This window comes from Streptomyces sp. NPDC107765, from assembly GCF_055657085.1.
In genome coordinates, this window is sequence record NZ_JBVKBL010000013.1 from 228,146 (window position 1) to 271,982 (window position 43,837).

At 71.6% G+C, this 43,837-nt stretch carries 34 protein-coding genes, 1 tRNA gene, 1 other RNA gene and 1 pseudogene (1 of these 37 only partly in view); 12 read left to right on the forward strand and 25 right to left on the reverse strand.

Annotated features, from left to right (window positions below; translation table 11 throughout):
- Nucleotides 1-545, forward strand: partial view of a glycosyltransferase family 2 protein gene (locus ACZ7MX_RS29050; protein WP_472136233.1) — the 3' portion only. Its footprint begins 259 nt before the window's first position; 545 of the gene's 804 nt are visible here — the last part of the coding sequence; the start codon falls outside the window, past its left edge; its stop codon occupies nt 543-545.
- A gap of 160 nt (nt 546-705) precedes the next feature.
- Nucleotides 706-1,194 carry a hypothetical protein gene (locus tag ACZ7MX_RS29055; protein WP_472136235.1) on the forward strand — a complete coding sequence of 163 codons (489 nt, stop codon included), beginning with the start codon at nt 706-708 and terminating at the stop codon, nt 1,192-1,194.
- A gap of 69 nt (nt 1,195-1,263) precedes the next feature.
- On the opposite strand, the gene ACZ7MX_RS29060 is transcribed toward ACZ7MX_RS29055, so the two are convergent.
- Nucleotides 1,264-2,538 (reverse strand): amidohydrolase family protein, encoded by a 1,275-nt coding sequence (locus ACZ7MX_RS29060; protein WP_472136236.1) that lies wholly within the window; start codon nt 2,536-2,538, stop codon nt 1,264-1,266.
- A gap of 229 nt (nt 2,539-2,767) precedes the next feature.
- On the opposite strand from ACZ7MX_RS29060, the gene ACZ7MX_RS29065 reads away from it, so the two are divergent.
- The 3 genes from ACZ7MX_RS29065 to ACZ7MX_RS29075 all read left to right on the forward strand — a co-directional run bounded on the left by ACZ7MX_RS29065 (nt 2,768) and on the right by ACZ7MX_RS29075 (nt 5,570).
- The gene (locus ACZ7MX_RS29065; protein WP_472136299.1) at nt 2,768-3,217 is read left to right on the forward strand and encodes a DoxX family membrane protein; all 450 of its coding nucleotides are present in this window, start codon (nt 2,768-2,770) and stop codon (nt 3,215-3,217) included.
- 247 nt (nt 3,218-3,464) lie between these two features.
- On the forward strand, nt 3,465-4,166 hold the full coding sequence (locus ACZ7MX_RS29070; protein ID WP_472136238.1) for a TetR/AcrR family transcriptional regulator: 702 nt from the start codon (nt 3,465-3,467) through the stop codon (nt 4,164-4,166).
- 108 nt (nt 4,167-4,274) lie between these two features.
- Nucleotides 4,275-5,570: a cytochrome P450 family protein gene (locus ACZ7MX_RS29075; RefSeq protein ID WP_472136240.1), complete on the forward strand. Its 1,296-nt coding sequence runs from the start codon at nt 4,275-4,277 to the stop codon at nt 5,568-5,570.
- Nucleotides 5,571-5,655: 85 nt separating this feature from the next.
- Here the strand turns inward: ACZ7MX_RS29075 and ACZ7MX_RS29080 are convergent, their stop codons facing one another.
- Together ACZ7MX_RS29080 and ACZ7MX_RS29085 are read right to left on the reverse strand one after the other, a co-directional pair.
- Complete coding sequence (locus ACZ7MX_RS29080; protein WP_472136242.1) at nt 5,656-6,738, reverse strand: hypothetical protein; 1,083 nt, start codon at nt 6,736-6,738, stop codon at nt 5,656-5,658.
- Nucleotides 6,739-6,961: 223 nt separating this feature from the next.
- Nucleotides 6,962-7,795: a class I SAM-dependent methyltransferase gene (locus ACZ7MX_RS29085; RefSeq protein WP_472136244.1), complete on the reverse strand. Its 834-nt coding sequence runs from the start codon at nt 7,793-7,795 to the stop codon at nt 6,962-6,964.
- A gap of 246 nt (nt 7,796-8,041) precedes the next feature.
- On the opposite strand from ACZ7MX_RS29085, the gene ACZ7MX_RS29090 reads away from it, so the two are divergent.
- The gene (locus ACZ7MX_RS29090) at nt 8,042-9,835 is read left to right on the forward strand and encodes a S9 family peptidase (RefSeq protein ID WP_472136301.1); all 1,794 of its coding nucleotides are present in this window, start codon (nt 8,042-8,044) and stop codon (nt 9,833-9,835) included.
- Nucleotides 9,836-9,853: 18 nt separating this feature from the next.
- Here the strand turns inward: ACZ7MX_RS29090 and ACZ7MX_RS29095 are convergent, their stop codons facing one another.
- From ACZ7MX_RS29095 to ffs, 11 genes are all read right to left on the reverse strand, one after another.
- Complete coding sequence (locus ACZ7MX_RS29095; protein ID WP_472136246.1) at nt 9,854-11,131, reverse strand: cation diffusion facilitator family transporter; 1,278 nt, start codon at nt 11,129-11,131, stop codon at nt 9,854-9,856.
- A 194-nt stretch (nt 11,132-11,325) separates the two neighbouring features.
- Nucleotides 11,326-12,288, reverse strand: a complete 963-nt coding sequence (locus ACZ7MX_RS29100) for an SURF1 family protein (RefSeq protein ID WP_472136248.1) — start codon at nt 12,286-12,288, stop codon at nt 11,326-11,328.
- 145 nt (nt 12,289-12,433) lie between these two features.
- Nucleotides 12,434-13,942 (reverse strand): hypothetical protein, encoded by a 1,509-nt coding sequence (locus ACZ7MX_RS29105; protein WP_472136250.1) that lies wholly within the window; start codon nt 13,940-13,942, stop codon nt 12,434-12,436.
- 167 nt (nt 13,943-14,109) lie between these two features.
- Complete coding sequence (locus ACZ7MX_RS29110; RefSeq protein ID WP_199812566.1) at nt 14,110-14,772, reverse strand: SigE family RNA polymerase sigma factor; 663 nt, start codon at nt 14,770-14,772, stop codon at nt 14,110-14,112.
- A gap of 409 nt (nt 14,773-15,181) precedes the next feature.
- On the reverse strand, nt 15,182-16,408 hold the full coding sequence (locus ACZ7MX_RS29115) for an aspartate-semialdehyde dehydrogenase (protein ID WP_472136252.1): 1,227 nt from the start codon (nt 16,406-16,408) through the stop codon (nt 15,182-15,184).
- Nucleotides 16,405-17,676, reverse strand: coding sequence for an aspartate kinase (locus ACZ7MX_RS29120; protein WP_030813352.1), 1,272 nt, complete (start codon nt 17,674-17,676; stop codon nt 16,405-16,407). Before ACZ7MX_RS29120 ends, ACZ7MX_RS29115 begins: the two co-directional genes overlap by 4 nt.
- 313 nt (nt 17,677-17,989) lie before the next feature.
- Entirely contained in the window at nt 17,990-18,667 is a 678-nt protein-coding gene (locus tag ACZ7MX_RS29125) for a DUF5063 domain-containing protein (protein ID WP_362137283.1), read from the reverse strand.
- Complete coding sequence (gene recR, locus ACZ7MX_RS29130; protein WP_006604196.1) at nt 18,660-19,259, reverse strand: recombination mediator RecR; 600 nt, start codon at nt 19,257-19,259, stop codon at nt 18,660-18,662. The genes ACZ7MX_RS29125 and recR overlap by 8 nt, the downstream gene beginning before the upstream one ends.
- 75 nt (nt 19,260-19,334) lie before the next feature.
- Nucleotides 19,335-19,685 carry a YbaB/EbfC family nucleoid-associated protein gene (locus tag ACZ7MX_RS29135; RefSeq protein ID WP_078866577.1) on the reverse strand — a complete coding sequence of 117 codons (351 nt, stop codon included), beginning with the start codon at nt 19,683-19,685 and terminating at the stop codon, nt 19,335-19,337.
- Between the two features lie 250 nt (nt 19,686-19,935).
- Nucleotides 19,936-22,521 carry a DNA polymerase III subunit gamma and tau gene (locus tag ACZ7MX_RS29140; RefSeq protein ID WP_472136255.1) on the reverse strand — a complete coding sequence of 862 codons (2,586 nt, stop codon included), beginning with the start codon at nt 22,519-22,521 and terminating at the stop codon, nt 19,936-19,938.
- 60 nt (nt 22,522-22,581) lie between these two features.
- Nucleotides 22,582-22,680, reverse strand: an RNA gene (gene ffs, locus ACZ7MX_RS29145) — signal recognition particle sRNA small type.
- 130 nt (nt 22,681-22,810) lie between these two features.
- Between ffs and ACZ7MX_RS29150 the strand changes: the two genes are divergently transcribed.
- Nucleotides 22,811-22,898 (forward strand) — tRNA-Ser (locus ACZ7MX_RS29150).
- Nucleotides 22,899-23,075: 177 nt separating this feature from the next.
- Nucleotides 23,076-23,300, forward strand: a complete 225-nt coding sequence (locus ACZ7MX_RS29155) for a hypothetical protein (RefSeq protein ID WP_472136257.1) — start codon at nt 23,076-23,078, stop codon at nt 23,298-23,300.
- A gap of 262 nt (nt 23,301-23,562) precedes the next feature.
- On the opposite strand, the gene ACZ7MX_RS29160 is transcribed toward ACZ7MX_RS29155, so the two are convergent.
- From ACZ7MX_RS29160 to ACZ7MX_RS29170, 3 genes are read right to left on the reverse strand one after another with little or no spacing between them, the layout of a single operon-like run.
- A complete protein-coding gene (locus ACZ7MX_RS29160; RefSeq protein ID WP_472136258.1) occupies nt 23,563-23,925 on the reverse strand; it encodes a hypothetical protein in 363 nt (120 codons plus the stop codon).
- Between the two features lie 8 nt (nt 23,926-23,933).
- Complete coding sequence (locus ACZ7MX_RS29165; RefSeq protein WP_472136259.1) at nt 23,934-25,445, reverse strand: CdiA C-terminal domain-containing protein; 1,512 nt, start codon at nt 25,443-25,445, stop codon at nt 23,934-23,936.
- On the reverse strand, nt 25,442-25,741 hold the full coding sequence (locus tag ACZ7MX_RS29170; protein WP_472136261.1) for a WXG100 family type VII secretion target: 300 nt from the start codon (nt 25,739-25,741) through the stop codon (nt 25,442-25,444). Before ACZ7MX_RS29170 ends, ACZ7MX_RS29165 begins: the two co-directional genes overlap by 4 nt.
- A gap of 702 nt (nt 25,742-26,443) precedes the next feature.
- Between ACZ7MX_RS29170 and ACZ7MX_RS29175 the strand changes: the two genes are divergently transcribed.
- Both ACZ7MX_RS29175 and ACZ7MX_RS29180 read left to right on the forward strand, forming a co-directional pair.
- Complete coding sequence (locus tag ACZ7MX_RS29175; RefSeq protein WP_472136263.1) at nt 26,444-27,904, forward strand: FG-GAP-like repeat-containing protein; 1,461 nt, start codon at nt 26,444-26,446, stop codon at nt 27,902-27,904.
- Nucleotides 27,901-28,191 (forward strand): hypothetical protein, encoded by a 291-nt coding sequence (locus ACZ7MX_RS29180; protein WP_472136265.1) that lies wholly within the window; start codon nt 27,901-27,903, stop codon nt 28,189-28,191. The genes ACZ7MX_RS29175 and ACZ7MX_RS29180 overlap by 4 nt, the downstream gene beginning before the upstream one ends.
- Nucleotides 28,192-28,308: 117 nt before the next feature.
- Here ACZ7MX_RS29180 and ACZ7MX_RS29185 read toward each other — a convergent pair whose 3' ends face one another.
- Nucleotides 28,309-30,354: an ABC transporter ATP-binding protein gene (locus ACZ7MX_RS29185; RefSeq protein WP_472136267.1), complete on the reverse strand. Its 2,046-nt coding sequence runs from the start codon at nt 30,352-30,354 to the stop codon at nt 28,309-28,311.
- Nucleotides 30,355-30,836: 482 nt separating this feature from the next.
- Nucleotides 30,837-32,417 (reverse strand): MFS transporter, encoded by a 1,581-nt coding sequence (locus ACZ7MX_RS29190; protein ID WP_472136268.1) that lies wholly within the window; start codon nt 32,415-32,417, stop codon nt 30,837-30,839.
- Between the two features lie 164 nt (nt 32,418-32,581).
- Between ACZ7MX_RS29190 and ACZ7MX_RS29195 the strand changes: the two genes are divergently transcribed.
- Entirely contained in the window at nt 32,582-33,577 is a 996-nt protein-coding gene (locus ACZ7MX_RS29195; RefSeq protein ID WP_472136270.1) for an Lrp/AsnC family transcriptional regulator, read from the forward strand.
- 87 nt (nt 33,578-33,664) lie between these two features.
- Here the strand turns inward: ACZ7MX_RS29195 and ACZ7MX_RS29200 are convergent, their stop codons facing one another.
- From ACZ7MX_RS29200 to ACZ7MX_RS29225, 6 genes and pseudogenes are all read right to left on the reverse strand, one after another.
- Complete coding sequence (locus ACZ7MX_RS29200; RefSeq protein ID WP_472136272.1) at nt 33,665-34,441, reverse strand: Fpg/Nei family DNA glycosylase; 777 nt, start codon at nt 34,439-34,441, stop codon at nt 33,665-33,667.
- A 33-nt stretch (nt 34,442-34,474) separates the two neighbouring features.
- Nucleotides 34,475-35,170 carry a chitin-binding protein gene (locus ACZ7MX_RS29205; RefSeq protein ID WP_472136274.1) on the reverse strand — a complete coding sequence of 232 codons (696 nt, stop codon included), beginning with the start codon at nt 35,168-35,170 and terminating at the stop codon, nt 34,475-34,477.
- 29 nt (nt 35,171-35,199) lie between these two features.
- Nucleotides 35,200-37,368, reverse strand: a complete 2,169-nt coding sequence (locus ACZ7MX_RS29210; RefSeq protein WP_472136276.1) for a nuclease-related domain-containing DEAD/DEAH box helicase — start codon at nt 37,366-37,368, stop codon at nt 35,200-35,202.
- A gap of 145 nt (nt 37,369-37,513) precedes the next feature.
- Nucleotides 37,514-39,751: a family 2 encapsulin nanocompartment cargo protein terpene cyclase gene (locus ACZ7MX_RS29215; protein ID WP_472136278.1), complete on the reverse strand. Its 2,238-nt coding sequence runs from the start codon at nt 39,749-39,751 to the stop codon at nt 37,514-37,516.
- A gap of 172 nt (nt 39,752-39,923) precedes the next feature.
- A pseudogene (locus ACZ7MX_RS29220) lies at nt 39,924-40,812 on the reverse strand (ATP-grasp domain-containing protein).
- Nucleotides 40,809-41,708 carry an ATP-grasp domain-containing protein gene (locus tag ACZ7MX_RS29225; protein ID WP_472136280.1) on the reverse strand — a complete coding sequence of 300 codons (900 nt, stop codon included), beginning with the start codon at nt 41,706-41,708 and terminating at the stop codon, nt 40,809-40,811. The pseudogene ACZ7MX_RS29220 and the gene ACZ7MX_RS29225 overlap by 4 nt, the downstream one beginning before the upstream one ends.
- Nucleotides 41,709-42,115: 407 nt before the next feature.
- Here ACZ7MX_RS29225 and ACZ7MX_RS29230 point away from each other — a divergent pair, with 407 nt between their 5' ends.
- The gene (locus tag ACZ7MX_RS29230; RefSeq protein WP_472136303.1) at nt 42,116-43,516 is read left to right on the forward strand and encodes an amidohydrolase family protein; all 1,401 of its coding nucleotides are present in this window, start codon (nt 42,116-42,118) and stop codon (nt 43,514-43,516) included.
- Nucleotides 43,517-43,837 lie beyond the last annotated feature (321 nt).

The window sequence follows — 43,837 nt, forward strand, 5'->3', positions numbered from 1 at the left end:
AGGTCCTGGACGCCGACGACCAGCTGGCGCCCGGCGCGCTCGCCCGCGACCTGGCCGCCCTGGAGGGCGACCGGGGCCTCGGCTGGGCGACATCCCGCGCCCTCGACCTGCTGCCCGACGGCTCGACCGCCGGTTTCCCGGGCGACCCCGCGCCGGGGCCGATCGAGCGCGGCGCCGTCCTCGACTTCTGGAAGGCGAACGACTTCCGCGCCCAGGTCCACCCGGCAACCCTCTTCGTACGCCGCGACCTGCTCCTCGCCCTCGGCGGCTGGATGGCCCTGCCCGCCTCGGAGGACACCGGTCTGCTGCTCGCCCTGAACGCCACCAGCCGCGGCTGGTTCTCCTCGGAGGTGGGCCTGCTCTACCGCAAGTGGCCGGGCCAGGCGACCAGCCAGCCTTCCCACACGGACACCGCGGAGCGCCATGCGCGGATGGCGGTCGCCGAGGCCCGGGCACGCGCGCTCGCACACGTCGACTGGCGCTATCCGAGGGACGAGGACCCAGGCGCGGTGACCAGGAGTGGATGGCTGAGGGGCGACGCCTGAGGGGCGTCGGCCGAGGGTGAGTCGATCGCGCGGTTCCCCCGTCACGCCTCTGGCCTGTTGATGCCCGGCGTGCCACCCTGCGCGGCACCCGTTGGTCGGCCCCCGGCACACGTCGTATCCGTGGCCGACGACGACAGCCGAGGCAGGCAAGGAGACCGCCATGACCGAGCTCCGTGGAGACGAGCAACGCCGGAGGAACACCTCGCCGGACGCCCTCAGGGCGAGGCACACCGCCCGCGCCCGAAGCGCTTGTGCCCGTACGGCCGCCGCCTGCCGCTTCGCCGGATTCGCGGCCGACCCCGGCTCCGTAGTGGCCGTGCCGGCGGCGGCCTCCGCGAAGGCCGCCAACGCCCTCCGTCTGTCCGCCGACGCCGTCGCCGCGCTGACCGCGGGCAGCCCGGACCCCGCCGCGGACGCCCGGCACGCACGCAATGCGGCCGCGGCCGCCGTCCTCGCCGCCCAGATAGCCCGCTCCCACGGCGTCAACCAGCTCTGCAACGCCGCGTACGACGCCGCCCTCAAGGCGTCCCTGGCAGCGGGAAGGGCCGCCGGGCGGGACGGCTGGGGTGCCAGTGACCCGCTGAACGCCGAAGCGGAAGCGGCCGAGGCCGACGCCGTCGCCGCCGCCACGGCCGCCGGCTGGACGTAAGCCCTCCTCCCGTCCCCCCTTGTCCGGCACCGCGAGCCGGTGCCGGACCGCGCCCCTCCGGACGATCCCTCACCCCTGATCGAAGGGAAGCTCCAGCATCCGGATCGCATTCCCGCGCAGGAGCTTGTACGTCACCTCGTCCGGCAGCCCCGCCATGTGCTCGGCCGCCACCTGCTTCGTGTGCGGCCAGGTCGAGTCGACGTGGGGGTAATCGGTCTCGAACGTCGCATTGTCGACGCCCACCGTCTCGATCGCCTCGACCCCGTGCCGGTCCCGGAAGAAGCAGCAGAAGACCTGCCGGTAGTAGTACGACGAGGGCGGCTCGGGGATCAGGTCCTTCACCCCGCCCCAGGCCCGGTGCTCCTCCCAGACGTCGTCGGCACGCTCCAGGGCGTACGGAATCCAGCCCATCTGGCCCTCGCTGTACGCGAGTTTCAGCCGCGGGAACTTCACCAGCACGCCGCTGAAAAGGAAGTCCATCATCGACGCCATCGCGTTGTTGAAGGAGAGCGCGGCCTGGACCGCGGGCGGGGCGTCCGGTGAGGCCGCCGGCATCTGCGACGACGACCCGATGTGCATGTTCACCACCGTCCCGGTCTCCTCGCACGCCGCGAAGAACGGATCCCAGTACCCGGAGTGGATCGACGGCAGCCCCAGGTAGGTGGGGATCTCGCTGAAGGTCACCGCCCGCACCCCGCGGGCGGCATTGCGCCGGATCTCCGCGACCGCCAGGTCGATGTCCCACAGCGGGATGAGGCACAGCGGAATCAGCCGGCCGCCGCTGTCCCCGCACCACTCCTCCACCATCCAGTCGTTGTACGCCCGGACGCAGGCGAGCCCGACCTCCTTGTCCTGCGCCTCGGCGAAGGTCTGGCCGCAGAAGCGCGGGAACGTCGGGAAGCAGAGCGACGCCTCCACGTGGTTGAGGTCCATGTCCGCAAGCCGCGCCTTGGGGTCCCAGCAGCCGCGCCGCATCTGCTCCCGGGTGATCCCGTCCAGCGTCATCTCGTCCCGGGAGAACCCCACGGCCGCGATGATGCGCTTGTACGGGAAGATCTGCCCGTCGTACTCCCACCAGTCCGTGATCTGACCGTCCGGGTCCGTGGTGAACCGGTACTTCCCGCCCACGTACGCCAGCTCACCGATGCCCGCGGTGAACGGCTTCGGCCCCCTGTCCTGGTACTTCTTCGGAAGCCAGGTCTCGAAGAGGTGCGCCGGCTCGATCACGTGATCGTCCACGCTGATGACCTTGGGAAGCTCCGCCGTGCCGCTCTCGTTGCTGATCACGCTGTACCCCCAACTGCCCGTCGGTGAGTCACTACGGGCCCGAATCTGACGATCCATCAGCTCCGAGGCTATGACCTCCCCCTCACGACGACAAGGCGCGCCCGGCAACTCCCCGCGCGGGAACGACCGCCCCTCACGGCCCGGGCCGCACCCCTTGCGGGATGAGCCGCCGCCCGCTGAACTGACACACGGCGAACCGACCTGACGCTCCATCAGTTCAGAGCTCCATCAGCTCAGGCTTCCGTTTTCCGTTGCGGACGAATCGAGAGGCGGCATGGACATGGCCATGCACACGTTCTGGCTCAGCGGCGCCGAGTGGTTCGCGGTCCTCCGGATCGGCCTCGGGCTGTGGTGGCTGGAGAGCTGGCGGCACAAGGACAAGAAGACCTGGTTCGCCGGCGGCGGCATCGACTGGGCGGCCGGTATCGCGGCCGAACACCGGTGGCCCGTCGTCCGCAAGGGCTTCGACCGCTTGGTGAAGCCGCACCCCCGCCTGATGGCGTACCTCGTCGCCTATGCCGAACTCGCCCTCGGCCTCGGACTGATCACGGGCTTCCTCACCCCGATAGCCCTGGTCGCCGGCGCCGTGCTCAATCTGATCTACCTGGCGCTGATGATCCACGACTGGGCGGAACAGGGTCAGAACCTGATGATGGCGCTGATCTCGGTCGCCGGCCTTCCGGCGATGAGCTGGCAGAGCTGGTCGCTGGACGGGGCGTGGGGCCTGTTCCTGTAGCGGCTCGACTCCCGGGGCGCCGGCCCAGCGACGCGCTCGGCTCCTCCTGCCCGCCCGACCCCCAACCTCCCATCCCCGTCCCCTGTCCCGTGCCCCCTGTCCGGAAAGTGCCTTACGGGGCCGCACCGCCGTACCTAGCCTGACCTTTGTGACCAGATTTCAGATCTGGTCACGGGGTCAGGACCAGAAGCCGGGCCCGGGGGAGCGGGCGCAGTGCCGATCGGGGTGCGGGCGAGGGGGAGAAGGCGTGGAGCGGGCGGAGCGCGGCGAGCGGATCCTGGAGGCGGCCGGGGAGTTGCTGCTCGCCTGGGGGTACGCGCGGGTGACGATCGAGGAGATCGCCCGGCGCGCCAAGGTGGGCAAGGGAACGGTCTACCTGCACTGGAAGACCAAGGACGCACTGCTCCTGGCCGTCATGCTGAAGGCGCAGGCCCGCAGCCAGCAGCGGCAGGTGGCGCGGCTCCGCGCCGATCCGCTGGAGGTGCTGCCGAGCCGGATGATGCGGGAGCGCTTCCAGGACTTCCTGACCGAGCCCGTGCTGCGCGCCCTGTACACCGACGACTCCGACCTCCTCGGCCGGCTCAACGACCACGCCAAGAAGGAGTGCGCGGAGCTGATCGCCGAGGCCGACCGGACCCTGCGGCGCCATCTCGAGGTGCTGCGCGCACACGGTCTGGTGCGCACCGACACGGAGGTCCGCCACCAGCAGTACGCGCTGCTGGCGATCGCCACCGGGTTCTTCACCGCGGAGACGCTGCTCCAGGAGCGGGCCCCGGACACCCCTGAGACGCGTGCGGAGATCCTGGCCCGAACGGTCCGGAGCACGCTCGAAACCGCCCCCGACCACGCACACCGGGCCGCCACCGCGGCCGCCGCCGAAGTCATCCCCCTCTACGAGCGGTTGGCGGACCTCTCTGCCCGCGAGCTCAACCGCCAGGTACGCCGCTGAGACCCAGCGGCAGGTACGTCGCCGCGGCGGGCGCGGCGACGACCGGAGACGGCGGCCGGTGACCAAGCTCGGCCGCCTCACCCACTCCCGACCGGAGGAGAACGAAAGATGTCGGCATTACCCCGCTCCCCGCTCACCGCGCACGTCGGGAAACACCCGGGCGAGCCACAGCTCATGGACCCCGCGCTGGTCAGCGACCCCTACGGCGGATACGGGGCGTTGCGCGAGCAGGGGCCGGTCGTCCGCGGCCGGTTCATGGACGACTCGCCCGCATGGTTCGTGACCCGTTTCGAGGAGGTCCGGCAGGTCCTGCGCGACCCGCGGTTCGCGAACAACCCGGTCGCCTCCTCTCTGGGCGCCAGGCCCGAGGACTCGCCCACGGTGCGGCTGTTGGACATGCTCGGCTTCCCCGAGCACCTCCGGGTCTACCTGCTCGGATCGATCCTCAACAACGACGCCCCGGACCACACCCGGCTGCGCCGCCTCGTCACCCGGGCGTTCACCGCACGCAAGATCACCAACCTGCGGCCGCGCGTGGAGGAGATCACGGACGCCCTGCTGGACCGGCTCCCCGAGCACGCCGAGGACGGCGTCGTCGACCTGATCCAGCACTTCGCGTACCCGCTGCCCATCACGGTCATCTGTGAACTGGTCGGCATACCGGAAGCCGACCGTCCGCAATGGCGTCAATGGGGAGCCGATCTCGTATCGCTCCACCCGGACCGGCTCAGCGTCTCGTTCCCCGCGATGATCGACCACATCCACGAGCTGATCCGGGAACGGCGCGGCGCGCTCACCGACGACCTGCTCAGCGAGCTGATCCGCACCCATGACGACGACGGCAGCCGGCTGAGTGACGTCGAGATGGTGACCATGGTCCTCACCCTCGTCCTGGCCGGTCACGAGACCACCGCCCACCTGATAGGCAACGGCACGGCGGCCCTCCTCACCCACCCCGGCCAGCTGCGCCTCCTCAAGGAGGACCCGGCCCTGCTCCCGCGGGCCGTCCACGAGCTGATGCGGTGGTGCGGACCGGTGCACCTGACGCAGCTGCGGTACGCCACCGAGGACGTCGAGCTCGCCGGCACCCGGATCCGCAAGGGCGACGCCGTGCAGCTCATCCTGGTGTCGGCGAACCACGATCCCCGCCACTACACCGACCCGGAACGCCTCGATCTGACCCGCCATACCGCGGGCCACGCCGAGAACCACGTGGGGTTCGGCCACGGACCGCATTACTGCCTCGGCGCGACGCTGGCCAAACAGGAGGGCGAGGTCGCCCTCGGGAAACTGCTCGCACGCTTCCCCGACGTCTCTTTGGCCGTCGAACCGGAACGGCTGGAACGTGCGCAGGTGCCGGGCAGTTGGCGGCTGGTGTCCTTGCCGCTGCGGCTGCACCGATAACCGCGCACTAGCCGGGACTGGGGGCGACACCGCACCCCGGAGGTGGCGGGACGGCCGGCCCCGCCACCTCTTCCGGTTCGTAGCGCTACTTGCCGGCCACCGAGGCCCGCCAGATGACCTGGTGCGAGCCCTCTCCCTCACCGTTGAAGATCACCGCTTTCGGCGCGTCGCCCTTCGGCAGCAGGTGGATGGAGCACTCGGTGACCACGCCGTTCGGCTTCACCATCTTGTCGGGGACGGCCTCCGGGCACTGGCTGACGCCGGGGCCGCCGATGTCGATCAACGTCATCTTCTGCACGGTCTGACCGGCCTCGGTCTGCAGCGTCACCCCGTCGCTCATGCTGGGCAGCAGGTCGTACTTGCCGCTGTTCCGGTACTGCATGGTCACGTAGTACGGGACCATCTTCTTCTGGTCCGCGTCCAGGTCGAAGCGGCTCAGGTCGGCGAGGGAGCCGACGCGCACGCTCTTCGGGGTGATCCGCAGCGAGACGGGCCGCTTGCTGCTGTCCTCCGTGACACCGTCGGCCGGCTTGCCCGCCGGCAGGATCCCGTCGGACGAACCGCCCGCGCCGCCGCCCCCACCCACCTTCCAGATGAGGGTGTCACCCCCGTCGTCCTTGTAGGAGACGGTCGTCGGTGGCTGTCCCTTGGGGAGCATGTAGATCTGGCAGATCGCGGCCGAGGCACCGGCCGCCAGCTGCGACGTGCCGCCCTCACGGCACTCGGGCGGCAAGCCGGAGCTGGTGGCCAACGGGTTGGACTGGAACAGCGAGACCGGCTGGGCGGGCTGGCCGTCGGCCCCGTTGACGGAGAAGTTCCGCTCCGGGGACAGGTTCTTCACCGTCTTCTTGCCGGTGTTCGTGTAGGAGAAGGTGAGGTAGTACGGCACCTTCCCCTTCAGGTCGTCGTCCAGCCGGATGTGCGAGAGGTCGGCGTCCGAGCCGCGAGCCAGCCGCGTCGGGGTGATCCGCAGCGGGTGCGCCTTGTCGTCGGAGTCGGTCCAGGTGGCCTGACGGGGCGTGGCCTTCATCGGCAGCGGCTTGGCCGGCGTCACGGCCTCCGACGGCCCCGGCGCCGCCTTGCCGTTACCGGGCCCGCCACATCCCACGGCCAGCAGCATGAGCGCGCTGAGACCCGCGGCACCCGCGATACGTATCGGCTTCCGCACGGCAAATCCCCCGTTGTTCTGCGATGTTCCGCGTTGTTCTGCGTGTTCTGCTTGTTTTGCGTGTTCTGCTTGTTTTGCGATGTTTTGCGTGTGCTGCGTTCTGCGTCGGTGCCCGTCGTCGCCGCCTGACCGGCCGGGACCGGTCCGACACACTAGCCGGGGGCGGTACGGACGAACGGCACCACCCCCGGGGCCCGGACTGACGGGCCGGACCGAACGCACCTCAACGAGGACGACTGGCCCGCAACGAGTACATGAGGGGAACGCGGGGACGGTCCCCGGGAAAGCGGTAGTACCCGTCGTCGCCCCGCCGTAGTGCGGCGAACCGCTGGTACATGGTCATGTCGTGCTCGTGCAGGAAGTCGATGCGCAGGCCGGCACCGGCCACTGCGGAGACGACGTCACCGAGCGGATGCTGCCATTCGACACTGCGGTTGTTGACCGTCGGCGCCTCGAAGTCCGTGTACGTACCGGGCACTTCGTCGACCCAGGCATCACGGCTGAAGTAGTCGTGGACGATCCGTGCGCCGGCCTCGTCGTCGAGGCTGTCGGTCAGCGGGTGGAACTCGGCGAGGTAGAGGAAACCTCCGGGCGCGACGAGCGAGGCAGCGGTGTCGGCCCAGCGCTCCACGTCCGGCAGCCAGTTCAGAGCCCCGATACCGGTGTAGACGATGTCGTACGACGCGTCGGGGACGGCTTCGACGGCGTCATAGACATCGGCGGCGACGAAGGCCGCCCGGTCCGGGCCGTAGCCGAGTTCGGCGGCGAGCTCGCGGGCGGCCTCCACGGCCGGTTCGGAGAAGTCCAGGCCGACGACGCGGGCGGCGCCGCGGTGCGCCCAGGAAAGCGTGTCCTGCCCGAAGTGGCACTGGAGGTGGAGCAGGGACCGGCCGGTGACGTCTCCGACCTCCGCGGTCTCGAAGTCGCGGAGCACGTCCCGGTCCCGGCGGAAACGCTCCCGGTCGTAAAAATCGCTCGCGGTGTGGATGGCCACCCGCTCGTCCCACCTCGCGCGATTGGTCTCCCGCCAGTCGTCGGGGCCGGTGTTTCTTCGCATATCGCGAAGTTATCCACAGGGTTGCGGCCCTCGCCAACGCATTTCGAGCGCCGGGCGCAGAATGGGCCCATGACTGACGAGACGACCGCAGGCCCCGACCGCTCCCCCGCCCCGGCCCCTTCCTCGGGCGGCCCCGACCGCTCCGACCGCTCCTCCGGGACGCTGACGGGCTCGGCCGACCCCATAACGGGCCCGGGAGCGTCGACACCTGACCCGGCCGGCTCGCCGAAGACGGACACCGCGGACATGCCCCCCTGGGAGAAGCGCTTCCGCGCCCCGCGGATCGGGCTGCCGGACTGGGCCGAGGACGCCCCGCACCGCTCCCTGTTCGTCTCGAACGCCACCGGCACCTTCGAGCTGTACGCCTGGGACCGGGCGACCGGCGCCCAGCGGCAGGCCACGGACCGGCCGAACGGCACGACGGACGGGACGCTCTCGCCGGACGGCGAATGGATCTGGTGGTTCTCGGACACCGACGGGGACGAGTTCGGCGTCTGGATGCGGCAGCCGTTCGCCGGCGGCCCGGACGAGCCGGCCACCCCTGGGCTCGCCCCCTCCTATCCGGGCGGCCTGGCCATCGGCCGCGACGGCACCGCGATCGTCGGCCGCTCCACGGACGACGACGGCTCGACGATCCACGTCGTACGCCCGGGAGAGCCCCCGGTGGAGATCTACCGCCACCGCGAGTCGGCGGGCGTCGGCGATCTCGCGCACGACGGCTCACTGATCGCCATCGAGCACACCGAGCACGGCGACGCGATGCACTCCGCGATCCGCGTCGTCCGGCCCGACGGCTCCTTGGTCGCCGAGCTGGACGACACCAACGGCGGCACCGAGGAGCTGGGCCTGTCGGTGCTGGGCTTCGCACCGGTGGACGGTGACTCCCGGCTGCTGGTCGGGCACCAGCGCCGGGGCCGCTGGGAGCCGATGATCTGGGACCCGCTGACCGGCAAGGAGACGGCCCTGGAGATCGACCTCCCGGGAGACGTCGGCGCCGACTGGTACCCGGACGGCTCGGCACTCCTCGTGGAGCACGAGTACCAGGCCCGGAGCGAGCTGTGGCGGTACGACCTCGGAGAGGAGCCGACGGGCGCGATACTGACCCGCGTCGACACCCCGGCCGGCACGGTCTCGGGCTCGACGGCACGGCCGGACGGAACGGTCGAGTTCCTGTGGTCGTCGGCCGCGCAGCCCCCGGAGGTGCGCTCGACGAGCGGTGCGGTCGTGCTGGACCCGCCCGGCATGAAGGCGCCCGGGTCGGTGCCGGTGCGGGACGTCTGGGTGGAAGGCCCCGGCGGCCGTATCCACGCGCTGGTGCAGCAGCCTGCGGGCGACGGGCCCTTCCCGACGGTGTTCGACATCCACGGCGGCCCGACCTGGCACGACAGCGATGCCTTCGCCTCGTCCCCGGCGGCGTGGGTCGACCACGGCTTCGCGGTCGTCCGCGTCAACTACCGCGGCTCGACGGGCTACGGCCGCGCCTGGACGGACGCCCTCAAGCACCGCGTCGGACTGATCGAGCTCGAGGACATCGCCGCGGTGCGCGAGTGGGCGGTCAGCTCCGGCCTGGCGGACCCGGAACAGCTGGTCCTGTCCGGCGGCTCATGGGGTGGCTACCTCACCCTGCTGGGACTCGGCACCCAGCCGGAGGCCTGGGCCCTGGGCCTCGCGGCAGTACCGGTGGCGGACTACGTCACGGCGTACAACGACGAGATGGAAGCCCTCAAGGCCATGGACCGCACCCTCCTGGGCGGCACCCCCGAGGAGGTCCCGGAGCGCTTCGAGGCCTCGTCCCCCCTGACGTACGTGGACGCGGTGCGGGCCCCGGTCTACATCTCCGCCGGCGTCAACGACCCGCGCTGCCCGATCCGGCAGGTGGAGAACTACGTCCAGCGCCTGGAACAGCGCAGCCACCCGCACGAGGTCTACCGCTACGACGCGGGCCACGGCTCCCTCGTCGTCGAGGAACGCATCAAGCAGATACGCCTGGAACTCGACTTCACCCAGCGCTACCTGACCGCCCGGAGCCGGACCGCCTGACCGGCAGCGGTTCCCCTCTCAGGCCACCGCGTGATGGGCGAGGGCGGCATGCGGGTCGGTGATCCCGGTGCCCTCGGTCGTGTGATCGGTGTGCACGGTCGCGGCGGTGAGCCGGGGGACCGCGTGGATGAGTGCGTGCTCGGCGGCGACGGCGAGGGCGTGGGCCTGCACCACGGTCAGCCGGGAGTCGACGACGATGTCGGCCTCGGCACGCAGCGTGTGACCGATCCAGCGCATGCGGACCTGGCCCACGCCACGGACCCCGGCCACCGTGCGCAGGGCGGTCTCCGCGGTGTCGAGCAGCTCGGGATCGACGGAGTCCATCAGCCGCCGGTAGACCTCGCGGGCCGCGTCGCGCAGGACGACGAGGATCGCGGCAGTGATCAGCAGACCGATGAAGGGGTCGGCAAGGCGCCAGCCGAGAGCTGCGCCTCCGGCACCGAGGAGGACGGCGAGGGAGGTGAAACCGTCGGTGCGGGCGTGCAGCCCGTCGGCGACCAGGGCCGCGGAGCCGATCTTGCGGCCGGTGCGGATGCGGTAGCGGGCCACCCATTCGTTACCGAGGAACCCGACGACGGCGGCCACGGCCACCGCCCCGAGATGGGTCACGTCACGGGGGTGCAGCAGGCGGTCAACGGCCTCGTAAGCGGCCAGCAGGGAGGAGGCGGCGATGGTGAGAACGATGGCGATACCGGCGAGGTCCTCGGCGCGGCCGTAGCCGTAGGTGTAGCGGCGGTTCGCCGCACGGCGGCCGAGCACGAAGGCGATGCCGAGGGGTACAGCGGTCAGGGCGTCCGCGGCGTTGTGGAGGGTGTCACCGAGCAGTGCCACCGAGCCCGACAGCGTGACGATGACCGCCTGGACCAGCCCGGTCGCCCCAAGGATCCCGAGCGAGAGCCACAGCGTGCGCATGCCCTCCCGGGAAGTCTCCATCGCGGCATCCACCTTGTCCGCGGCCGCATGGCTGTGCGGGGTGAGCAGATGACCAATCTGATGCCGCACTCGCCCCCAGCGCCCGCGCGGTGACGTGAGGTGGGGGTGGGAGTGGCTGGCAGTGTGGCCGTGGGTGCTGTGGGAGCCGGAATGTAGGGAGCCAGTGCCGGGGCCGTGACGGTGCCCGTGTGGGTGGCCGGCAGGCCCGTGCGTTGCGGGGTGCGGCGGGCCGTCGCCATGCCCGTCCGCCGGGTGGGCGGGGCCCTCGCCATGGCCTTCACCGGCGCGCGGAGGGTGAGCGTGGTCATGGCTGTGCGGGTGGGTGTGGCCAGGTCGTGGCGAGGGGGTGCGGTTGCCTGCCATGGGGCTACCGTGGCACACCGATTCCATTGCGGCTACAACGGTCGTACGGCCTCTGACCAGGTGCAATGTCGTTGCAGGTACCGATTGCAGGCTGCGGGTCGGACCGGACCCGCGACCGGGTGGGGTGGGAGGGGTGGGGCGGGGCGGGGGCGGGGGCGGGGGCGGCCCCCCGGGGGGAGCAGCCGCCGAGCCCGTCAGCCCCGCCCCACTCCCGCAGCCCCGCCCCGTTCCTGGCCAGTCAGCCCGTCCCCCGCCCCGGCCGGCCCGTCCACCGCCTCAGCCGCCACACCCGGAGCACCAGCCGGCACATCCTCCGCCCCAACCGGCGCATCCGCCTTCCCAGCCGGCCCGTCCGTCGTCTCGTCCGCCTCCGGAAGAAGGCCCAGTGCTGCGTCCTTGGCGGTTTCGGCATCGCGACGGAAGAGGCGGAACCACATGAAGACCACGAAGCCGGCGAAGACGAACCACTCGCCGGTGTAGCCGAGGTTCTGGAAGGCCTTGAGGTCCAGGCCGCTGCCCTCGGCGGCGGCCGGCGGGACGGGCTGCAGCGGGGCCTGCGGGTCGGTCTGAGTGATCCAGGCGTCATAGACGTCGTACTGCACGATGTTGACCAGCGACGCCGCGCTGATCATGCCGAGCTGACCGTGCGGCAATCCGCCGCCCGCCTGGACGCCGTCGGTGCCCTGGTTCTCGGAGGCCTGCAGCGCGCCGGTGACCGTCACCTCGCCCCTGGGCGGTGCGGGCACCTTCGCCGTGTCGGCCTTCGCATCGGCGTCACCGGGCAGCCAGCCGCGTACGACCGGGAGCGCCTTGCCGTGGTCCGTGCGCAGGAGGGTGAGGACGTAGAAGCCCTGCCGCTCGCCGTGCTTGTCCTTCAGCGTGCGGTCCGGTACGAGCAGTTGGTGCTCGGTGTCGTAGTGCCCGCGGGCGCTGGCCTGGCGTCCGGAGGTCACCTTGTCGACGGGCAGCAGGCTGTCGAGGGGCCGGGCGGCCGCGGCCTTCGCCTGGGCCGAGCGGTCCTCCTGCTGCCGGTGGGTGTCGACGCGGTCCTCGAAACGGCTCAGCTGCCAGCTGCCCATGAAGATGCAGAAGGGAATCGCCAGTACGGCGAAGACGTTGATTCCCCACCACCGCGGGGTCAGCAGGAACCGGTACACCCCATCAACGGTACGGGGCCCGCACCGCGAGGCCTCACCGCCCCCTCGCGGCTCCGCTCACCGCCCCGCTCGCGGCCCCCTCAACGGACCGTCGGAGCGCCGCACCCCACGCTGACGTCCCCCGGCCCCTACGCCACCACGGCCCCTACTCGGCCGCCACGGCCTCCGTGCGGTAGACCGTTCCGGCGCAGGCGTCGGCGATCTTGGCGTCGGTTGCGGCGGGCTCGCCGGCCTCCGGCGTATGGCTGAGAACGATCCCTCCCGGCGCGGCGCCGCCACCGCCGGCACCGCCGTCGTCGCCACCCGCCTGACCGCCGGTGTCCGTGCCCGTCGTGGCCCCCGCGTCCGGGGACTGCCCCGGGTCCTTGGAGGGGTCGGGAGTGGGCGAGGGCCCCGGGTTGACGCACCCGGTCGGGCCGCCGCCGGCCTGCGGGATCCAGGCGAACTTGACCTCGTACGCCTCGCCCGGCTTGAGGACCAGCTGGTCGGGGGTGGTGGCCGGATCGGGCAGACCGGTGGCCTCGTCGCCCGAGGTGTGGTCGACCACATGGATGTGGTCGGGATTCGTGGACCCCTGCGCGGAAGCCACGACGACGCCGCCGCCCTGGACGGAACAGGGCGTGGCGGACGTGTTGACCACCCGGAACGCACCGTAGACGCGGCCGTCGGCGTCCGCCGGGCCGACCTTGCTCGTTCCCTGGCCGAGCTGATCGCGCGCGCAGACCGGCGAGGTGACGTCCATGGTCTCGTCGGGGGCGGGGGTTCCGGCACCCGGGCCGTGGCCGGCGCCGTTCTTCTCCTTCGCCTTGCCCTTGCCCGCGGGTTGCCCGCCGCCCGGCTTGGCGCCACCCTGGTCGGTCGGGCGCGGCCCGGCCTGCTCGGTGCCCTCGCCGTGCGTACCCCCGTCGGCGTCGTGGGCGCGCTGGCTGTTCGCGGCGTTGGCGGGCCGGTCGGGGGAGCCGTCGGCGAGATTCGCGACGTGCAGCATGGCGGGGATCGACGTACCGCCGAGCAGCAGTGCGGCGGCCGCACCGACGACGGCGTGCCGACGGCGCTGGCGTCGGGCAGGTACGGCGCGGCGCAGGTGGTCCAGGGCGTCCGGGGACGGTTCGAGGCCGTCGACGCTGGACTGCAGGAGGCGCCTCAGGTCGTCCTCGTCGCCGAAGCCGCCACCGAAGCCGCCGCCGGTGGGATGGCTGCGCCCGTGGTCGTCCCCGTCACCGTCGTCACCACTGCCCCCGGAGGCAGAACCGGCAGAGGCCGGAACCGCGGAGGCCGAGCCGTCGAACGCTCCGCCGGCTTGGGCATCGTTGTCGCGGACGCCCCCACGGGAGCGGGTTTCGCGGGCCTCGCCCCCACGGGAGCGGGTACCACCGGTCTCGCCCCCACGGGACCGGCTCTCCCCCGCCTCGCCACCACGGGGCCGGGCCTCCCCCGCCTCAGTCTCACGGGCCCGCGTCTCACGGTCCCGCACTCCCCGGTCGTACTCATGACTCTCGCGGGCTTCACGGCTCCCGCAGATATCGCGGGCCCCATGACCCCCACGAAGCCCCTGGGCCTCGCCCGGACCGCCGTCCTGCGCCTCGCGTACGAGGTAGAGCCCCTGCGGCCCATGGCCCGACGCGCCGCGCGTGCGGTACGAGGCGTCGTCCACCCCGGCACACCCCGCCGCCCAGCCCGGGACCGCGCGCCCGCCGGCCACGCCACCCGGACCCACATCAGCACCGCCCGGACCAGCCGGCCCGACCGACCCCCACGCCCCAGCCGCGCCCCCCGGAGAACCCGTGCCCAACGGCCCGTACCGGCCGTACCTGTTGCCACTCATGCCGGAGCCTCCATCGCGACGCGGAGCGCCGCGATGCCCCGCGACCCGTACGCCTTGACCGAGCCGAGCGATATGCCCAGCGTCTGCGCCACCTGCGCCTCGGTCATATCGGCGAAATAGCGCAGCACCAGCACCTCGCGCTGGCGGCGCTGCAGCCCGCGCATCGCCTTGATCAGCTGGTCCCGCTCCAGCAGGTCGTAGGCGCCCTCCTCCGCGCTGGCCATGTCGGGCATCGGCTTGGAGAGCAGCTTGAGGCCGAGGATGCGGCGGCGCAGTGCGGAGCGCGAGAGGTTGACGACCGTCTGCCGGAGGTAGGCGAGGGTCTTCTCGGGGTCGCGCACCCGACCGCGCGCGGAGTGCACCCGGATGAAGGCTTCCTGTACGACGTCCTCGCAGGAGGCGGTGTCGTCGAGGAGCAGCGCGGCGAGACCGAGCAGGGAGCGGTAGTGCGCGCGGTAGGTCTCGGTGAGGTGGTCGACTGTGGTGCCCACGGCCATCGCGTCGTCAGTGTCCCCACGCTGAGAAGGAATCTGCGCGGGACGCGTGGTGGGCCAGGGCGCGATCACTGGCATGCCCCCGACTGCACGGGGCCGCTGCGGACGCACTGCCGCGCCTGCCGCGCCCGCCGGGGCGATGGTGAATCCGAGTACCTCTGCCACGCCTGTTGGACACGCTTCCCCCCATAAGGGTTGTACGCGCAAGGCACCGCTTTTGACGATGCATCAAATGCCCTCATGCGTACCAGCTCTTCCCGAATGCCCCATTTATCCAGATGAGTTCGCCCCGACACCCGGGGGCTCACATGCGCAGACCCGCAGGCATCCCGGACCACCCCTCGGGATGGCCACAAAGACGCTCCCCGCCGAACTGCCGGTTGCAGTGTGGCGGGGAGCGAATGGTCGAACAGATCGTCAGCCCAGATCAAGAGGTACGGACCAGCGATTCGCTCACAGGATCTTCACACGTCCATCAAAGTATCCCCCAGACGGTCGGCCCGCCACGGCCAATCCCGCCAACTCACCCCTCCACACAGCCGACCAACGCCCCCCCTGGGCCGACCAACAACCCTCACCGGGCCGACTGACAACCCCCTCGGTCCGAGCCCCGCGCGCCCCGCTCCGCCCGAGCCCCCCGCGTCTCCCGCAGTTCCCCCGCCACCAACTCCCCGATCTGGGCGGTGTTCAGAGCCGCGCCCTTGCGGAGGTTGTCGCCGCACACGAACAGTTCCAGCGCCCGCGGATCGTCCAGGGAGCGCCGCACGCGTCCGACCCACGTCGGGTCCGTGCCGACGACGTCGGACGGGGTGGGGTATTCGTCCTCCTCGGGGGCGTCGCACAGCACGACGCCGGGGGCCGCCGCCAGGATCTCGTGGGCGCCGCCGACCGTGACCTCGTTCTCGAAACGGGCGTGGACGGTCAGCGAGTGGGTCGTGAGCACCGGGACCCGCACGCAGGTCGCGGCGACCGGCAGGTCCGGCAGTCCGAGGACCTTGCGGGACTCGTGACGGACGTCGAGCTCCTCCGAGGACCAGCCGTCCTCCTGGAGCGTGCCGGCCCAGGGCACGACGTTGAGCGCGAGCGGCGCCGGGAACGGCCCCAGGGTGTCGCCGACGGCCCGCCGTACGTCACCGGGCGCGGCTCCCAGGTCCGTACCGGACACCGCGGCCAGCTGGGCCCGCAGCGTCTCGGCGCCGGCCCGGCCGGCCGCGGAGGCGGCGTGGTACGAGGAGACGATCAGCTCGCTCAGTCCGTACTCGGCGTGCAGCGCACCGAGTGCGACGATCATCGCGAGGGTGGTGCAGCCGGGGCCGGCGAGGATGCCGCGCGGGCGCACCCGTGCCCTGTGCGCGTTGATCTCGGGGACGACCAGCGGCACGTCCGGGTCCCGCCGGAACGCGCGCGAGGAGTCGATGACCACCGCGCCCTTGGACACCGCGACCGGCGCCCACTGCGCGGCGACCTCGTCGGGGACGGCGAACATCGCGACGTCGATGCCGTCGAGGGCGTCCTCGCTCAGCGGGACGACCTCCACCTCCGCGCCCCGTACGGTCAGCTTGCGGCCGACCGGGCCCGGGTCCCCCCTGCCCGAACGCAGGGGAGGGCTTGGGGGAGCGATCAGCCGGATCTCGCCCCAGATGTCGGCCCGCTCGGACAGGATGCCGAGCAGGACCGAGCCGACGGCGCCGGTGGCACCGACGACGGCGAGATCCGGCTTGCCGGCCGGCTCCCGGGCCGTGCGGGCCTGTGCCCCCGCCGTATCAGCGAGGGACGGACGGCCCGCCTCGGCCGGAATCATCGACCGGTGCCGCCATAGACCACGGCCTCGTCGCTCTCCGAGTCCAGACCGAACGCGGTGTGCACGGCGCGCACGGCCTCGTTGACGTCATCGGCGCGGGTGACGACCGAGATGCGGATCTCGGAGGTCGAGATGAGCTCGATGTTCACGTCGGCGTTCGACAGCGCCTCGAAGAACGTCGCGGTGACGCCCGGGTTGGTCTTCATGCCCGCGCCGACCAGCGAGATCTTGGCGATCTGGTCGTCGTAGCGCAGCGAGTCGAAGCCCACCGCGGCGCGGGTCTTCTCCAGGGCCGCCACGGCCTTGCGACCCTCGGCCTTGGGGAGGGTGAAGGAGATGTCGGTCAGACCGGTCGACGCGGCGGACACGTTCTGCACGACCATGTCGATGTTGACCTCGGAGTCCGCGATCGCACGGAAGATGCGCGCGGCCTCGCCCGGCTTGTCCGGGACTCCGACGACCGTGACCTTCGCCTCGGAGGTGTCGTGTGCGACGCCCGAGATGATTGCCTGCTCCATCGGCTGGTCCCCTTGCGGTTCGTTGCTGACCCACGTGCCCTGCAGCCCGGAGAAGGACGAGCGGACGTGGATCGGGATGTTGTAACGGCGTGCGTACTCGACGCAACGGTGCAGCAGCACCTTGGAGCCGGAGCTGGCGAGCTCCAGCATGTCCTCGAAGGAGATCCAGTCGATCTTCCGGGCCTTCTTGACGACCCTGGGGTCGGCGGTGAAGACACCGTCCACATCGGTGTAGATCTCACAGACGTCGGCGTTCAGCGCGGCGGCCAGCGCCACCGCGGTGGTGTCCGAGCCACCGCGCCCCAGCGTGGTGATGTCCTTCTTGTCCTGGGACACGCCCTGGAAGCCGGCGACGATGGCGATGTTGCCCTCGTCGATGGAGGCCTGGATACGGCCCGGGGTGACATCGATGATCCGTGCCTTGTTGTGCACGGAGTCGGTGATGACACCGGCCTGGCTACCGGTGAAGGACTGCGCCTCGTGACCGAGGTTTTTGATCGCCATCGCCAGCAGGGCCATGGAGATCCGCTCTCCGGCGGTCAGCAGCATGTCGAACTCGCGCCCCGACGGGATCGGGGACACTTCCTGCGCGAGATCGATCAGCTCGTCCGTCGTGTCGCCCATCGCCGAAACCACCACGACAACCTGGTTGCCGTTCTTCTTGGCCTCGACGATTCGCTTGGCAACGCGCTTGATGCCCTCGGCATCCGCAACGGATGAGCCGCCGTACTTCTGCACGACAAGGCCCACGTGCGCTCCTCGCAACTGTCTCTTCGGGAGTTTCCTCCCGGACCCCCGGAACATGGGGGTACTGCGGTCGGCTCAGTCTAACGAGCAAGCGGAGTCCGCCCTGCCGTTATCACATGGTGAGACGCGTCCGTGAGACGGACCGTCCGTGCCGCACGTCGGGAGACGCCCGGCCCACCGCGTGATCTCCCGCCGGTCGGTTCCGCGTGGCGCACCGTCGCGCCCGCTCGGCGAGCACATGCCCGCTACGGGCCGGTACACACGGAAAGGTAACCCAGGTCACAGCCACCGGCCCGGCAGCCCGCCACTCCCGGGCTCAGGTGCCCCGCAGCTCCCGCAGCCCCAGCGGCCCGGCGATCTCCGCCGCCATGACCTTGCCGGCCTCCTCCGCGAGCCGCTCCTCGTCACCGTCGCCGTTGACGCCGCTGTCGGTGTCCAGCCCGTCCAGCTCGTCCAGCGGCTGGTCCAGGCGTACGTGGGCGACCAGCGACTGCAGCGCCCGCAGGGCGGCCGAGGCGGTCGGCCCCCAGTTGGTCAGGTAGGAGAACTGCCACCACCACAGCGCCTCGACGATCCGCCCGGCGCGGTAGTGCGCCAGCCCGTGCCGCAGGTCGGTGATGATGTCCGCCAGGTCGTCCGAGATCCGGCAGGCCACCGGCTCGCTGCGCGGCACGTACGGGTCGAAGACCTCGGAGTACACGTCCACCGGGTCGAGCAGGACGGCGAAACGCTCCCGCAGCTCGTCCACATCGGGCTCCGGCCCGGTGTCCGGCTCGTAGCGCTCCTCGGGGACGATGTCCTCGTGCGCGCCCAGCCGGCCGCCGGTGAGCAGCAGCTGGGAGACCTCCAGGAGGAGGAAGGGCACCGCGCTGTCCGGCTCGTCCCCCTTGGCGACCTCCGTGACCGCGACGATGAAGCTCTCGATCGAGTCGGAGATCGAAACGGCGAAGTCGTCCGGGTTCTGTCGCGCGTTGTGCAGCGTGGCATCAGACATCGAGAAGTCTCCTCCCTTCGAAGGCCCGCCCGAGCGTGACCTCGTCGGCATACTCAAGATCGCCTCCGACCGGCAGACCGCTCGCCAGTCGCGTCACCCTCAAACCCATGGGTTTGATCATGCGGGCCAGATACGTGGCCGTGGCCTCGCCCTCGAGATTCGGGTCGGTGGCCAGGATCAGCTCCGTGACGGTGCCGTCCGCGAGCCTGGCCAGCAGTTCCCGTATCCGCAGGTCGTCGGGGCCGACGCCCTCGATGGGGCTGATCGCGCCACCGAGGACGTGGTAGCGGCCGCGGAACTCGCGGGTCCGCTCGATCGCCACGACGTCCTTGGGCTCCTCCACGACACAGATGACCGCCGGGTCACGCCGCGGGTCCAGGCAGACCCGGCACTGCTCCTCCTGCGCCACGTTGCCGCAGACGCTGCAGAACCGGACCTTCGCCTTGACCTCCATCAGCGCGTTCGCGAGCCGGCGGACATCGGTCGGCTCGGCCTGAAGGATGTGGAAGGCGATCCGCTGCGCGCTCTTGGGACCGACGCCGGGCAGCCTGCCCAACTCGTCGATCAGGTCCTGGACCACGCCTTCATACACGGAACGTCTTCTCTCTCTTCTGCCGTGCTGCGTACGCTAGTTGGCTACTCCTCAGAAAGGGAGACCGGGGATTCCTCAGAAAGTGAGGCCGGGGATGCCGCCGCCACCCAGACCCTGGGCGAGCGGACCGAGCTTCTGCTGCTGGAGCTGCTGGGCCTTGGCGTTGGCGTCCCGGACCGCCGCGAGCACGAGGTCGGCGATCGTCTCGGCCGTCTCCTCCGCGGAGTCGGTGTCGACCGCCTTGGGGTCGATGACCAGGCCCTTGAGCTCACCGGAGCCGGTCACCGTCGCCTTGACCAGGCCGCCGCCCGCGGAACCCTCCACGGGCGTCTCCGCCAGCTCCTGCTGGGCGGCCGCAAGGTCCTGCTGCATCTTCTGGGCCTGCTGGAGCAGCTGCTGCATATTGGGCTGACCACCGGGGATCACGACGTGACTCCTGCCATACGACAACGATTGTGCGGTAGCCCGAGCCTACGTGTTTCAACGCCCCGGCGCCCTACGCCGCAGGGAGGAGCACACGTGTACGTCCGGTGTACGTCCGCCTCCGCGGCCACGCACCGTCACGACCCCTGACGCACCGCTCCTCCCGCCGCGTGTCATGCCGTACGTGCTGCCGCATGTGCTGCCGTATGCCCTGCTGTCCCTGCCCCCGTTTCCCCGCCCACGCGGCGCCGTCCTACTCGTTGTTGAACTCCTCGATCACCGTCGCACCCAGCTCGCGGACGATGAGGTCGTGCCCGCTGAGCGCGGAGTCCACGAGGTCGGGGTCGTCCTCGGCCGGCATGTCGTACTCGATCGACATCGGCGGGGGCTCGGGGGTGTACGAGGGCTCCACGGCGGATGCGCCCGGGGCGCCGCCCGCGGACGCGGACGGGGCCACGGCCTCCCGCGCCATCCGGGCACCCTGACCGCCCCCGCCGGTGCCACCACCGGCACCGCCGCCGGGACCACCGGCCGGCCCGCCGCCCTGGCCGTACGAACCGCCGTACGCCCCGCCGGACGCCGCCGGCGCCGCCGGGCCGCCCTGCGAGGACGGGGCCTGGGGTACGGACGGCTGCGCCGGCGCACCGCCGAAGCCGCCGCCCCCGCTCCGCGGCGCGCCACCGGCCGGCGGATTCGCGCCGCCCGACGGGTCGACGATCGCCTCGACCCGCCACTGCACCTGGAACCGCTCGGCCAGGACGTCCTTCAGCACGTCCTCGCTGCCGCCGTTGGCGAAGCTGTCGCGGGCTCCGGCATTGGGGAAGCCGATCTGCAGGGTCGTGCCGTCGAAGCCGGAGACCTGGGCGTTCTGGCTCAGCAGGATCCAGGTGAAGCGTCGGCGGGCCTTCACCGCATCCAGGATGTCCGGCCACATCTGGCGCACCTGGGCGGCACCCTGCGCCGCCCCCGGAGCCGGCCCCCCGGCCTGCGGTCCGGGCCCTGAGGCCCCACCGGGCACGCCACCGGACGGGCCGCTCGCGGCCGGCGGCCCGGCGGGCGTCCGGCCGGCCTGCGCCGCCGGCACCTGACCGCCGCCCTGCCCCGGCGCCACGGCCGTGGGCCAGCCCCCGGGCTGCCGCGCCGCACCACCGCCACCGGCTCCGCCGCCGTTGCCCGCACCAGCGCCGCTCGGGGCACCAGAGGCGGCACCACCGGAGGCGGCACCACCAGGACCGGCGCCGGCACCCGTGCCCGCACCGCCCCGGCCCGTCCCTCCGGGCCACGCACCGGGCCGCGCCGGGCCACCCTCACGGCCATCGGCCGGCCCACCGGCCTGCGGGGCCACGCCCTCGCCGCCCTGCGCGCCCCCCGCAGCCGGGGCGTCCGGCGCCGAGGCAGCAGCAGGAGAGGGAGCAGCAGGAGGAGCCGAGGGGGCAGCGGGAGGGGCCGAGGGAGCAGCGCCCGACCCCGTGCCCCGTACCGCGGCCCGCGCGGCAGCCGGCCCCGACGGGCCGCCGGGGGCCGGCATCGGCGGATGCGCCTCCGGACCGGCTACGTATCCGGCCGCGGGCCCGCCACCGGACGCCACGACGGGCACCGCCGCACCCCCGGGGCCCGCCCCGGGGCCGCCGGGCATGCCACCGGGGCCGCCCGCACCCGCACCGCCCAGCAGCGCCGCGCCCGCGCCGCGCTCCAGACGGTCCAGCCGCGCCTGCACCGACCGCTCGTCGTCGTACGCCGCGGGGAGCAGCACCCGCGCGCAGATCAGCTCCAGCTGGAGCCGCGGCGAGGTCGCGCCGCGCATCTCCGTCAGCCCCGTGTTGACCAGGTCGGCGGCGCGGCTCAGCTCCGCCGCCCCGAACACCGAGGCCTGCGCCGTCATCCGCTCCACGACGTCCGCGGGGGCGTCGATCAGCCCCTTCTCCCCCGCATCCGGCACCGCGGCCAGAATCACCAGGTCCCGCAACCGCTCCAGCAGATCCGCCACGAACCGGCGCGGATCGTTCCCGCCCTCGATGACCCGGTCCACGACCTCGAACGCCGCCGCCCCGTCCCCCGCGGCGAACGCCTCCACGATGGAGTCCAGCAGCGAACCGTCGGTGTACCCGAGCAGGGCCGTGGCCATGGCATATGTCACACCGTCGGCGCCCGCCCCGGCGAGCAGCTGGTCCATCACCGACATCGAGTCACGCACGGACCCGGCACCGGCCCGTACGACCAGCGGCAGCACCCCGTCCTCGACCGGGATGTCCTCCTGCCCGCAGACCTGTCCCAGGTACTCGCGCAGCGTCCCCGGCGGCACCAGCCGGAAGGGATAGTGATGCGTCCGCGACCGGATCGTCCCGATGACCTTCTCGGGCTCGGTCGTGGCGAAGATGAACTTCAGGTGCTCCGGCGGCTCCTCGACCACCTTCAGCAGCGCGTTGAAGCCCGCCGACGTGACCATGTGGGCCTCGTCGATGATGTAGATCTTGTACCGGCTGCCGGCCGGCCCGAAGAACGCCTTCTCCCTCAGCTCACGCGCGTCGTCGACACCACCGTGGGACGCCGCGTCGATCTCGATCACATCGATCGAGCCCCGCCCGTTCCTGGCCAGGTCCACGCACGACTGGCACGTCCCGCAGGGCGTCGGAGTGGGACCTTCCTCACAGTTCAGGCACCGGGCCAGGATCCGCGCACTGGTCGTCTTGCCGCAGCCGCGCGGACCGCTGAACAGATACGCGTGGTTGACGCGGTTGTTCCGCAGCGCCTGCTGCAGCGGATCGGTCACGTGCTCTTGCCCGATGACCTCGGCGAAGGTCTCGGGGCGGTAGCGGCGGTACAGCGCAAGGGACGACACGCTTACGACGATATCGGGCCCCACCGACAATCGACCGGCCCCGATCCACCGGGCCCCGCAAACGCAAGCGCCCCTCACGCACCCGCCAGAGCCGACCTACCCTTGCTGCCTTCCGGCCCTGGGGGAGTTCAGTCAGATAGCGCCACGTGAGGGGCTGCGACCCACCCTAGCGGATCCCACCCCCAACCCACGAACCCGTCCCCCACCCCGCCCCTCCTCCACCCCCTCCCGGACCCCGCCCCCGGATCATGTTCGCGAGCACTCCCCAACGTCTTGTATTGTTTGCGGCGGAGGATTCGCCTAGTGGCCTAGGGCGCACGCTTGGAAAGCGTGTTGGGGGCAACCCCTCACGAGTTCGAATCTCGTATCCTCCGCCAGTGCTCTCACCGGGCACGATGTCGAAGGGCCCCACCGTTCGCGGTGGGGCCCTTCGACGTTCTCCGTCTCAGTTGACCGATAAGCCCCCGCCGGAGACCGCGGGAACCTAGCGTGGGCGCACGGCGCGTGACTCAGGGGCACGGATGGGCAATAGCAGAGCTGCTTGGGTGCTTGGTGTGGCTGCCGCGACCATCGCGCTCGGGGGCTGCGGCGGCGAGGCGCACCACGACCCGCCAAAGCGTCCGAAGCCCGCTAGGAGCGTCGATGAGTACGAGCAGAGGTGGACGAAGCCGTACGCCGAGACCCCCTGTGGCGACTACCTGAGCAAGATGGACGATCACCCCATCACGACCTGGGGTGACCTCATCTGGTCGATGAACGAGGACGCCTACAGGTACTGACGGGCTGCTGCGCATGTCTCGGCGATGGCCTCAGGGGAGAGCGGAGAGCCCACCGCCGAGACACATGCGTCTACGCCTCCCCCTCCTGTGCCGCCTCGCCCCAAAGGGCGCCAGAGATCTGCTTGGCGAGGAAGAAAACCGGCGGCTTCGCGCACGGGGGTCGTGGGTCAATATGCGGAACCCGACGGCCCGATGTGACGTCATGGGTGGATCCAGATGTGCACATGGCGCGCGAGTGCATCGATCCTCGAAGGGGGCGATTTCAGAGAGGGGGGCCGGCGGAGTCGATCAATTTCTGGAGATCCAGTACGAGCACAAGCGAGTACTTACCGGTATCGGCGAGATTGCGGAAGATCTGTTTTGCAATAGCTTCCTGGCGCTCGATGTCGCGATCGAAATCTCGAACGGTCAGCATCGAGTCATATTTTTCGAACGGAATCCCGTGATCTTCTTCATATTCATGATCGACCTCTACTTCGACCGCCGCTCGATCGAGAGGGGCACTGAAGTCTATGAATTCATCCTCTGCTGGTCGCAACGTCACGCCGCAGGCAGTGGAGATGTCCGCGATCATGGGGTCGACTGGATAGCCAGGATGAATGAAGATGTAGTGGTAGTTGCTCATATGCGCTCCTATGGCCAAACGATGTTGAAGCCGTCCCCAACGATCCTGATGAAGTCCATCCGGCCGGGCGGGTTGTTGCGTAGGAATTTCTCCAAACCCTCGCGTGCATCGCCTTCGCTGAGCCCGCTCCCACGCGTATCTATGATGGCATCCCGCGCCTGCTTCTTCGCCGAATTGAGCTGATTTTTTACCGTGTTGGCGCGGGCGCCTGGCTGCAGGCTCTTGAACTCTGTGGGTGTTCCGTCTACCTCGGAATCTGCAGTTTTTACTCCATCGACTTCGGATTCCTTGATCGCCTTTACATGCTTTCCCTCAGACTCAAGCAGTTCGGCAATCTTGCGTTCCTCCGGGTTGAAGGGCTTCTCCGACTCGTCGATTTTTCCGGGCTCTGGTTCTTCGGGAGGCGGTTCTTCGCCTCCGCCATTCTTCGGCGGCTTGCTTCCTCCGCCGCCTCGGCCGCCCACACCGGCGGGTTCGCGGGCTTCGGTTTCGGCGAGTTCGCGTTCGAGGACCTGGCCGACTTCGGTGGTCTCGGCGTCGACCGCCTCGAACTCGGGGACACTCTCGGCAGCCGCTTGGAGGTAGGTTTCCAGGTCGGCGATCATGTCGGTGCCGATGGTGGCGAGGGCGTCGTCGAGGGCGACTTCGACCCCGCCGAGGATCGCGGCAGCTTCTGCGCCGTCGAGTGCGGCAGCCCCAGCATCCGATGTGCCGCCGGTGAAAGGGGTGAGAATGAGGCCCAGGGCAGTCGTGACCGTGATGGCGACGCCTGCCGCACCCAGTTTCCACTCAGCATCGCTGTGGGCTTCATCGATGGCGTGGGCGAAGGACTCGCAGGCTTTGGCGAGTTCGTCGCAGGCGTGCTTGGCCGCGGACAGCGGTGCCTTGCCGGCGCGCTGGCCGCCTTGCCAGATCTGCGCCCAGAAGTCGGCCATTGCGTCGATGGAGTCGTCGTCGCCGTTGTCGGTGATCGATCGCACCTGCTGATGCAGGCCAGTCCCGATGTTGTCGATCTCGGTGGCTGCGTTCCGGTAGGCGGTTGCTGCCAGACGCAGCATGTCCTGGTGGCCGTTGGGCCAGTACTTGGCGATGACGTCGGGGACGCCGCTGTCGCCCGGCCCGATGGCCGAATCCAGGTCGGGATATATCACGTCTGTGAGCACAGGGGGTGCCGGATATTGCTCCGGCCCACCCTTCGATGCCTTGGCGTTGGAGTGGTGGTCGGCCTTGAGGTAGTTGTTGGCCGTGGTCACCAGCCCGGTGGAATGCTGACCGATCGCGCGTACAGCGGCGGACAGCGTACGGAAGAGAGCATTGGCGGCCGGGTCGTACTTCTTGCCGAACTTGTGGCCGTAATCGTCATTGCCCGCCATGCCCGCGAAGTTCTGCAGCGCAGCGTTGAGTTTTGAGGAGACCGTTTCGAGGCGGTCCTGGCCCTTGGCGAACATCAGAGCTACGCGGTGCAGGTCATCCGGATGCAGGTCGATCGGCTTCCCGCCATGACCGGAAGAGCGGCTCATCGGCCCCTCCCCCACATGCGCAGGTTGGCGGTCCGTGCCGCCGAGTAGTTGCCGTGCGCGGTGTGCACGGTTTTGTGCAGCGCGCGGACGGCACGGTGAAGGCTGCGTGAGGCGGCACGCCATTGCTGGAAGTAGACGTCGAACGCCTGCCGGGCGTCACCGTCCCAACTCTCGGATACCCGGCTCACAGCCTGGTCCAGCTCCGTCAGGTGCTCTTGGAGCGACTTGGCTATGGAATCGAGCTCATCGGTGGCCTCAGCCAAGGTCCCGAAATGGACCTTTAACTTGCCTGGCATGTATTTCCCCCCGGATGGACAACCGAAGGGAGTCTGCCAAGTGATCGGGTCCGATTTGGAGCATCTGTGCGGTTGCGGGGTCTTGAGGTGGCAGATGTTGGCGCGATCATGGATCGCAATTGATCGCCTCTTGGTAGATGCCTTACTGATCAAGGAAGTTGAGGTTGCCCTGGGCGATCCCTCGCCGGTGAGCAGAGGTGCCCACCGGCTGGAGTCCTGGCACACCTTGGACCAATTCGGCCTAGATGACGCAGACGCGGACAAGGTCGTCACGAGCGGAGACGGCTTTGCCGAATGTCCGGGGCCGCGGTTGTGCCTATGAGCGGAGCCCTGGGTCGAGCACGGTGGGGACACAGCGAAATCCTGTGGCGTTGTCGCTCATCGCCGAAGATGCTGTCGGGGCAGCGTCCCATCTCATCTCCTCCGCACTCGCCCAGCAGGGCGGGTGAAGGCCCCGACCAGTTCGCCGGTCGGGGTCTTCGTCGTTCTTTGCGCCTTCGTTCCGCGGAGGGCTGGTCCGGCGCCGTGGAGCGAGGGGCCAAGTCTTTGGGGATCTCCGTACAACCGTTGGGACGGCTTGTTGGTCTTGGGGGCGCTGATCATCCTGTGGTTCCAGGGGCAACTCCGGGCGGCTGCGGGGGATCCGGTCCGTCCGTACGAGGGGTGCTTGCGCGGCATCTCGCTTGTTGCAGGAGAGCGTCGATGCACAAGAAACTCCGCACCGCCCTGGCCGCTGCATCGGTCGCCGCGTTGACCGGCGGCCTGCTGGTGGTGGGCGCGGCGCCGTCGACGGCGGTCTCCGCCAAGTACGCGGACGACTTCAACGGGGACGGCTATCGCGATCTCGCGGTTTCCGCACCGGGCACAGTCGTCGGAGGGCACGACCAGGCCGGAGCAGTGGTCATCACCTATGGCTCGTCCAGCGGCTTGCGGAGCGGCAGGACGCAGGTCGTCTCGCAGAGCTCCAGCGGGGTGCCCGGCGCGTCCGAAGAAGGAGACCGTTTCGGCGGAGCCACCGCGGCCGGCGATTTCAACAACGACGGTTACGCGGACCTCGCCGTCGGCGCTCCCGGCGAAGACACCACCGCAGGCTCGGGCACCGGTGAGGACACCGGAGCGGTCACCGTGCTGTGGGGCAGCCGCACGGGACTGGCCGGCGGCACCGCTCTGGAGATCCCCCCGCTTGACCATCCGAGGGGCTACGGCCAAGTTCTCACCAGTGGTGACTTCGATGGGGACGGCCTCCACGACGACGTCGCGGTCGGGCTGTCCGGGGACAACTCCGTCTTCTTCTATCGGGGCGGAACCACCAAAAGCAGCACCCTCGGGGGACGCACGGGCTTCCCCGCCACGTCTCTGACCGAGGTCATCTCGCTGGCCGCAGGTGACGTCAACGCTGACGGTGTCGACGACATCGTGGTCGGCGGCCACAACAGCGACAGCCGGGAGCTCTACAAGCAGTCGCTGTATCTCGGACTTGCCTCGTCCCGGCCGCAGTACGCGGGCGATGCGGGACACGGCGAGACAGCAGCAGTCGGAGATGTCGACGGCGACGGGTACGCCGACATCGTCACCGGTCACCCGTGGGATCAGCGGTCCTCGATGGCGGGCACGACTCTGGGCGGCAACGTTTCCCTCACCTACGGCTCGGCCGGCGGTCGGGACACCTCGCGCCCCACCGTGACGATCACACAGAACACCGAGGGGATCCCCGGCGCCTCGGAAGCGAACGACAACTTCGGACACGCGGTGGCGCTCAACGACATCAACGGGGACGGCCGGGCAGACCTCGTCGTCGGCGCTCCCTACGAGTCGATCGGCGCGGCGGAGTCCACGGGCTCCGTCACGGTGATCCCGGGTTCCGCCAGTGGTCTTGCCACCACCTCGGCACGCGCGTACGACCAGGGGTCCGCCGGGGTCCCGGGCGCGGCGGAGGGTGGTGACCATTTCGGGGAGGCCGTGGCACTGACGGACACCAACGGTGACGGGAGGGCGGACCTCGCCGTCGGCGCCTCCGGGGAGAACACCATGGATGGTGCTGTGTGGTCCCTCCAGGGACGTGCTTCCGGGCTGACCACGACCGGCGCGGTGAGCTTCGGTGCGGGAGCGGCCGGTCTGCCGACGAGCGAGTGGCCGGAGTTCGGCGTCCGGATCACGGGGTGAAGCTGATGGGTGCGCCGCTGCCGGCCGGGTGGACTCTTGAGGCGATCCGCAACGTCTCCGGCGATCGGGAGGCCGTAGCGCTGACCACCGATCGCTCCGTCGAGTGGGTGGCCGGGCCGGGAGGCCGTGAACGGATCCATCCCGAGATCATCTTGGGGTTCCATGACCTGTGCCTGGTGAAGCCGGTCAACGACGAGGACTGGTACATGGGCAGTCTGACCGACGAGGGCGGTGTCGACTGCTGGAGCGCCTACAGCGATTTCGACGAAGCGCTTCGTGGTCTGTAGGCCGACGGCATCCGGGGCAGCGGTCGTGCGACCTGCGACCGTAGTGCGGTCCGGGACGCGACTGGATGTCTCGGTCGAGCCGTCGGCTCCCCTGGAGTACGCCGCCCCGCCCCCGCCTCACCCGTGCCAGGATGCCGCGCCCGGCTGGCCCGCCAGGCTGTGTGGTGGGGCGGGCTGTCCGTTGTGGCCCGGTGGGTGGGCGTGGAAGAGGGTGGAGTACAGGCCGTCGTGGGCCAGGAGTTCGGGGTGGGTGCCGGATTCGACGAGGCGGCCCTGGTCGAGGACGAGGATGCGGTCGGCGTCGGCGGCGAGGTCCAGGTCGTGGGAGATCACCAGGGTGGTGCGGCCCTCGGCGAGGCGCCGCAGGGGGGCGAGGATGCGCTGGGTGGCCAGGATGTCCAGGCCCGTCGTGGGCTCGTCGAGGACGAGGACGGGGGCGTCGCGCAGCATGGCGCGGGCGATGGCGATGCGCTGCAGCTGGCCGCCCGAGAGGCGGGCGGTGCCCGGGGCGATGACCGTGCGGTAGCCGTCGGGGAGGGCCGAGATGAAGGTGTCGGCGTCGGCGGCGCGGGCGGCGCGGACCACGTCCTCGTGGGTGGCGTGCGGGCGGCCGCAACCGATGTTCTCCTCGATGGTGTCGTGCAGGACGAGGGTGTCCTGGGGGAGCAGGGTGATGTTGCGGCGCAGCTGGGCGAGCGGCATCCGGTGGACGGGGATGTCGTCGAGGCGGACGGAGCCGGTGTCCGGGTCGTAGAACCGCAGCAGCAGCGCGGCCACGGTGGACTTCCCGGCGCCGCTGGGGCCGGTGAGGACCAGCAGCTCGCCGGGGACCGCGGTGAAGGACAGGTCGTGCAGGACCTCGTCGGGGCTCTCCGGGTAGTGGAAGCTGACGTTGCGGACCTCGACCTCGCCGAGGGCGCGGGTGAAGCGCGGCGGGGCGACGAGGGACGGCGGCGGGTCGGTGACCGCGGGGCGGGCGTCGAGGATCTCCAGCAGGCGCTCGGAGCCGGCGGTGGCCTCGGTGGCGGTGAGGCCCAGCTGTCCCAGGGAGCGGATGGGCGGGTAGAGGTAGCCGATGAAGGCGGCGAAGGCGAGCAGCTGGCCCAGGGTCATCCGGCCGGCGGAGATCTCCCACGCGCCGAGGCCGATGATCGCCAGCACGCAGAGCGTTTCGAGGAGCTCGACGATCTGCTGGTACAGCTCGTTGAGGCGGGCGCTGGTCACCGACGCCCGGAACCAGGCGCGGGCCTGCCGCTCCAGGCGCTGCTCCTCCGCGTGCCGGCGGTTGTACGCCTGGGTGAGCACGACGTTGACCAGGCCCTCCTCGACGACCGAGGTGATCGCGCCGTCCGCCGCGCGCTCCCGGCGGGACACCTCCTTGACCCGGCCGGTGAAGCGGCGGGTGGCGCTCCAGAAGACCGGTGCCAGCACGAACGTGGCCAGGGCGAGGTCCCAGCGCAGCCAGAGGGCCGCACCGGCGTAGAAGAGGATGCCGAAGAGGGCGGCGATCGCCTGGATGAGACCGGAGACCACCATCTGCTCGATGGCGTCGACGTCACCGGTCAGCCGCTCGACCAGGTCACCGCGCCGGTTGCGCTGGAAGAAGTGCGGCGGCAGCGTCTGGAGATGGGCGAAGACCCGGGCCCGTAGGCGCATCACGAAGCGCTCGGCGGTCCAGGCGGCGAGCGAGTTGCCGAGGTAGCCCACGACCGCGCCGATGACGGCCACGGTCAGCCACAGTCCGGCCGGCTGCCAGAAGGCGCTGACCGAGCCCTTCTGCAGGGCGTTGTCGGTGAGTTGGGCGAAGAGCAGGATGGCCGCGGTCTCGGCGAGCGCGGCGGCGACGGCGCACAGGCAGATCAGGACCAGCCAGCGCCGGTCGCCCTTGGTCAGCGGCCAGAAGCGGCGGACGGATTCCTTGAGCCCGACGCGCCGGGTGCGGATGGTGGGGTCGGCCAGCGGGCCCCACAGGCCGCGGCCGAATCCTTCGGACGCGGGCTGCGCTTCCGGAACATCGGGCCGCAGCGGCTCTGTTGGCTGTGCCGGTTGCGTCGGCTGCGCTGGTTGCGCTGACGCTGTCGGTGGTGCGAAGGCTTCGGTCGGCGCCGGGGCCGGTGGCGTCTCGGTGCGCACCGGCCGCCGTCGCGAGCTGCGCAGATGCATGATGGCTACGCCGTATCAGTCGGCTGGTCGGACCGGGCGGAAAGGCCGCTGAGGGGCCCTCACGCACACCCGCTCGCAAACATACGAGGCGGACCCGCGCGCCACGCGAGCCAGCCTCGAACTCAGTGCTTCGGGTCAGTCAGTCGTCGTAGTCGAAGTAACGGCGCCTGTTGTGCCGGCGGCCGTGCCTGCGACGACGCCTCCTGTAGCGGTCCCTGTCGTGGTCCCAGTCATCGCGCCTGTGCCTGCGCGGGAAGACTTTCCGGAAGCTCATGCTGCCTCCTTGATTGTTTCCTTTCCGACGCCCCGTTACCGGTGACGTCCAACTCCCAAGCTACGTCGCCGACCTACTGACAACAAGGAAAATACGTGAAATTTCAGACGAAAGCTGAAATTCTTAATATTCCTGCACAGAGTGGACAATTCATCACTCTCCGCAGACGCCTTCGCAGACGCCTCCCGCCCACACCAGGACCGTCCGTTCACCGATCACCCGCCGTAGCCGCTACGGGACTTGGCCGCATACGGGCCGCGGCGACGACGGTGCAGGCGAGCAGGGCGGCCGCGACCGCGAAGGCATCGCGTACGCCGTGCAGCGCCGAGAGCGCGCCGGGGGCGCCGGCCGGCGGGGAGGCGTGGACCGCGGGGTGCCCGGGGGTGCCGAACGCGTGGAAGAAGACCGCGCCGAGCAGTGCGGTGCCGAGCGTGCCGCCGAGCTGCTGGGCGGCGTTGAGCAGCCCGGCCGCCGAGCCCGTCTCGTGCGGCCGGACCCGGTGCAGTGCGGTGGTGAAGAACGGGACGGCGAACAGCCCCTGCCCCAGTCCGCAGACCGCCAGCGCCACCGGCAGCGGCCAGGGATAGGAGGCTGCGGGGGCGGTGGCGTAGACGGCGACGGCGGCCAGCGTGCCGACGAGCAGTGCGGCGAGCCCGGCGAACATCACCCGGGAGCCGTAGCGGGGCACCAGTCGGGCCCCGGCGCACCAGGACGCCACCGCCATCGCGGCCGACCAGGGCAGCAGGGTGAGCCCGGACGACCGGGCGTCGGTGCGCAGGCCGAGCTGGAGCTGCAGCACGACGACCATCATCAGGCCGCCCACCACCGCGAAGAACAGCAGCGAGGCGGCCAGCGCGGCGGGGAAGCCGCGGCCGCGGAACAGTCCCGCCTCGACCAGCGCGCTACGGCCCTCCCGGGCGCGGCGGCGCTGCTGGAGGCCGAAGACGGCCAGGACGGCGAGCCCGGTGGCCAGGACGGCCCACGGCCGCAGTGCGAACCGGGTCAGGCCGCCGTCGAGGAGCGGCTGGACGACCAGTGCGGTGCCGAGGACGGCCAGCACCGTGCCGGTGAGGTCCAGCCGCGGCCGCCGCTCCGAGCGGTCCTCGGGCAGCAGCGGGGTCGCGGCGAGGACGGCGAGGCCGAGCGGGAGGTTGACGAGGAAGACCGCCCGCCAGGACGAGCCGAGCAGGTCGGCGTGGGTGAGCAGCCCGCCGAGCACCGGCCCGCAGACCGCGGCCAGGCCCATCACCGGGCCGATGCTGCCCATCGCCCGGGCCAGCGCGTCGCCCTGGAACATGGCCCGGATCAGGCCGATGGTCTGCGGGATGACCAGGGCGGCCGCGGCGCCCTGGACGGCCCGCGCGCCGATCAGCATCGCCGGGGAGACGGCCAGCGCGCAGACCGTGGAGGCCAGGACGAAGCCGGCGACCCCGAGGCGGAGCAGCTTCCGGCGGCCGGCGATGTCACCGAGCCGGCCGCCGGTGATCAGCAGTACCGCGAAGGGCAGCGTGTACGCGGCGCTGTACCAGGGGATGCCGGACGCCGGTCCGCCGAGGTCGGCGTGGATCACCGGTGCGGCGACCGTCATGATCGTGGAGTCGAGCAGGTTCATCGCCTCGGCGAGCAGCAGCGCCGCGAGTGCGGCCCACCGCCGGGGGTACGCCGCGGCCGACGGACCGGCCCGGCCGTCGGCCACCGGCGGGCGGGCCGGCCCGGAGCCCTTCGACAACGGCTGGTGCGGCAGGGGGCTGTTGCGCAGGGTTCTGTTGCGCAGGGGGTTGTTCGGCATGGGCTGTCCCTTCGGCCGTGACGGAAGTACGGCCGAGCCTGCGGGCGCGTACCGTGGACGTTCCAGCCAGGGCACTCAGCTCGCAGCTTCTTTCCATCGCAGGCCCGCCCGGCGAAGAATTCGTCCATCCGCCAGCCATCCGTTCTCGGCCAGGAGGCCCGGGCATGCCGCTCGACGAGATCGACCGCGGACTGATCCACGCCCTGCACATCGACGGCCGGGCGCCGTTCAGCCGGATCGCCGAGGTGCTCGGCGTGTCCACGCAGACCGTGGCCCGCCGCTACCGGCGGCTGTCCGCCGAGGCCGGCCTGCGGGTCGTCGGGCTGGCCGATCCGCACCGCGCGGGACGGGCCCAGTGGCTGGTCCGGCTCACCGCGACCCCGCACAGCGCCCAGGACCTCGCCCGTGCGCTGGCCCGGCGGTCGGACACCTCGTGGGTGAAGCTCGCCTCCGGCGGGACGGAGATCATCGCCGTGGTGCACACCCCGGCCGGCGGCGCCGACGGCCGGTCCCTCCTGCTGCACGACATTCCGCGCACCGCCGGCATCACCGCGGTCTCCGCGCACTACCTGCTGCACACCTACCTCGGCGGCCCCACCGCCTGGCGCGGTCGCGTGAACGTCCTCGATGCCCGCCGGCGTCGCCAACTCGCCCCGCCCGTAAGGGAGAACGCCGCCCTCTCCCCCTCAACGGGCGTCACGCCGACCGACGACGACCAGGCGCTGCTGTCCGCGCTGCAGCGGGACGGCCGGGCCGGCCAGGCCGAACTGGCCGCGGCCACCGGCTGGTCACCGGCCACCGTCGCCCGCCGGCTGGCCGCCCTGCGGGCCTCGGGTGCGCTGTTCTTCGACGTCGAATGCGAGGACACGCTGTTCGGCGCCACCACGCAGGCGCTGCTCTGGATGACGGTGGCCCCCGCCCGCCTGGAGCAGGTCGCCACCGCCCTGGCCGGGCACGAGGAGCTCGCCTTCGTCGCCGCCACCACCGGACGGACGAACGTGGTCGCCCACGCCCTCTGCCCCGACCCGGCGGCCCTGCACCACTACCTCACCCACCGCCTCGGCGGTCAGCGCGCGATCCACGCCCTGGAAACCGCACCGGTGCTCCGCACCGTCAAGGCGGCCGGGCCCCTCGTCCCGCCGCCCGGAAGGGCGGGTTGACGTTCCCGGCCGGGCTTCTGCTCGGGCTGATCACCTCGGGCAACGGCGCCGGCAGGCACCGGCAACGGCAACGGGCACCGGGTCGGTCTACGGCTGGCAGCGGGGGCACCACACCGTGCCCCGCCCGGCGACCCGCGTGCGGCGCAGTGGTGTGCCGCAGCGCGGGCAGGCCGGGACCGGGTCGTCGCGCCGGCCGGTGAGCCAGGAGTCGCGCGGCGGGACGCAGCCCGCCCGGACGGCCGCGCGCAGGGTGCGGCGCATCTCGGTGTGCAGCCGGTCGCAGTCGTCGGCGGAGAGGTCACCGGCCGGGCGGCCGGGCGGCAGGCCGGTGCGCCAGAGGATCTCGTCGACGAGCAGATTGCCCAGCCCGGCGAGGACCGACTGGTCCATCAGGACGGCCTTGAGGCTGCCGCGCCGCCCGGCGAGCGCGGCCCGGAAATCCGCCCGGCCCACCTTCCCCGCGTCCGGGCCCTGACGGCTCAGGACCCGTTCGGTACCGGCCGGGTCCATGAGCCACAGGCCCTGGAGTTTGCGCTGGTCGCGGTAGCGGAGCTGGCGCTCCCGGCCGAGCGTGAACACCACCCGGTCGTGGGGGTGGACCGGCTCGTCCGGGGAGCAGCAGACCAGCCGTCCGGTCATCCCGAAGTGCAGCAGCAGGGTGGGGCCGCCGGTGTGTGCGAGCAGCCATTTCCCGTGCCGCTCCGGTTCGGTGAACCGCCGGCCCTCCAGCTCGCCGCGCAGCCGCTCGGGGCTCACCCCGTGCAGCACGCCCTCGTCGTACACCTCGATCCGCCGGATCACCCGGCCCTGCGCGCACGCGACCAGCGTCCGCCGGAACCCCTCGACGTCCGGCAGCTCGGGCATCCGTCCCACCGCCCATCCGGTCGTCGGCCCCCGCTACGCGTGGCGTGACGGGTGTGGTGCCGGGCGCCGCGAGGAGGGCTGTGACGGGTGCCGCGCCGCATGGGCCGACGAGGGCTGTGACGGGTGACGTGCCGCATGGGCCGACGAGGGCTGTGACGGGTGACGTGCCGCGTGCGAGGACGGCTGCCGTGACGAGGGCTTGGCCGCCGGCGGGTGATCGGTGGACGGCGGGTCCTGGTCACGCGGCGGGTCCTCATCGCGCGGCGGGTCCTGATCCCGGGGCGGGTCCTGATCCCGGGGCGGGTCCTCATCGCGCGGCGGGTCCTGATCCCGGGGCGGGTCCTGATCGCGCGGCGGGTCCTCGTCGTAGCGCGGCGGGTCGTCGTCCCCGGGGTCGTCCGACGGGACCAGTTGGAGGCTGCCGTAGCGGGCGAACACCGCCTCCGTGCCGGCCCGGACGGTGGCCATGGGGTTGCCGGTGCAGTCGCGCGAGGACCACAGCACGAGGTCGAGCGGGGTGTCGTTCACCACCTCGCCGCCCCCGGGCCCGAGGCCGTAGCAGTGGTCGTCGCCGGGGTCGACGATCTGGTACTGCCGGTTGCCCGGCCGCATGTGGAAGATGATGGTGCCGGTGGTGGCCTGCGCCGTGGGCGGCACGGACACGGCGAGCGCCGCGCTGAGCGCTCCGGTGAGGGCCACGGCGCCGAGAAGAGCGGTCTTGCGTCGCATGGACCCAAGGTTCCCGAGGCCGTTTTGTCCTATTCCTCCTGATCCGCAGATTCACCCTCCGTGCCGCTCGGCCGGACGCTGCCCAGCCACAGCACGTCCCGCGCCCGGGTCATCGCCACGAAGAGCTGACTCCGCAGCAGTTCGCCCTGCTCACCGGCGGTCCCCCCGTCGTCCCGCCCTTCCTTCGCCGCCGTCAGGTTCGCCTCGTAGCGGGGCAGATAGACCCGTTTGAACTCCAGCCCCTTGGCCCGCCGGTAGCTGCCCAGTTTCACCGCCGGGACCGGCCGCCCGTCGTAACTCTCCAGCAGGCACACCCGTACGCCCGCCCGGGTGAGCAGCCGCCGGTAGCGTTCGATGGCGCGGGTGGCGGGGCACAGCACCGCGGAGTCCGCCAGTTCCTGCGGGCTCAGGCCGCGCAGCACAGCCACCAGCGCCGCGTCGTGCGCCGCGGGCGAGGGCAGCACCGCGCGGACCACCTCGCCGTGGTGGTACGTCAGGTCGATGTCCCGTCGGCCCGGGGTCCGCGAGCCGTCGATGTCCTCGAAGGCGTCCTCGGCGACCACGGACAGTGCGGTGTCCACGATCTCCTTGCTGTTGCGGTAGTTGGCGCGCAGCACCTGCCCGCGGTCGCCGCGGATGTCGATACCGGCGTCCGAGAGCCGGAACCCGCCCGGATGGACGGCCTGCTGTCCGTCGCCCACCAGCAGCAGCCCGTTGGGGCTGTCCCCCACCAGGGAGTGCAGCAGCCGCACCCCGACCAGGGTGAGGTCCTGGACCTCGTCCACGACCACGGCCGCGTACGGGTGGCCGGTGCGGCCGGCCGTCTCGGCGAGCGCGAGGGAGAGCACGTCGTTGAAGTCGTGCACCGCGCGTTCCGTGCGCTGCGCCTCGTACGCCTCGTAGAGGGCCCAGACGGCCTGCCGGTGCGGATGGCGCAGGCTGGTGCGGCGGCGCCGGCGGGGCAGCACGGCGTACTCGTCGAAGGAGGTGATCCCGCGGCCCTTGATGACGTGGTCGATCTCCTCCTTCCAGTAACGGGGCAGCGGATCGATCTCGGCCAGGCAGCTGTCCCGGCCGAGGTGCTTCCAGGCGAGGCTGAAGGCCGTCTCCGCCTTCTCCCGGTGCAGGCGCACCGGTACGTCGCGGGACTGGAGGTACTTCTGCGCCCAGTGGTGCAGGCTGCTGAATTCGATCCGGTCGGCCACCGCGGGCGCCATGGTGGCCAGGAACGTCGCCTGCACCCGCGGCAGGTTGTTGGCGAAGGTGACGTACAGGACGCGGCCGCCCGTGCGCTGGGCGAGGTACGCGGCGCGGTGCAGCGCGACGACCGTCTTGCCGGTGCCGGCCGGGCCGCTGATCCGGGCCGGGCCGGCCCAGTTGCGCCGCACCAGCGCGAGCTGGTCGGGGTCGAGGAAGGTCATCCACCGCTCGATGGGGGCCCGCCGGGCCTCGTCCAGGGCGGCCCGGCGCAGCCCGTCGAGGTCGAAGAGGCCGTCGTCCGCCAGGGAGGGCGCGGGCGGTGCGGCCGGCGTGGCCGCGGGCCGGTTCTGCGCGGTCCGGGCGGGTGTCCGGTCGGCCGCCGCCGGGTCCTCGTACTCGGGGAAGACCCGGCCCAGGTGCTCGGCGAGCGCCCGTACCGAGCCGGCGGAGAGCCGGGTGCGCTCCGACAGCAGCGCCGGGCCGATCTCGTGCTCGCCCAGCAGCCGCAGCCGGCCCAGCTCGGTGTCGACGCGGTGGCCGGCGAAGGCCATCAGCGGGCGGACCGCCACCGGTGACATGCCCAGCGCCGCCACCGCGCCCTCGGCGGCCTTGGTGACCGCGAGGAGTTTGCGCCGGTGTTCGTCGCGGGAGAAGCCGCCGGCCCGCAGCCGCCCGCCGGAGGGTTCCGGGGCGGCCCGCCAGTTCTTGACGTCGATGACGAAGACCCCGCCGGGGCCGATCAGCAGCATGTCCACGTTGGCCGCCCGGGTGCCCGGCCAGCGCCGGTCCACCAGCAGCCGCCAGCCCCGCTCGGTCAGCATCAGCAGCTGGGCGGCGATCCGCCGCTCCCCCTCGCCCGCCGCCTCCCAGCGTTCCGCCCGCTCCCGGGCGGCCCGCCACTGTTCCCGTAACAGCCGCTCCTGGCGCCGGGCCTCCTGGGCCCGCCGTGCTGCCGATCCGCCCGCCGCGCTCCCCGCCGCCGATCCGCCTGACGTCATCCCGCGCCCCCTCACCTCGCCCCGCGTCCCACGGGGTCATGAACCATAGGTCCGTGGCACATGACGCGGTAGTGCGCACAGCAGGGGCACGGGGGCATGGCGCGGGCCCGTGGTCCGCGGTCCCACGGGCCCGCCGCGCGCACGGCTATCCGCTGCTCCGCACCGGCCGCCGGGCGGGCCGGAACGCCGAGGTGCCGAGGCCCTCCGGGACGCCGAGCCAGCCGGGCGAGCCCATCGGGTGGCGGAGTTCGGACGCGAGGTAGCGGCGGCAGTTGCGGTGCCAGTTGAGGATGCCGGCCATCCAGTTCTCCAGCTCGTGGACGTAGCCGTCGAGCACCTGACGGGCCTCGGCGGACAGCCCGAAGTCGTCCTGGACGACCGGGAGTTCCTTGGCGGCGAGGTGCTGGAACTCCTCGATGCGCGAGGTCATGAGGTCGTTGATGATCGCCAGCGCGCTCGGGTGGTCGCACTGGAAGAAGGTCTGGACGACGAGGATGCCGTTGTGCACCTCGCCCTCGTACTCGATCTCCTTCTGGTACGAGAAGACGTCGTTCAGCAGGCAGGCGAAGTCGGCGGCGGAGTTCTCCAGGGCGCGCAGGGTGCCGGTGCGGTAGACCTCGGGCGGCACCCGCCGGCCGTGGCCGATCCGGCACAGGGACATGGTGAGGTCGGACCCGAACGTCGCCCGCCGCATCTCGATGTAGTCGACCGGGTCGGGGATGCGGTGCTGGATCTGGTTGTCGATCTCCCACAGCCAGCTTGCCGTCATGACGTCGACGGCCTGCCGGAAGTCGCGGCGCGCCTCCGGCGTCATCGACACCACGGTGCGGGGCCACAGATCGGCAAGGCCGCGTTCGAGGGCGTTGACCGGCTCCGGGAGCGGCGCGGTGGCGTCGAGCGGCATGAACGCCGACAGCCGTTCGGTGCAGGCCCTGGCCGAGGCGAGGTCCCGCGTCCGGCCGAAGACCTGCGGGTAGTAGTCGTCGGCGTAGGTCCCCCAGGCCAGCCACTGGGAGCCGAGGTCCAGCTCGGCCGGGGTGGCGTCCGGGTGGATGCCGGCCGCGCACAGCGCCAGGTCGTGGCGGACCATCGCGGGCTCGTCCCAGACGTCGGAGAGCGGCACCCCGGGCTGCGGCCGCAGCATGCCCATCCGGTGCGCCCAGTCGAGGGCGCGGCGGCGGGCGCCGTCCAGGTGGGGGCTCAGGGTGAGCGGGAACGGCATGGTGATCTCGGGGATCCGCGCCGGGCCGACCTTCTGGTGGGGGACGTGGGTGTGGCTGCGGAAGCGGTGGGCGCCGGCGGTGGCCAGCGCGGATTTCAGGTCCGCCGCCGAGGTGCCCGGACCGGTGAGGGCCGACGGCGACCAGGGCCGCGCGGATCCGGCCGCCGCGCCGCCGCCGTTCATGTAGCGGCTGGAGCGCATGTGCCACTCGTGGCCGCCGGACTGCCAGTCCTGCAGCCCCTTGGCGTACGCCAGCACGTCCGCGCAGGACCGCGCGTCCAGGCCGGTCTCCAGGAACAGCGCGGGGAGTTCGGTGAGCACGGTGTTCTCGAACTGCTGGAGCCGGGAGGTGATCAGGTCGTTGACCGCGTCCGCGGCCTCCTGGGTGGTGCAGTCCAGGAAGGTCTCCAGCACCAGGACGCCGTTGCTCAGCTCGCCCTCCTCCTCGGTCTCCCGCTGGTAGGAGAAGAGGTCGTTGCGCAGGTGGACGCCGTCGGAGAAGGTGTCGCGCAGCACCCGCAGCGGCCGGGAGGCGGCGACCGCGGCCGGGACCTCGGCGCCGGCCGCGTACTCGACCAGGCCCGCGGACCAGGGCGCGCCGCCGACCTTGCGGCGCATCTCGATGTACTCGACGGGGTTGGGCACCCGGTTGATGTGGATGTTGGACAGTTCCCAGAGGGACTCGTTCAGCAGGTGCTCGGTGCTCTCGGCGAACCGCCGGCGCCAGTCCATCGACATGTGCGGCACGGTGCGGGCCCAGAGGTCGGCGAGACCCGCCTCGACCGGGTTGGTCGGCTCCGGTACGGGCGCGGTGTCGTCCATCGGCATGAAGGCGGGCAGCCGGTCGAGGTACTGCTTGCCGCCCTCCCGGTCCAGGGTGCGCTTGAACTTCTCCAGGAAGTGGTCGTCGAAGAAGAAGACCCAGACGTACCAGTCCGTCACCAGTGAGAGCGCGTCCGCGTCGCAGTCCGGGTGGGTGTACGCGCACAGCAGGGCGTAGTCGTGGGCGTCGAGGTCCTGCTGCTCCCAGATGCCCGAGCCCTCCAGCATCCCCATGGCGCGGGCCCATCGGCGGGAGTGCGTGCGCGCCGCCTCCAGGTGCGGGTTCAGCCGCGCCGGATAGGGCGTGTAGAAGCGGGGCAGTTCGAATGGCTGGGTCACCGTTGCTGGCCTCTTCCCCTGCGTGTTGCCATACGTGCGGAAGGAAGGCGCGGCGGACCACGCCCCCTGACGGGGCCAGCGCTACCCCGGCGTTCGGCGCATTAGACGTTGCGGAGGACGAGCTTCCGCGTCCGCCGCTTTCTGCTCGTTCACCCCCGCACCGGTGATCACTTCAGGCGCTTTTCCGACGCCGCCCTTTCGCTTCCCCGGCCGTAGGGGCGGCCGAGGCGGTACGGGTGGTAGGGGCGGTACGGGTGGTACGGGCAGTACGGGCGGTGCGCAGGGCGAGGTCCGCCAGTGCTTCCGGGGCGCCCGCCTGCCCCCGTATGCCGGGGAAGGCGTTGACGTCGACGACCACCGGCCCGTCCGGGCCGAGCAGCACGTCCACGCCGTAGACGTCCAGGCCGAAGACCCCGCCGGTGCGCAGCGCGAGCTCCGCCCAGCCCGCGGGCAGGTCGCCGGGCGGCAGCGGCCGGGTCGGCCCGCGCCCGTCCGGTGCCAGCTCCGAGCGGCGCAGCCCGGCGAAGAGCCGTCCGTCGACCACCCACAGCTTGTGGTCCCAGCCGCTGTTCGCGGTGAACTCCTGCACGACCACCGGCTCCTGGGGCCAGGCGGCCGCCAGCTCCCGCAGCTCCGCGGCGGTGTCGGCACGGGCCACCAGGTCGCCGCGCCGGCTGTAGCGGCTCTTGACCACCAGCGGCCCGGCCGGCTCCCCCCCCCGCCGCCAGTTCCCCGACCGTGTCCACCGGCCGGGTCGCGGCGAACGGTAGCCCCACCGCCCGCGCCAGCTCCGCCATCACCACCCGGTCCTGACAACGCGCCGTGGCCGCCGGCGAGTTGAGGACCGGGACGCCGTACGACTCCAGGCGGGCGGCCAGCGCCAGCGCCCGCGGGGTCCGCGCCTTGAGGAGGTACACGTCGGCGAGCGCGCCGCGGTCCGGGCCGGGCGCCGCACCGTCCGGGTCGAGGTGGTCGACCCGGTGGCCGCCGCCGGTCAGCAGACGGGTGGCCGCGGCCAGCACCGGGTGCGCCGGGTCCGCCGTGATCAGGCCGATCCTCACCGGTCGCCGCCGATCGCCGCCAGCGGGACGGTCTCCGGCGCGGCCGGTGCCGCGGCGGCCGGCACCCGCTGCCCACCGCCCGCGCCGCCCCCGCCGGCGAGCCGCAGCACCGCCGCCGACACCCGGGCCACCGCGTCCGGCACCTGACGGAAGCTGGGGAAGTCGTTGATGTCGACGACCACCGGACCGTCCGGGCCGAGCAGCACGTCCACGCCGTAGAGGTCGAGCCCGAAGACCGCCCCGATCTCCGCCGCGATCCCGGCGACCTCGGCGGTGAGCGGCACCTGACGCTCCGGTACGTCGGCCCCGGGGTGCAGCGGCGAGCACCGCTCGGTGGCGTACAGCTCACCGGCGACGCAGTAAACCTTCAGGTCGGTACCGGAGTTGGGGACGTACGGCTGGGCGATCAGCAGCCCGCCGGCGTTTCCCGGCGCGCCCGGCCCGGTCAGCCGGCCGGGGCTCTCGACCAGCCGCACCGCGCGCCCCGAGCTGCCGTCCGCGGGCTTCACCACGAGGGGGAACGCGTTCTCGGGCAGCTGGGCGAACTCCTCGGCCCGGGCTGCCGCGTACGTCACCGGCACCGGCAGGCCGTGGGTGCGGGCGATCACCGCGGCCAGCGCCTTGTCCCGGACCCCGCGGATCGCCCGGGCGTCGTTGACCGTGGTCAGCCCGACCGCGGCGGCGGCCTCCAGCAGGGTCAGCCCCGGCCCGCCCGAGACGGTTTTGAGGACCCAGGCGTCATGACTGCCCGCGCGGACCGACTCGGATATCGGGATCAGCGAGCGGCCCGGCCACATGACGTCCACCTGATGGCCCCAGGCGCCGAGTTGGCGGATCACGTCCCTGGGCATGCCGTCGTAGCGGTACTGCTCCTCCACCAGGAAGCAGAGTCTCATCGGGGCATCCTCGTCATCGCCACGCGTCCGTCCACCGACCGCCCGGCAGATCCATGACGCATCAGGATCCCACGCGGGGCCCGGCCCGGGCCGTGAGGGCCCGTGCGCCGCTACGGATCCCCATCCGCCCCATGTTTCGGCGAGGTTACGCCACCTACCGCGCCCGGCACCCTTGCCCTGACCAGGCGCGCCACCGGCCCCGCCGGGCCCAACGCCACCCCCCACCCCACCTCGTAAATCCCGTATGCCGGAACCCTTGTTCCGATTCTGGTGCGGTCCTAGGGTCGGGCCACCCCGGGGACGGATCGACGGACGGTACGCACCACGTACCGCAGTACGGGAAGCAGGCGAGCGGGTTGGCGAACGAACAGCACAGCGGATTCGGCCGGCGGGGATTCCTGGCCGGCATGGGCGGCGCCCTCGGCGCATCGGGACTCGGCAGTGCGGCCCCGGCCGCGGCCGCCGCACCCCACCACGGGCCACGCCCCGAGGACTTCCACGGCCCCCGGCAACTGCTCGTGCCCGAGCTGCTGCTCCTGCCCGAGGGCCCGGTGCGCGGCCGCGCGGTCCTCGTCTCCGGCGGCACCTTCCGCGCCGTCGGACCGGCCGAAGCGCTCATCAAAGCCCACCGCGACCTGCAACCGGTCCGCCTGGACGGCCACTTGCTGATGCCCGGCTTCGTGGACGCGCACCACCACCTGACCCAGAGCTTCGGCAAGGCCCAATCGTTCGGCCAGCCCTCGGAGATCTTCAAGACCGTCTGGGAGCCGCTGGAACACGCCCTCGACGAGGAGAGCGCCTACGTCTCCGCCAAACTCGCCGCCCTGGAGGCGCTGCGCGGCGGCTTCACCACCGTCGCCGACGCCGGCACCCGCGCCCCCGTCGACGTGGCGGCGATCGCCAGGGGCACCGAGGAAGCCGGCATCCGCTGCGTACTGGGCAAGATCGTCTCCGACGGCACCGGCGGCCCCGCCCACCTGAAGCGGTGGGACGGCCACCCCCTCGTCCACCCCTCCCTGGCCATCGCCGTCCCCGAGGACGCCACCGCCGAGACCCTCAAGAAGACCGCCGCCCTGTGCGCCGAGGCCGGCGCGGTCCTCCAGATCCACGTCAACGAGCACCTCGCCTCCGTGGAACGCTCGCTGAAGAGCGTCGGCCGGCGCCCCGTCGAACACCTCCACCACATCGGCGCGCTGGGCCCGCACACCCTCGGCGCCCACGCCACCCTCCTCACCCCCACCGAGATGCGGCTGCTCGCCGACTCCGGCGCGGCGATCAGCTACAACCCGGTGGCCAGCGCCTGGAAGGGCAACGGCGTCACGCACGCCACCATGCTCGCCGCCATGGGCGTCCGGTTCGGCATGGGCACCGACGGCACCCGCGGCGACGGCTTCCGCCTGATCGACGCCGGCGAGACCGCCCAGCGGCTCGCCCACGGCCTGGGCTCCGGCGACTCGGTCTGCGGCGCCGGCCGGATGTGGCTGGACCACGCCACCGCCCGCAGCGCCGACGCCCTCGGCCTCGGCAAGGTCACCGGCGAGATCGCCACCGGCAAGGCCGCCGACTACCTCCTCGTGAACCTCGACGTCCCCGAACTCACCCCCTCCTACGACCTGCGCTGGGAACTCGTCCGGCTCGCGGGCCGCGACCAGATCACCGCCGTCGTCGTGGCCGGCCGCCTCCGCCTGTGGCACGGTTGGCCCACCGACTGGGACGCCCACGCCCTGATCGCCCGCGCCGCGGAACTCGGCCCCCAGGTCGTCGAACGCGCAAAGATCCAACGGGTGGAGCCGGTGTACGAGTCCTAGGGCGGCCGGAGGCGCGGGCGCGGGCGCGGGCCTCCCTTGCGGGCGCACCGAGGGGGCCAGCCACGGGAGACCATTCACGGGGCCCCGACGGGGCCACCCTCCGGACCAGCCACAGGCCCCACAGGGCCACCCTCCGGACCAGCCACGGGAATACCCGCCACCCCCAGCCCGTTGATGGCCCCGAGGGGGCGCCCGGATCCCCTAGGGGATCTGTTCGACCCCTCCCTAGTACTGCAACCGCATGTGGTGTGTGTGGCCTCGGCGTTGGTAGTGGCAGTGGCGGGCTCTGGCTTGGCTGCGTCTGCGGAAGTGTGACCAGTG

Excerpts from the sequence above, each read along its gene's own strand:
- ACZ7MX_RS29230 (WP_472136303.1), top strand. The coding sequence starts at position 42,116 with ATGGGCGGCGCCCTCGGCGCATCGGGACTCGGCAGTGCGGCCCCGGCC.
- ACZ7MX_RS29075 (WP_472136240.1), top strand. The coding sequence starts at position 4,275 with ATGTCGGCATTACCCCGCTCCCCGCTCACCGCGCACGTCGGGAAACAC.
- ACZ7MX_RS29170 (WP_472136261.1), bottom strand. The coding sequence starts at position 25,741 with ATGCCAGGCAAGTTAAAGGTCCATTTCGGGACCTTGGCTGAGGCCACC.
- ACZ7MX_RS29160 (WP_472136258.1), bottom strand. The coding sequence starts at position 23,925 with ATGAGCAACTACCACTACATCTTCATTCATCCTGGCTATCCAGTCGAC.
- ACZ7MX_RS29090 (WP_472136301.1), top strand. The coding sequence starts at position 8,042 with ATGCCCCCCTGGGAGAAGCGCTTCCGCGCCCCGCGGATCGGGCTGCCG.
- ACZ7MX_RS29195 (WP_472136270.1), top strand. The coding sequence starts at position 32,582 with ATGCCGCTCGACGAGATCGACCGCGGACTGATCCACGCCCTGCACATC.
- ACZ7MX_RS29055 (WP_472136235.1), top strand. The coding sequence starts at position 706 with ATGACCGAGCTCCGTGGAGACGAGCAACGCCGGAGGAACACCTCGCCG.
- ACZ7MX_RS29095 (WP_472136246.1), bottom strand. The coding sequence starts at position 11,131 with ATGGCAGGCAACCGCACCCCCTCGCCACGACCTGGCCACACCCACCCG.
- ACZ7MX_RS29210 (WP_472136276.1), bottom strand. The coding sequence starts at position 37,368 with ATGACGTCAGGCGGATCGGCGGCGGGGAGCGCGGCGGGCGGATCGGCA.
- ACZ7MX_RS29065 (WP_472136299.1), top strand. The coding sequence starts at position 2,768 with ATGCACACGTTCTGGCTCAGCGGCGCCGAGTGGTTCGCGGTCCTCCGG.
- ACZ7MX_RS29205 (WP_472136274.1), bottom strand. The coding sequence starts at position 35,170 with ATGCGACGCAAGACCGCTCTTCTCGGCGCCGTGGCCCTCACCGGAGCG.
- ACZ7MX_RS29060 (WP_472136236.1), bottom strand. The coding sequence starts at position 2,538 with ATGGATCGTCAGATTCGGGCCCGTAGTGACTCACCGACGGGCAGTTGG.
- ACZ7MX_RS29165 (WP_472136259.1), bottom strand. The coding sequence starts at position 25,445 with ATGAGCCGCTCTTCCGGTCATGGCGGGAAGCCGATCGACCTGCATCCG.
- ACZ7MX_RS29225 (WP_472136280.1), bottom strand. The coding sequence starts at position 41,708 with ATGAGACTCTGCTTCCTGGTGGAGGAGCAGTACCGCTACGACGGCATG.
- ACZ7MX_RS29175 (WP_472136263.1), top strand. The coding sequence starts at position 26,444 with ATGCACAAGAAACTCCGCACCGCCCTGGCCGCTGCATCGGTCGCCGCG.
- ACZ7MX_RS29185 (WP_472136267.1), bottom strand. The coding sequence starts at position 30,354 with ATGCATCTGCGCAGCTCGCGACGGCGGCCGGTGCGCACCGAGACGCCA.
- ACZ7MX_RS29085 (WP_472136244.1), bottom strand. The coding sequence starts at position 7,795 with ATGCGAAGAAACACCGGCCCCGACGACTGGCGGGAGACCAATCGCGCG.
- ACZ7MX_RS29115 (WP_472136252.1), bottom strand. The coding sequence starts at position 16,408 with ATGATTCCGGCCGAGGCGGGCCGTCCGTCCCTCGCTGATACGGCGGGG.
- ACZ7MX_RS29200 (WP_472136272.1), bottom strand. The coding sequence starts at position 34,441 with ATGCCCGAGCTGCCGGACGTCGAGGGGTTCCGGCGGACGCTGGTCGCG.
- ACZ7MX_RS29125 (WP_362137283.1), bottom strand. The coding sequence starts at position 18,667 with ATGTCTGATGCCACGCTGCACAACGCGCGACAGAACCCGGACGACTTC.
- ACZ7MX_RS29190 (WP_472136268.1), bottom strand. The coding sequence starts at position 32,417 with ATGCCGAACAACCCCCTGCGCAACAGAACCCTGCGCAACAGCCCCCTG.